This window comes from Arthrobacter sp. efr-133-TYG-120 (assembly GCF_030209785.1).
Taxonomy (GTDB): Bacteria; Actinomycetota; Actinomycetes; order Actinomycetales; family Micrococcaceae; genus Arthrobacter.
In genome coordinates, this window is the sequence record NZ_JARVRI010000026.1 from 1 (window position 1) to 57,446 (window position 57,446).

General features: G+C 60.3%; 49 protein-coding genes and 4 pseudogenes. 26 read left to right on the forward strand and 27 right to left on the reverse strand.

Annotation, left to right across the window (positions count from 1 at the left end; genetic code table 11):
- The first annotated feature begins 1,293 nt into the window (after positions 1–1,293).
- Positions 1,294–3,228, forward strand: coding sequence for a primary-amine oxidase (locus tag QRN51_RS14505; RefSeq protein ID WP_284990548.1), 1,935 nt, complete (start codon positions 1,294–1,296; stop codon positions 3,226–3,228).
- Between the two features lie 1,540 nt (positions 3,229–4,768).
- On the opposite strand, the gene QRN51_RS14510 is transcribed toward QRN51_RS14505, so the two are convergent.
- From QRN51_RS14510 to QRN51_RS14520, 3 genes are all read right to left on the reverse strand, one after another.
- A complete protein-coding gene (locus tag QRN51_RS14510; RefSeq protein WP_284990549.1) occupies positions 4,769–5,020 on the reverse strand; it encodes a hypothetical protein in 252 nt (83 codons plus the stop codon).
- 140 nt (positions 5,021–5,160) lie between these two features.
- Positions 5,161–6,021, reverse strand: a complete 861-nt coding sequence (gene catA, locus QRN51_RS14515; RefSeq protein ID WP_502870869.1) for a catechol 1,2-dioxygenase — start codon at positions 6,019–6,021, stop codon at positions 5,161–5,163.
- 118 nt (positions 6,022–6,139) lie between these two features.
- Positions 6,140–6,409 (reverse strand): hypothetical protein, encoded by a 270-nt coding sequence (locus tag QRN51_RS14520; RefSeq protein ID WP_284990551.1) that lies wholly within the window; start codon positions 6,407–6,409, stop codon positions 6,140–6,142.
- Positions 6,410–7,007: 598 nt separating this feature from the next.
- Here QRN51_RS14520 and QRN51_RS14525 point away from each other — a divergent pair.
- The gene (locus tag QRN51_RS14525; protein ID WP_284990552.1) at positions 7,008–7,568 is read left to right on the forward strand and encodes a nuclear transport factor 2 family protein; all 561 of its coding nucleotides are present in this window, start codon (positions 7,008–7,010) and stop codon (positions 7,566–7,568) included.
- Positions 7,569–8,376: 808 nt separating this feature from the next.
- Positions 8,377–9,225 (forward strand): IclR family transcriptional regulator, encoded by an 849-nt coding sequence (locus tag QRN51_RS14530; RefSeq protein ID WP_284990553.1) that lies wholly within the window; start codon positions 8,377–8,379, stop codon positions 9,223–9,225.
- 157 nt (positions 9,226–9,382) lie between these two features.
- On the opposite strand, the gene QRN51_RS14535 is transcribed toward QRN51_RS14530, so the two are convergent.
- From QRN51_RS14535 to QRN51_RS14560, 6 genes are all read right to left on the reverse strand, one after another.
- Positions 9,383–10,678: an amidase gene (locus tag QRN51_RS14535; protein WP_284990554.1), complete on the reverse strand. Its 1,296-nt coding sequence runs from the start codon at positions 10,676–10,678 to the stop codon at positions 9,383–9,385.
- A 276-nt stretch (positions 10,679–10,954) separates the two neighbouring features.
- Positions 10,955–11,914: a PDR/VanB family oxidoreductase gene (locus tag QRN51_RS14540; RefSeq protein ID WP_284990555.1), complete on the reverse strand. Its 960-nt coding sequence runs from the start codon at positions 11,912–11,914 to the stop codon at positions 10,955–10,957.
- Between the two features lie 128 nt (positions 11,915–12,042).
- Positions 12,043–12,600 carry an aromatic-ring-hydroxylating dioxygenase subunit beta gene (locus tag QRN51_RS14545; RefSeq protein ID WP_284990556.1) on the reverse strand — a complete coding sequence of 186 codons (558 nt, stop codon included), beginning with the start codon at positions 12,598–12,600 and terminating at the stop codon, positions 12,043–12,045.
- Positions 12,590–13,870 (reverse strand): aromatic ring-hydroxylating oxygenase subunit alpha, encoded by a 1,281-nt coding sequence (locus QRN51_RS14550; RefSeq protein ID WP_284990557.1) that lies wholly within the window; start codon positions 13,868–13,870, stop codon positions 12,590–12,592. Before QRN51_RS14550 ends, QRN51_RS14545 begins: the two co-directional genes overlap by 11 nt.
- A gap of 330 nt (positions 13,871–14,200) precedes the next feature.
- Positions 14,201–15,646, reverse strand: a complete 1,446-nt coding sequence (locus tag QRN51_RS14555) for an aldehyde dehydrogenase family protein (protein WP_284990558.1) — start codon at positions 15,644–15,646, stop codon at positions 14,201–14,203.
- Positions 15,647–15,753: 107 nt separating this feature from the next.
- Positions 15,754–16,371 (reverse strand): TetR/AcrR family transcriptional regulator, encoded by a 618-nt coding sequence (locus QRN51_RS14560; protein WP_284990559.1) that lies wholly within the window; start codon positions 16,369–16,371, stop codon positions 15,754–15,756.
- A 358-nt stretch (positions 16,372–16,729) separates the two neighbouring features.
- On the opposite strand from QRN51_RS14560, the gene QRN51_RS14565 reads away from it, so the two are divergent.
- From QRN51_RS14565 to catC, 4 genes are all read left to right on the forward strand, one after another.
- The gene (locus tag QRN51_RS14565; protein WP_284990561.1) at positions 16,730–17,314 is read left to right on the forward strand and encodes a hypothetical protein; all 585 of its coding nucleotides are present in this window, start codon (positions 16,730–16,732) and stop codon (positions 17,312–17,314) included.
- A 320-nt stretch (positions 17,315–17,634) separates the two neighbouring features.
- Complete coding sequence (locus QRN51_RS14570; RefSeq protein WP_284990562.1) at positions 17,635–17,871, forward strand: type 2 periplasmic-binding domain-containing protein; 237 nt, start codon at positions 17,635–17,637, stop codon at positions 17,869–17,871.
- Positions 17,868–18,971 carry a mandelate racemase/muconate lactonizing enzyme family protein gene (locus QRN51_RS14575; protein WP_284990563.1) on the forward strand — a complete coding sequence of 368 codons (1,104 nt, stop codon included), beginning with the start codon at positions 17,868–17,870 and terminating at the stop codon, positions 18,969–18,971. Before QRN51_RS14570 ends, QRN51_RS14575 begins: the two co-directional genes overlap by 4 nt.
- A 24-nt stretch (positions 18,972–18,995) precedes the next feature.
- Complete coding sequence (gene catC / locus QRN51_RS14580; protein WP_284990564.1) at positions 18,996–19,274, forward strand: muconolactone Delta-isomerase; 279 nt, start codon at positions 18,996–18,998, stop codon at positions 19,272–19,274.
- 169 nt (positions 19,275–19,443) lie between these two features.
- On the opposite strand, the gene QRN51_RS14585 is transcribed toward catC, so the two are convergent.
- The 3 genes from QRN51_RS14585 to QRN51_RS14595 all read right to left on the reverse strand — a co-directional run bounded on the left by QRN51_RS14585 (position 19,444) and on the right by QRN51_RS14595 (position 21,830).
- Positions 19,444–20,028: a helix-turn-helix domain-containing protein gene (locus QRN51_RS14585; protein WP_284990565.1), complete on the reverse strand. Its 585-nt coding sequence runs from the start codon at positions 20,026–20,028 to the stop codon at positions 19,444–19,446.
- Positions 19,994–20,806: an alpha/beta fold hydrolase gene (locus QRN51_RS14590; RefSeq protein WP_284990568.1), complete on the reverse strand. Its 813-nt coding sequence runs from the start codon at positions 20,804–20,806 to the stop codon at positions 19,994–19,996. Before QRN51_RS14590 ends, QRN51_RS14585 begins: the two co-directional genes overlap by 35 nt.
- 868 nt (positions 20,807–21,674) lie before the next feature.
- Positions 21,675–21,830, reverse strand: coding sequence for a hypothetical protein (locus QRN51_RS14595; protein ID WP_284990570.1), 156 nt, complete (start codon positions 21,828–21,830; stop codon positions 21,675–21,677).
- 310 nt (positions 21,831–22,140) lie between these two features.
- Here QRN51_RS14595 and QRN51_RS14600 point away from each other — a divergent pair, with 310 nt between their 5' ends.
- Positions 22,141–23,085 (forward strand): quinone oxidoreductase family protein, encoded by a 945-nt coding sequence (locus QRN51_RS14600; protein ID WP_284990572.1) that lies wholly within the window; start codon positions 22,141–22,143, stop codon positions 23,083–23,085.
- Positions 23,086–23,558: 473 nt separating this feature from the next.
- Here QRN51_RS14600 and QRN51_RS23325 read toward each other — a convergent pair whose 3' ends face one another.
- The gene (locus QRN51_RS23325) at positions 23,559–23,837 is read right to left on the reverse strand and encodes a hypothetical protein (RefSeq protein ID WP_350224987.1); all 279 of its coding nucleotides are present in this window, start codon (positions 23,835–23,837) and stop codon (positions 23,559–23,561) included.
- A gap of 121 nt (positions 23,838–23,958) precedes the next feature.
- On the opposite strand from QRN51_RS23325, the pseudogene QRN51_RS14610 reads away from it, so the two are divergent.
- From QRN51_RS14610 to QRN51_RS23330, 3 genes and pseudogenes are all read left to right on the forward strand, one after another.
- Positions 23,959–24,778, forward strand: a pseudogene (locus QRN51_RS14610) (SDR family NAD(P)-dependent oxidoreductase).
- Positions 24,779–25,024: 246 nt separating this feature from the next.
- Positions 25,025–27,190: an amylo-alpha-1,6-glucosidase gene (locus QRN51_RS14615; protein ID WP_284990574.1), complete on the forward strand. Its 2,166-nt coding sequence runs from the start codon at positions 25,025–25,027 to the stop codon at positions 27,188–27,190.
- A 377-nt stretch (positions 27,191–27,567) separates the two neighbouring features.
- Positions 27,568–28,197 (forward strand): annotated as a pseudogene (locus tag QRN51_RS23330) (hypothetical protein).
- A gap of 179 nt (positions 28,198–28,376) precedes the next feature.
- Here QRN51_RS23330 and QRN51_RS14625 read toward each other — a convergent pair.
- The 3 genes from QRN51_RS14625 to QRN51_RS14635 all read right to left on the reverse strand — a co-directional run bounded on the left by QRN51_RS14625 (position 28,377) and on the right by QRN51_RS14635 (position 32,112).
- Positions 28,377–30,053: a thiamine pyrophosphate-binding protein gene (locus tag QRN51_RS14625; protein ID WP_284990576.1), complete on the reverse strand. Its 1,677-nt coding sequence runs from the start codon at positions 30,051–30,053 to the stop codon at positions 28,377–28,379.
- The gene (locus QRN51_RS14630) at positions 30,050–30,826 is read right to left on the reverse strand and encodes a cyclase family protein (protein WP_284990577.1); all 777 of its coding nucleotides are present in this window, start codon (positions 30,824–30,826) and stop codon (positions 30,050–30,052) included. The genes QRN51_RS14625 and QRN51_RS14630 overlap by 4 nt, the downstream gene beginning before the upstream one ends.
- Before the next feature lie 485 nt (positions 30,827–31,311).
- Positions 31,312–32,112: a PaaX family transcriptional regulator gene (locus tag QRN51_RS14635; RefSeq protein WP_284990578.1), complete on the reverse strand. Its 801-nt coding sequence runs from the start codon at positions 32,110–32,112 to the stop codon at positions 31,312–31,314.
- Between the two features lie 532 nt (positions 32,113–32,644).
- Here QRN51_RS14635 and QRN51_RS14640 point away from each other — a divergent pair.
- Positions 32,645–33,085: an acyl-CoA thioesterase gene (locus QRN51_RS14640; protein WP_284990579.1), complete on the forward strand. Its 441-nt coding sequence runs from the start codon at positions 32,645–32,647 to the stop codon at positions 33,083–33,085.
- Between the two features lie 125 nt (positions 33,086–33,210).
- On the opposite strand, the gene QRN51_RS14645 is transcribed toward QRN51_RS14640, so the two are convergent.
- Positions 33,211–33,609 (reverse strand): RidA family protein, encoded by a 399-nt coding sequence (locus QRN51_RS14645; RefSeq protein WP_284990580.1) that lies wholly within the window; start codon positions 33,607–33,609, stop codon positions 33,211–33,213.
- Between the two features lie 134 nt (positions 33,610–33,743).
- Between QRN51_RS14645 and QRN51_RS14650 the strand changes: the two genes are divergently transcribed.
- The 7 genes from QRN51_RS14650 to pntB all read left to right on the forward strand — a co-directional run bounded on the left by QRN51_RS14650 (position 33,744) and on the right by pntB (position 43,287).
- Positions 33,744–34,634 carry a fumarylacetoacetate hydrolase family protein gene (locus tag QRN51_RS14650; RefSeq protein WP_284990581.1) on the forward strand — a complete coding sequence of 297 codons (891 nt, stop codon included), beginning with the start codon at positions 33,744–33,746 and terminating at the stop codon, positions 34,632–34,634.
- 11 nt (positions 34,635–34,645) lie between these two features.
- Entirely contained in the window at positions 34,646–35,128 is a 483-nt protein-coding gene (locus QRN51_RS14655) for a cupin domain-containing protein (RefSeq protein WP_284990582.1), read from the forward strand.
- A 5-nt stretch (positions 35,129–35,133) separates the two neighbouring features.
- A complete protein-coding gene (locus QRN51_RS14660) occupies positions 35,134–36,039 on the forward strand; it encodes an acyl-CoA thioesterase (RefSeq protein WP_284990583.1) in 906 nt (301 codons plus the stop codon).
- Positions 36,040–36,080: 41 nt separating this feature from the next.
- Positions 36,081–37,739, forward strand: a complete 1,659-nt coding sequence (locus QRN51_RS14665; RefSeq protein WP_284990584.1) for an AMP-binding protein — start codon at positions 36,081–36,083, stop codon at positions 37,737–37,739.
- Between the two features lie 13 nt (positions 37,740–37,752).
- Positions 37,753–40,152: a bifunctional salicylyl-CoA 5-hydroxylase/oxidoreductase gene (locus QRN51_RS14670; RefSeq protein ID WP_284990586.1), complete on the forward strand. Its 2,400-nt coding sequence runs from the start codon at positions 37,753–37,755 to the stop codon at positions 40,150–40,152.
- Positions 40,153–40,249: 97 nt separating this feature from the next.
- Positions 40,250–41,806, forward strand: a complete 1,557-nt coding sequence (locus QRN51_RS14675) for a Re/Si-specific NAD(P)(+) transhydrogenase subunit alpha (protein WP_284990588.1) — start codon at positions 40,250–40,252, stop codon at positions 41,804–41,806.
- Positions 41,807–41,862: 56 nt separating this feature from the next.
- The gene (pntB, locus tag QRN51_RS14680) at positions 41,863–43,287 is read left to right on the forward strand and encodes a Re/Si-specific NAD(P)(+) transhydrogenase subunit beta (protein ID WP_502870870.1); all 1,425 of its coding nucleotides are present in this window, start codon (positions 41,863–41,865) and stop codon (positions 43,285–43,287) included.
- A 136-nt stretch (positions 43,288–43,423) separates the two neighbouring features.
- Here pntB and QRN51_RS14685 read toward each other — a convergent pair whose 3' ends face one another.
- From QRN51_RS14685 to QRN51_RS14710, 6 genes are read right to left on the reverse strand one after another with little or no spacing between them, the layout of a single operon-like run.
- A complete protein-coding gene (locus QRN51_RS14685; RefSeq protein ID WP_284990591.1) occupies positions 43,424–44,386 on the reverse strand; it encodes a LysR substrate-binding domain-containing protein in 963 nt (320 codons plus the stop codon).
- Positions 44,387–44,418: 32 nt separating this feature from the next.
- Positions 44,419–46,014: an ATP-dependent acyl-CoA ligase gene (locus QRN51_RS14690; protein ID WP_284990592.1), complete on the reverse strand. Its 1,596-nt coding sequence runs from the start codon at positions 46,012–46,014 to the stop codon at positions 44,419–44,421.
- Positions 46,011–46,328, reverse strand: a complete 318-nt coding sequence (locus tag QRN51_RS14695; RefSeq protein WP_284990593.1) for a zinc ribbon domain-containing protein — start codon at positions 46,326–46,328, stop codon at positions 46,011–46,013. Before QRN51_RS14695 ends, QRN51_RS14690 begins: the two co-directional genes overlap by 4 nt.
- Positions 46,325–47,464: a thiolase family protein gene (locus QRN51_RS14700; RefSeq protein ID WP_284990595.1), complete on the reverse strand. Its 1,140-nt coding sequence runs from the start codon at positions 47,462–47,464 to the stop codon at positions 46,325–46,327. Before QRN51_RS14700 ends, QRN51_RS14695 begins: the two co-directional genes overlap by 4 nt.
- Positions 47,465–47,516: 52 nt before the next feature.
- Complete coding sequence (locus QRN51_RS14705) at positions 47,517–48,380, reverse strand: MFS transporter (protein ID WP_284990596.1); 864 nt, start codon at positions 48,378–48,380, stop codon at positions 47,517–47,519.
- A 35-nt stretch (positions 48,381–48,415) separates the two neighbouring features.
- Complete coding sequence (locus tag QRN51_RS14710; RefSeq protein WP_284990597.1) at positions 48,416–48,847, reverse strand: MFS transporter; 432 nt, start codon at positions 48,845–48,847, stop codon at positions 48,416–48,418.
- A 494-nt stretch (positions 48,848–49,341) separates the two neighbouring features.
- On the opposite strand from QRN51_RS14710, the gene QRN51_RS14715 reads away from it, so the two are divergent.
- From QRN51_RS14715 to QRN51_RS14725, 3 genes are all read left to right on the forward strand, one after another.
- Positions 49,342–49,788 (forward strand): cyclase family protein, encoded by a 447-nt coding sequence (locus QRN51_RS14715; protein WP_284990598.1) that lies wholly within the window; start codon positions 49,342–49,344, stop codon positions 49,786–49,788.
- 154 nt (positions 49,789–49,942) lie between these two features.
- On the forward strand, positions 49,943–51,079 hold the full coding sequence (locus tag QRN51_RS14720; protein WP_284990599.1) for an acyl-CoA dehydrogenase family protein: 1,137 nt from the start codon (positions 49,943–49,945) through the stop codon (positions 51,077–51,079).
- Between the two features lie 162 nt (positions 51,080–51,241).
- Complete coding sequence (locus QRN51_RS14725; RefSeq protein ID WP_284990600.1) at positions 51,242–51,655, forward strand: aromatic ring-hydroxylating oxygenase subunit alpha; 414 nt, start codon at positions 51,242–51,244, stop codon at positions 51,653–51,655.
- An 84-nt stretch (positions 51,656–51,739) separates the two neighbouring features.
- On the opposite strand, the gene QRN51_RS14730 is transcribed toward QRN51_RS14725, so the two are convergent.
- A complete protein-coding gene (locus QRN51_RS14730) occupies positions 51,740–51,964 on the reverse strand; it encodes a hypothetical protein (protein WP_284990601.1) in 225 nt (74 codons plus the stop codon).
- A 63-nt stretch (positions 51,965–52,027) separates the two neighbouring features.
- Between QRN51_RS14730 and QRN51_RS14735 the strand changes: the two genes are divergently transcribed.
- The 4 genes and pseudogenes from QRN51_RS14735 to QRN51_RS14750 form a co-directional block, all read left to right on the forward strand.
- Positions 52,028–52,321 (forward strand): 2Fe-2S iron-sulfur cluster-binding protein, encoded by a 294-nt coding sequence (locus QRN51_RS14735; protein ID WP_284990602.1) that lies wholly within the window; start codon positions 52,028–52,030, stop codon positions 52,319–52,321.
- Between the two features lie 26 nt (positions 52,322–52,347).
- Positions 52,348–53,553: a flavin reductase family protein gene (locus tag QRN51_RS14740; protein WP_284990603.1), complete on the forward strand. Its 1,206-nt coding sequence runs from the start codon at positions 52,348–52,350 to the stop codon at positions 53,551–53,553.
- A 342-nt stretch (positions 53,554–53,895) separates the two neighbouring features.
- Positions 53,896–54,291, forward strand: coding sequence for a glutathione peroxidase (locus QRN51_RS14745; protein ID WP_350224988.1), 396 nt, complete (start codon positions 53,896–53,898; stop codon positions 54,289–54,291).
- 143 nt (positions 54,292–54,434) lie between these two features.
- Positions 54,435–54,533: pseudogene (locus QRN51_RS14750) on the forward strand (recombinase family protein); the annotation flags it as partial.
- A 1-nt stretch (position 54,534) separates the two neighbouring features.
- Here the strand turns inward: QRN51_RS14750 and QRN51_RS14755 are convergent.
- The 3 genes and pseudogenes from QRN51_RS14755 to QRN51_RS14765 all read right to left on the reverse strand — a co-directional run.
- A pseudogene (locus QRN51_RS14755) lies at positions 54,535–54,801 on the reverse strand (MFS transporter); the annotation flags it as partial.
- Between the two features lie 51 nt (positions 54,802–54,852).
- Positions 54,853–55,476 carry a TetR/AcrR family transcriptional regulator gene (locus QRN51_RS14760; RefSeq protein ID WP_284990604.1) on the reverse strand — a complete coding sequence of 208 codons (624 nt, stop codon included), beginning with the start codon at positions 55,474–55,476 and terminating at the stop codon, positions 54,853–54,855.
- A 1,109-nt stretch (positions 55,477–56,585) separates the two neighbouring features.
- Entirely contained in the window at positions 56,586–57,215 is a 630-nt protein-coding gene (locus QRN51_RS14765; protein WP_284990605.1) for an aminotransferase class III-fold pyridoxal phosphate-dependent enzyme, read from the reverse strand.
- Positions 57,216–57,446 lie beyond the last annotated feature (231 nt).

Genomic DNA, 57,446 nt, shown 5'->3' on the forward strand with positions numbered 1-57,446 from the left:
GGACCGCGCTCACAGCGGCCTAAGACCCCGAGTCAACAAAAGCCGGGGCAGTCCCTTGGTACATCTAGCTGTCTATGCTGGTGCGGAAAAATCGGGTGCTTCGGTATAGTTGGGTCCCTCGCCAGCGTGCTAGAGCTAGAGGATCTGGACATGGACTGGGAGCCCGAGCGCGACCTGCCACCGCTTCCAGCCTATTTCGGGACCGACTTCGGGCAGGAGGCAATCCCGCTTTGCAGCGGATTCGCGAGCCCGCGAACGCCATCGGACGTAGCCGCCTTTATGGTCGAAATACTGAAACCCCGCTTTCGTGGTGCTCGGGGGTGAGATGCTTCGCGTGAGCCAGGACATCTTGGCCACCGTTCGCTCCCTCGTCTACGCGACGACTGCAAATCACCGCCGCTGACGCCGACGAACCAATCACAGGTGCAGCGCTCCTTGCCGCAAAGAATCTCCTCCCGCCCGAGTCAATTGAGAGGCAATTGGCGGTCCAGGAACCGACCCGCTGACGGATGGCCCCGGAATCCACTGACCGACTTGCAGCAGTCTGCTGCCGGTAGGCAGAGGACTGGCACCAAGGCTTGAGAGCGCTGCAATGGGTACAGAGCCCCGAAGAAATCGCTGATCCTCGGCACCACGGTGTTGATGGCTATGCAAATGACGGCCGCCCGGTTTGGCGGTTCGCCGAGTTGATCGAGTGGGCACCGGAGCGCGGTCTACCCGAAGTTCATGCCCCAGAAGGCATAAATGCTCGTCCTGAAACTGACTACGAGGGCGTGTACGGCTGACGGGCGAAGACGTTGAGTGTGGTCCCTTCAGCACCGCAGTCGTTGTTCACGACCGGCGATAAGGCCGAGTGCCTGGCTTTGGACAAAACGCAGCTCCTCTTACTAAACAAACACCAGTCCCTGCAGGTTAGGGAGGCCCAGTTTCGGCGGCTTCGGTGGCGGTCGCCCGTCTTGTTCGACCAGTTCATCAGGTTGGACACGACAAATGGGGCCCTGGGGGAGAAAGGCGACCGGGCCTTGTGGCTCCTCAGGCGCATCAAATCCCTGACGGTTCGGCCACCGGACCACATGATTGCCCTACTAGGCGATCATGACAGATTCTGTGTCCATCCGGACTAGAAGGAGGCTACGTGACCACGTCATGTTCTCTCCACCATTTCACGGATTCAAAGTCCGTCTTCATTAACCTTGGCTGATCGGCGGCCAAGACCCAGACCTTGGCGGACTGCTGTCTGCGGTTATCGCAGGGCAGAAGGCCGCCGCCGACTCCCGCACGAAAGGCATACTCATGCATCACGCCAAATTCGACGCTCTGACGGCCGAGGAGATCAGTAAAGTAGCCCTGCTCGTCAGGAAGAACGGTATCGGCGGCGAACGCCCGGGCTTCGGCTCTGTGTTCACCCATGAACCGGACAAAGCGAAGCTGCGCGCCGGGGAACCGGTCGCTCGTCAAGCACGCGCTTTCATTTTGGATCGTACATCGGCAGCAACCTTCGAAGTTCTGCTTGACCTTGACTCCGAGGAAGTTGTCTCCTCGACCCAGCTCACAGATGGCGGCGCACCGATGCTGGCTGAGGAGGCTGAGACCGCTAACGACGTTGTAAAGGCAGATCCCGCCTACATCGCAGCCCTAGCCAAGCGCGGCATCACTGACCTCTCCCTGGTACAGCTCGATCCGCTCGGTACCGGTAACCGGGAAGACATCGATCTCACAGGGCGGCGCCTATGGGCATGCGTGAGCTATTTCCGTCACTTCGAGGAGGACAACCCCTACGCCCACCTCATCGATGGGATCATAGCTGTCGTTGACACCGTCAAGCGGGAGGTTTACGCAATAGAGGACTCGGGTGTTAAGCCAATCCCGACGACCTGTAATAACTACACGGCAGAGCATAACCAGCCGATGCGTGAAGATCTCAAGCCGTTGGAAATCAGCCAGCCCCAAGGCCCGAGTTTTATCCTCAATGGCCCTCAGATGCAGTGGCAGAAGTGGCGCTTCCGTATTAATATGCACCCCATCGACGGTCTGGTGCTCTCGGGAATAGAGTACAAAGACGGCCACGACTACCGGTCGGTGATGCATCGAGCCTCGCTCGCCGAGATGCTGGTTCCTTATGGCTCCCCGGAGACGGCACACTACTTCCGCAGCGCGTTCGATGCCGGTGAATACGGTATGGGCAAGCTAGCCAACTCCCTCGTTGTCGGATGTGACTGCCTGGGCGACATCACTTACCTCGACGTTGTTATGGCCGATGACGATGGCAACCCAAAAGTCATCAAAAAGGCCATCTGTATTCATGAAGAAGACGCCGGAATCCTTTGGAAACACTCCGACTGGGCAACCGGTAAGGTAGACGTTCGACGCTCCCGCAAGCTCGTCGTAAGTTTCATCGCCACCATCGGCAACTATCATTACGGCTTCTACTGGAACTTCTTCCAGGACGGCCATATCGAAGTCGATACCAAGCTCATGGGCATTGTGCAAACCGTAGCTTACGAGAATGGACAGTTGCCGCCGGGCACAAGTCCTATTGCCGAAAATCTTGCTGCGACGTGGCACCAGCATCTGTTCAACTTCAGACTCGACATGGAGCTGGACGGATGGGAAAACTCTGTCTACCAAAACGACGTCGACAGCGAGCCGCTCGGACCGAGCAACCCTCACGGGAATGCTATCCGTGTCACCAAAACCCTCCTTAGTCGAGAGCAAGACGGCGATGGCCTCACGAACCCACAGACCGCCCGCACTTGGACGGTGGTCAACCCCAACAAGAAAAATAAATGGGGTGTCCCAGTCGGCTACAAGCTCATCCCTGGTTGGGCGTCGGACACGCTCATCGCGCAGGAGCCGTCGCTCATGATCAAACGGGCAGGCTTTGCCACCAAAAATCTCTGGGTAACCCCCTACTCGCCGGACGAGATGCACTCAGCAGGCGACCATCCCAATGCTGACCGTTCTGGTGCCGGTCTTCCAACCTGGACGGCCGCGAACCGCTCGGTCGAGAACACAGACGTTGTGCTTTGGCATACCGTCGGCGTCACGCACATCCCGCGCTCGGAAGACTGGCCAGTCATGCCGACTGAGGTGGCAAGTTTCATGTTGTTGCCCAACAACTTTTTCGACAAGAGTCCTGCACTAGATGTCCCCGGGACGGTTAAGGACCAGTGCGTAACAGGCGTTTGCGAGCACTGTCCGCCTGATGCCTGCACTTGTGGGCATTAAATCAAAACCGGGTAGGCCCGGTTTGTAATCGCATTCCGAGGGAACTATCAGGGGGTGGGCTGTTACGGCGCGACTCTTGATGGTGCTTGTTTATCCATAGAAAGGGTGCTCCGAGCTGTAGAGGGTTGGTCGTCGAGACCTACATTCTGCGGAGCGAAGGAGCGCCCTTTTGATGATGCAACAATCTAGGCTACGTTATCCGTCGGTCTAGTCTTTTTGACCAGCCAGCTGCTCATCGCCCAGGTGGGGTTGTAGATCCTGGCCTTCATCATGAACGCCGTCGACTTCGGACAGCCGTGCGAGAAGCGGCTGGGCCGGCTTTTCCCTGAAACTGTTACCCTGCGGCATCGAAACCCTCACCCGCGAGCCGCGTATTAGAGCGGGGAACGCCAGCTGGAACCGCAACAGGGCGCCGTCCGTGACTGTTCAGGATCCTCCAAAATCCGACCTCGACGTGACACCTTCGACCACGCGGTCCGACCGGGACGCCGGCAACTACAAAGGCGGCTAGGGGCACGCGGCCTTCAGCTCCAGCCGAACCGCTTACAGGACCCCGGTCGTCCTCTCCGCCGTGGGGTTGCGGCCCGGAACGCTGGCTTCAGTGAGCAGCGCCGATATCCCATCTGATTGACGGGATCAACGCCAAGGAACCGGCAGATGGCAGCGGCCAATTCCGGTGGCACCAGGTCGGACTTGCCTCGTTTTTACGCCAGCGTCTGGCATAGGGCGGTGCGGGTCTCGGCGGCGGCTACCACCGCCACGGCGCTCATGCCAACCGGTCCTGGCGGTCGCGGGTGTCCCGGGGCCTGCTGCGAACGCAGCCACTGACACCCACCGCTCCTCAATACTGGACCCCTCGGGCGGGTCCGCCACAGGCCTTGGGCGTCGGTTGTGGCTGGTCTGTGGCCATCCGCCCTCTCCGGGGTAACCGCAAGATCGTGGTCGAGAATGGGCTGGTATGAGAGCGGTAAACGCTTCCTGCCAGCCAGGCGCGGATCGTCTTGCGGTCAAGCCCAATCGGCCATGCTGATCTTCATTCCGCGTCTTCAAAGCCTCAATGACCACGTACTCCTTCGGGGTCGACACGGAGGACCGGGGCCCTTCTCGGCGGACGGTGTGGACGGGAACAGGAGCTGTGAGGAGCGCCAGCCCTGGGCTGAAAGCCCAACCCGAAATGGAAATTTTCAATAAGCGCAGCAATGACCCGCTCGCGCAATGAATTATCCAAGTTGAGCCAGATATCGACTTCCTGGGACATCGGGGCCTTCTTCGCCTTGAGCATCCGAGAAGGAAAGCGTTAACTTGGGTGGGAGCGCTTAGCCTCAAGACCTCGTGAGTTGCGTGCCACGGGACGTACGCGAATTTGGCTGCCATGGCGTACGAATGGAGCAGGAATGCGATTGCGTCAGCACGCCGGTAGTCGAGAAGAGATTTCTTCTCCACGTCCGGTCACGGTGACTTCTGCAACGGCTAGGAATTGAATTTCATCATTGATCGCCGGATTTGCAGGGATGACCGTTCGGTGCGGGTGGGGCGAAAATTAGGCTTTTTGGACTGTTGGCTGTAGCGTCACATTTTCGACGAAGCAGACTTCGCTGTAGTCGTCGATGTGGATCAACCGACGCTCGTTGAGTTCGTCTCGAATCCAGATCACAGAGCCGTCCGCGGTCCGGTCCTCCACCGTTGCGTGCATCTCGGGCTTGGATCCGTAGAGGACCACCCAGTCTCCGGGCTGTATTGCCGCCCAGTTGCCCTGCCTCACTCTATGTTCCTGGTGGTCAAAGGTTGGCATGGTATTTCTTCCTTTCTGCGGGAACGGACCAAGATCACCAACTACTCATCATAAAGAGCCGGCTTTTTCTGGCGTTACGAAATCCTTGGCATAACCCCGTGCTATTGGCGCGGGATTATGCCAAGGATTGTCGAGTCCGTCTATGCAGGGTCCAGCACGAAATTATAGGAAACTTCCCGGCCGTTGCCATCCGTCGCGGGCTCAGGATCCAGGATCAGTTCAGGCTTGACCGCTGACGCGATGTCGTCGGACAAGTGTTCGTCGGCAGTAAAGTAGAGCTGTGTGGTGATGAGCTGGTGCCCGGGGCCGCTGACCTTGATGTGCAGGTGGGCCGGACGCCAGGCGTGCCATCCTGCAGCCGAGATGAGCTGGCCGCAGGCGCCGTCAGTGGGGATTTGATACGGTGCGGGCTGGAGTGTGTTGATCTGGAAGATGCCCTCCTCGTCGGCCACCACTGTACCTCGGAGGTTCCATTCGGGAATGCCGGGCGCGAACTGGGAGTAGAAGCCGGCATCATCAGCGTGCCAGATTTCTACATGCGCTCCGGCGAGTGCATTTCCATTAACACTTGTGACTCGGCCCCTGAACAACAACGGGGTTCCAGCTTCACCATCACGCTGCGGCAAGGTCGCGGGGGACTGAAGGACCGGTGAACCAGGTACATAATAGGGTCCTTCGATGGTGCCCTTGCTTCCATCCCGGTCCGCGTTGGCAACTTCCTCAACAGCGTGCTCAAGCCAGACATCTAGGAAGAGTGGCCATTCGCCATCTTCTCCCACCCGGATCAGCCAGGCCTTCAGAGCGTTATACTCGTCATAGGTCACCTTTTCCTCGGCGACGGTGTCGACGAGGGCCTTAATTGCCCGCGAGGCCAGGTGGTTTACCCGTTGGCTGCTTGTCTGTACGCCGGAAGCCTTGTTCGCCCGAAATTTCTCGGTGGCGTTGGCTCCCGAAGAGGCAGCAGTAGCAGTGGTTTTTACAGACACTGTTGGTCCTTTCATTGTTCGTCTCATCGGTGAGACGGTGGTTGTAGGGTGGTTCAGTATTCCGGTCCGGTGATTGCCGATGGGTGCAATTACGAGGGCTGCTGCTTAGCGCTCTCTTCCACGCCAGAGACGTTTAAGCCCAGTCCGCTTCAGCGGTCCAGTACTCCAATCCGTTCTCGCTTCGGCCGTGCTTCCACTCACTTGTGCGTCGCAGTCGCGGTTCCACTCGTGCTGTGACCGCGTCTGCGGCCTCGGGCCCGTCCTGGTCCACCTGCCAGTGCACCCAGTTGACCTCTAAATCATTCTCGTCATGAACAAATAGGTCGACGTGGTGCCAGCCATAGCCAAACGTGTCCATGTAGCACGTCAGGAACATACGGTCATTATTCTTTGGATAAGGCATGGAGTTCTCTTTTCAAATCGTTTGTCTAGGCTTTTTTGGAATTTATTCGCCTAACGCCAAAACAGCTGCCTTCGACTCCGTAGACAGAATTACATTAACGCGACAATTGGTTTGGTCACTGCTGACGCACTTTCTATCGAAACGTCCACCAGCCCGATTCAAAGACTTGGTAAGAAGCTTCCACTCGCGAAATCACCTCTTGTGCGGCAGGTCGGGCGCATATGTGTCGAGATCAACAGCAGCAACGGGGTGCGTCCGGTCGCCCTTCGTCACGAATTTGAGTGGTATTAATATGACTCCTATCTGGGACGCCCACGTGGTCATTCTTAGCGACCGCTAACTAAGGACTTCACCAAGAAAGTGAATGTTCACGATTGCCGTAAGCTTCACGCGCTGGCATACATGAGGCGAAACTAAGCGGTCAGGGAGTGCCCGGCTTGGATCTTCCATTGCGCTGACATTATGCGAATTTAGTGACCCTTGGAGTCGTGTAGTCCGTTGACCGGACCGCAATTGCCTACGTCCAAAGCATCGTCCGTAACTTGGCCAAACAGATCTGTTCTGAACGGACAGGTCTTCGTAACGAAGGGAACTCTGCGTGAGCGACACAACCCTAGCTGCATTGGTCAGGCGCCTCGAAGTACTGGAAGCTGAAGCTGAAATTCGAAGACTTCAAGCACGGTACATGTTCCTCTGTGACACGCCGTGCCCGGAGCCTGGCGTCGAAAACGACGAGCAACGCATCGATCGCATACTGGATTTGTACACCGATGAAGCTGTTTGGGAGGGTGTGGGGGAATACTACGACAACCAGTTCGGGCGGGCTGTTGGTAAGTATGCGATTCGAGCTCACTTCGATCGCTTTTGGGGCGAAAAGCACGATCCCTCACTCGTTTTGAACGCGCACTATTTGACGTCAGAGCAAATCCGTGTGGCTGGGGATGAGGCAGAAGGACAATGGATCCACCTGCAACCATGGTTATTCAGCGACGGGCGGGCGCTTCTGCGCTCCAGTCGACTCAGTAACAGTTTCCGAAATATCGGTGGCTCCTGGAAGATAACTCGAACCCGAACCGAGAATGTATTCATTGCACCTCTGCCGAATAAGTTCGCGGAAAGCTACCCATTAAAGTCCTCGCTCATGAGCAGCACCGCCTGAGAATGACACTCCCTGAACGGGATCACGCTCGCCTTTGAAGCAGACACCAGGCGGATGTACAGGGGCCGGATCGTAACCTGTCATCCGCGGACCTTCACGTGGATCGCGTTGATAACATCAGAGACCAGGCTCCGGATCTACCAATCTGTTCACATCACCGATGGCCTTCTATGTGCTCCATCAGCCCCGTCCTGGCGGATCAGCTCCGCGGGCCGGGCGCAGGTCTGGCGGACCAGTCTGGCGTTGCCGACGGGAAGCCACGGCCTAGGCAGGAACGAGGTTTCCCAGGACTGCTTCGCCCGCTCCACCATGCCTTTGCACTCAGGGCCATATGGTTTGACCCGGTCGCACGGACCCCGGCGAAAGCCCCACGCCCGGGGCATAACTGTTCCGCCGGCCGACGCCGGTTTCATGTACCTGGCCAGCTCCCTCCCGACGAGCAGATCCCCGTCGTCTCCGGGACGGGAGCATCCGGGCCATGATGAACCGCGCATGCGAGGATACCGTCACCAACGCCGCCAAAACCTTCGACATCCGCCACCCACCGGTGTCCGCCACCTCCGGGAAACCAGGGGTCACACTGCCCTGACCCCCTGGTTCGTAGCTGATCTGGCCGCCAGGATCGGCAGGGACATACTCCGCCGGATCATGGACACATTCACCCGGAACCGGGCTCGGCACGGTAATGGGTTCGTACTCGGACATGAGGGGTCCACACAGATTTTCTCCTAGGGCTGGACATGTGACAGTGAACTGCGTCATGCTTCTGTTATCCATTTGGACAACAAGATGAACGGTAGGAAGAATCATGACGGCAGCACTCGGCGATGGCCCCCTTCTGGTGCTTGAGGATCTTGAACCGGGTGATGCGAGCCCTCCGATATCGGTCCTTGGTAAAGCGCAGCTCCTGTTCGCAGCCTTCGACGGGGTAAGAACGACGTTAGGACTAACCGAGTTGAGCCGCTTGTCTGGCGTGCCTAAGGCAACGGCCTATCGCCTCGCTCAGGAGCTTGTCCACCTCAACTTCTTGGAGAGGGTAGAGGGCGGCTACCAGTTAGGATGGCGGATGTTTGAACTTGGGCAGCTGGTGCCTGGTCCTGCCAAGTTGCGGCGGGCCGCTCGCCCAGCCCTTAACGACCTACATATCCTTACCGGGGCCGTAATCCACCTGGCGGTCCCGGACGGCGACCACTCCCTCTATCTCGAACGATTTGCCGGCCGACGTGAGGCTCACATCTCCAATTCGGTCAGTGATCGCTTTCCGCAATGTTTCACCGCATCCGGGAAGCTCTTTCTGGCCCAGAGCCTCCACGCTGAAGTGATCATAAAAATGTTGGAGCGAGGGAATTTTAGACGCCCGACAAATAAGAGTGTCGGGAGCGGCCATCAACTGCGAGATCAGTTGGACGCCATTCGGAAGCGCGGCTGGTCCGTCGAACAAGAAGAGTGCCTGAACGGGTATAAGTCCTATGCGGTGCCGATCCTCATTGATGGTTCTTTGGGAGTTGCCGCCGCTATATCAGCGACGATCAATGTCAATCGCCGCGACGACCACCAGGTCATGCGTGCTCTGACATCGGCTTCGGCAGACATCAGTCAAGGCCTCCGACACAGCATCACAGGGGTTCGTAGCGTGTTGCATTCTCGCCAAAGATAGTCTAGGACCGAGTTGATGCCGACTATAGCAATGAGTTCCATTTTTTATGCTGAAACATCCGAAGGGGTCAAGCGGCCCGCAGCATCTCGGCATATCCAGTTTGCAAGCAAACAGTGGGACCTTTGCCAGAGGATGTGGCACAATTCTGCTCAGAGAATTAGTGACCCACGCCCCCTGCGCGCAAGAGTTCTTCAATGCGTACACCAAGGTCGAATAGTCTGCGCTCCCGTCCTGGCGCTCCAATTAGCTGTAAGCCAAGCGGCATGCCATGCGCGCCACGGAGGCCTGGAATAGTCAAGACTGGAAGGCCCAGCGCTTGCCATGGTCGACTTAGGACCGGGCTTCCTGTAGCTTCCAGGCCGGCCGGTGCCGCCCCTAGGGCAGCTGGACCTAGCACGACATCAAAGCGATTGAATAACGCCAAGACAGTGTCCTTGTAAGCAGCTATTCTAGCCAGTGCGGCTTTGTATTCGAGTTCTGATAACGTGCTGCCGTATAGGAGCAACTCAACCAACGGCGCGCTCAGGTCATCGAGATGATTCATTTCGTCTGCGCGTTCTTGGGAGGCCTCTGAAGCCATTATGACGTGATGCTGATGGGCTAAGACTTGTAGCATTTTGTGGTCGGACCAGTTCGAAACTATAAATTCCTTTTTTCTTTCGAAGAGTATTGATCCAGTTATCTTTAAGGCGTCATGCATTTCTTTGCTGAGATTACCGAGTTCGCTTCCGTTCCAAAACAGGATTTTCACCGGCCCAGTCTGTGGTTTGCTGGATTCTGAAGTTGCTCCGAGTCCGCCAAGCGCTTCCATGGTAAAGCGCAGGTCATCGACCGTCTGAGTGATCAGGCCAATTGAGTCCAACGACTGACTAAGTCCAGTTACGCCGGCCGTCGAAAACTGGCCTTTGGCGGACACGAAGCCGGCGACGCCGCAATACGAGGCCGGGCGAGTCAAAGAGCCGGCAGTTTGTGTCCCTAGCGCCAAGGGCACCATTCCGGCCGCTACGGCTGCCGCTGATCCGCTGGACGACCCGCCAGGAGTATGAGAGAGATTGACAGGATTGCGCGTTGGACCTGGCTTGAAGTAACCAAACTCAGTTGTTACAGTCTTGCCCATAATTATTGCCCCGGACTTTCGGAGTAGTCGGACGCATTCCGCGTCGGCCACTGCGGGTTCCTTGCCCCGAAGAGGACTTCCGCAAGCCGTCGGAAGTCCGCGTACATCGATTAGGTCTTTGATTGCTACAGGCACGCCCCACAGAGCAGTCCGGCTAGACTGTGATCTCTCTAGCTCCCACGCCTGTTGAAGGGCACCGTCGATGTCAAGCGTTACCCATGCGCGGACCGCCGGTTCCATTTCTTCAACGCGTCGAAGTGCCTCTACCACAGCCTGACTGGGACTTGTGGATCCGGATCGAAGTCCAAGTGACAATTCCAGTAGGGTGCTCTTCATACCTACTCCTCTATTCAGCGGCTCTAGAATGGGGACGGGGGCGGGCGTTCGAGACCGGTGTTGCCGAACTCAGTTTTATCTTCTCTCTGGCGCACCGAATGCAGTGGGGAAACAGTCTTGACACTGGCTGAGCTTGCGCCCTTCATCCTTTTCGATACGCGATGACCTTGGTTTCTGATCACGACCTCTGTCTGGATCTCAAGAGACCTCGTCGAGTCCGCATCTTGGTCTATATAAAAAGGAAGCGTGGCATATCTTGTCGGCTTCGACGGACCTCTAGAGAAATTCCAGTGCGAGCCTGGGAGACTTTGATCGGGAGACACAAGCGGCTATCTGGTCATTCGCTTGTTTTTCGCTGCTCGACATGCACTGATCCCTGTGATCCGGTTCACCGCGAACGACGCCCATTATGCATGTTCCGCAGATCCCCTCTTTACAAGATGTATCGACCTCGATGCCGTTTTCCGCAAGAGTCTCAACAATTGATTTGCCAATAGGAACCCAATAAATCTCATTTTCGAGTTCGACTTCAAATGCGGTGTCATCTTCCGCTTGTTGAGGCTCACTGGCCTGAAAATATTCGACATGAACATTATCATGTGGAATGACCGCGGAAGCCCTTTCCAGAACGACTTGCATAAAGCCTTGCGGACCGCAGGTATAGACGTGCGATGCTTCCGAAAGTGAGCTAAAGATTCGTTCGAGCACATCTGACTGCTCTTCGCGAGGACGTCCAAAATGAAAGAATACCCTTTCGCTAAAACCGCTTCGAGTCTCGAGGAGATTACAAAATGCGGCCTCATCGCGGGAACGTGCAAAGTAATGAAATTCAAAATTCTCGCCGGTTCGGTGCAATTGATATGCAATGCTAATCATCGGAGTAACACCGATTCCAGCGGCCACCAAGATGTGCCTGTCGGCACCTTTCTCAATCAACAGGAGATTGCGAGGCGCGCTGATCTCAAGTTCCTGCCCCACCTCTACGTGGGCGTGGAGCGCGGCCGAACCCCCACGGGATTCGGGTTCGAGTTTCACTGCCACAACATAAGCGTCCAGTTCGTCGGGGGGACTACAAAGGGAGTACTGGCGCACCATAGAAGTAGGACCGACAATATCAATATGAGCACCCGCCGGATAGGGATCAAACGGTGCCCCGTCCAGGCGACTGAGGCGGAAAGACTTGATGTTACTTGTCTCCTCCAGGATTTCAGCTACGCGTACTTTGAACATAGCCATTGGAGATGATCCTTTCTATTGTTGTACGGGTCCGACTAAGCCCTCCGGATGAAGCTCCTGCCTTGTGCCTAGCAGGTGATCCGGGGTGGCTTATGCGTATTCACATGCAGCACGCAATGCCGCCATCTCTAAAGGAGGAAGCCGGATGCGTTGACGGCCGAGTCCGAATTGACTAAGCGGATAACCTTCAGTTCGATCCGGGCGTCGTCACCCGCGAAACGGATTCGGTGTGTCACGTCGGCTCCAAGCACCTGGAACTTATCGCGCTTGAACCCGACAAGGACCTGTGCGGAGCGCAGCGTTACGGAGTCTTCCGCCAGTTCCTCAACTGTGAACCTGGAAATCGTGCGTGATGTGCGGGCAGCAGCGACTGCTGACATCGAGTAGCCCTGCACCAGGCGGGTGACGCGCATGTGGCGCATTCGAGCGTCGTCGTAGACCATGTTCAGGGATGACTCGAAGTCTTCGGAGTCCGGGTCCACAGGGATGATGTATTTGGCGTCCTCGGTGTACAGCGTTTGCCACTCTTCGTACTTCTTGTCATCCAGCAGCTGTCCCTCACGCCAAATCAGTTCGATCGCACGGCCAACCAGTGGCTGGGACAGCTTACCGAGCCCAAGCTCGTAGGTTGCGGGACTCGGTCGGTTGTCGATGGCGGTCACGTCAGCGTCGGTCTCAGTTGTCATTGCCCATCATCCTTTTCCACATTGCGTACGCTTCCCGCATCCCGGTCTCGTCGGTCACGTGCGAGGTCTTCCATCCCTCATCGACCGTCTCCTCACGGCCGAGACCGCGATTGACGAGAATCGGCATTTCAGGGTTAGCCACTGCACCGCGTTGCACCCGCTCCCAAGCCTCGGAGTCATCTGAAGTGCCGAAGCCAAACGGACCTTGGAAGTGCTCGTGGATGCGCAGCCGTTCGCGGTTGACACTTTCCGGTCCGCCATCGAGGCCCAGAGCCATGTGCTGGATTTCCGTCTCGTTGACGGAGATGGGACGCAGCACCCTGAAGAACGACATGGACAGCGACAAATTTGGGAAGAGGTTCAAGTTATATCCGGCGCCGTGCATTGACCGCACGATGCGACGGACCTGGTCCTGAGGCATGGTCTCTGAGAGCTCATCGATGATGTGGCGGAAGCGCTCCTGCAGTTCTTCGGTTCCGTCGTCTTCCTCAAGGTCCACGTGTTCAGGGACCATGACGGCGACGCTGTGTCCGTTGCCGAGGGCGTGGGTGACGGCCTTCTCGTCTGTCATGAACGACAGCATGTCTGCAGTTTCGGCGTCTACGGATGCCATCCAGGAGCGGTGGACGATGGGGAAATGGTAGCCGTCGGTGGTGTTTTCGAGCTGGATTTTCCAGTTGCCGTCGAAGCGGAATTTGTGCTCGCCCTGGACTTTGACGGGGAATCCGGCACCTTGCTTCAGGAAGCGGTCAATCCAGGTTTTTGCGTCGCCGAGGAAGTCACTCAGCGGCTCGATGTCGGATTTGAAGGTAGCGAAGATCAGACCGTTGTAGCTTTCGACCCTCAGCCTCTGCAGGGGCAGATCCTTCTTTTCCGCAACGCCTTCGTATCCGTCCGGGTACGGGATGCCCCGAAGGTTGCCTTCAAGCGAGTAGGACCAGGAGTGGTAGGGACAAGTGAAGCCGTTGGCTTTGCCTTTCGGGACCTCGCACACGCTGGCGCCGCGGTGGCGGCAACGGTTGAGGAGCACGTTGAAGTTGCCTTTGCGATCCCTGTTCACGATGACCGGCTGTAGGCCGATATGGCTCATCTTGAAGCTGCCGGCTTCCGGGATTTCGCTCTCATGAGCGACCCAGACCCAGGTGCTGTAGAAAATCTTCTCCATTTCCCAGCCGAAGATCTCCGGATCGGTGTAAAGCTGCGCCGCGACGCGATCGTCGGCGACCAGGCTGGCGAACCCGCCTGCCCTGTCTGAAGTTGAGGTGGTCATCAATACTCCTATGGTTCTTGCAGTTCAAATGTTGAGTAGAAGGCCGTTAGAAGAGGTAAAGCTAGTTCCCGTGCAGGTGCCCCACGCCATACGGCATGGTGTGCCCTTCGACCCTGAGAAGAGTTGGGAACGTTAATCGCTGTGGGGAGGCGGCCGACAAGCAGCTGCCAGCCGCAAACGAGCTACGGCGTATGCCAGAAAGTGGTTCTGTGATGCTCTCTGGGCTTCGGTCCGATCAGCAATGCAGGGTCCCCACGGTCAGCCTCGCTAGGTTCTGCCTGGCAGCGAACTGAGACCCGGCATGGGTTTTGTTGCGCGAATTTCCTGCTGCTAGTCAAGATTGATAAAGACGGACTGGGGTTCAGTGAACTCGTCGATCGAATAAGAGCCGAGTTCACGGCCCAGTCCGCTAAGGCCCACTCCCCCCCAAGGAGCGCCAGGGTCGATTAGTGGCAGTTGGTTGACAAATACCGTGCCCGCCTTGATGCGCTGAGGAAGCGAATGCGCGGTAACAAGATCCTTTGTCCATATTGCCGCCACAAGTCCGTAGTCGGTGCTGTTGGCTCGAGTGATGGCCTCATCGATGTCGTCGTAGGGCATGATCGACAGCACGGGACCGAAAATTTCCTCGCGAGCAATCTTCATTTTGTCCGTAACCTCTGTGAAAACTGTCGGCCGGAAGAAGTAGCCGTTCTGAAGTTCACCACCAACTCGCTCACCACCTGAGACAAGTTGAGCTCCTTGTTCCTTGCCACTGGCCACGTACGAAGCAACGCGATTCAAATGCTCCTCTGAGACGAGCGGACCCAGAATGGTTTCCGGATCATAGCCGTGGCCGATCTTCAGCGCGTCGGCCGCAGCGGATATCTTCGATGTGAATTCGTCAACTTTTGAACGAGGTACAAAGAAACGTGTGAATGCGCCGCAAGCTTGCCCGGTGTTGAACAGTGCACCCTTTAGATTGCCCTGGACGGCTGCATCGATATCTGCATCTGCGCAGATAATACTGGGGGCTTTGCCGCCGAGTTCAAGACCTATGCGCTTGAGGTCCGTTGCCGACGTTCGCGCAATTTCCTGGCCGACAGCCGTGGATCCAGTAAAAGAGATACAGTCCACGCCGCGATGGCCGACAAGTGCCTTACCTACTTGTGGACCACCGGTGATCAGATTTACGACACCATTCGGAACTCCGGCCTCGCGACATATCTCCACGAGCCGGACCGTAGATAGGGGCGTCTGCTCAGCGGGTTTCAAAATGACGGCGTTCCCCGTCGCCAGAGCCGGGGCGAGTTTCCAGGCAGCGATGTCGAGCGGAAAATTCCATGGGGTGATAAGACCACAAACACCAAGTGGGGTTCGACGCTGATATGTCAGTTGACGGGGGATCGAAACCGGCGAAAGTTTGCCCTCAAGTTTTGTCGCGTAACCGGCATAGTAGCGGAACACCTGCGCGGCCAGCGGAACGGAAATGGCTGTGCTGACTGTGGTCGGCTGCCCCTGATCAAGAGTCTCGAGTGCCGCCAATTCCACGGCATTCCGATCGATCAGATCGGCGATCCTCCACAGCAATCTGCCCTTGGCATCCGGCGACATTGACTGCCAGGCATCCGATTCAAAGCCGGCCCTCGCGGCGGCCACCGCGGCGTCAACATCAGCGGTCGTGGCCTCTGCGAAGAATCCGATCAGCTCTCCATTGGCCGGGTTAAAGGTCTCGTTCGTCCCACCGTCCGACGAATCAACCCATTGGTCGCCGATAAGCAACTGAGTAGCGTACATAGTCTTTCCTCTCCATCAAATGGTCTGAGACGACAATGGCACGCAATCCGAGTAGATTCACGGCTCCGGTCCGGTGACTGAACTGGCAAATCCGGACTATAAGGAGATCAGCGGACCCCCCGCTCCTGGAGCATCCGGAGCACGTCGCGGAGACGCTCAAGAATGTTCTCGGTCCTTTCGGCCGAACCATATATCGAGTGTTGAAGCACCAATCCATCCACAGCAGCCAGAATCAAAGCGGCAAAAGAGCCATCCTCATCCTGGATCTGGACGTTGCGCAGGGTCTCGGATACCTGTTCGATATAGAAATCGTAAAGCGCCACCACATCCTTGGCTGGAACTCCTCCGCGGACCGCACGAAGCAGGAAGTCGTACTGAAGAAGTCCACGGGACTGTTCGCTACTGACTGTCCTCACGAATTCTGAGCTGAACGAATCGATGCTTTCGGCCACAATCCGGCTCTCAGCGACGTCCAGCCGGGCCGCGTGTTCGAGGGCTTGTGACACCATTCCCTCCTTTGAGCCAAAATAGAATCTCACGAGCCCATGAGATAGGCCTGCTTCGCTGGCCACCGATCGATACGTCACCTTGTCTAACCCGTAGCTACTGGCAATTTTGATGACAGCATTGAGGAGACGAATTCGAGGCGGCGTGGACCCCTCCTCGGCCTCTACTATGGCTGTCGGCGTGGACTCTGCTGCGACCGATCCGGAAGCGGTGTTCATTAGGTTCCTTCCTGAAAATTCTGCGACCCTCGCCGAAACACCTCCGAACGGCTAACGACAAGCCCGCGGCAAGACAAGCTCTCCAAAAGGATCTCGTATGAATGCCAAATTTAACACCTGACGGGACGTACCTTGCACGTTCCGTCCCGGGGGTCCGGTGAGTGGACCCGGGCGCCCTGATCGACCGCCATTCCAGTCAAACTGAAGAACATCCGCTGTAAGCGTCACCGCGATCCCAATTGCCCGAGCCCCCATAGAGATATTTTCTCGTAGATCCTCGAACCGTGGGGACCATCTACTTCGGGGGAATGCATCTCTGTTAGCGCGGGGCGGTCGAATCACACCTGTATGGGGGTCCATGAACTCGCCCGAAACCACTGTCAATGGCAGGACAAGCGCAGTCACACTGCCAGACGTTCCCAAAATGACGCTTGCGCGAATTTTGCGCCACGGCGTCCATTCTGTGATTCGGGATCCGCTGCTAGTGCTCATCATGACAGGAGTCGGATTCTCCAGCGCTCTGCACATTCAAATGGCCGTGATGGGCTTCCATGGCCTGATCGGGGCTCTGATAATGGCCTGCATGGCGGTGGCCTGCATATCGTGTCTCGTGACGCTGCTTCTACGCGGTAGTCAGGTAGTAACTGTTCGCATGATAATGGGCATGGCCCAAATCATGGTGATCGCCCATCTCATATTGATCTTTCCACCGGCCGGTTCAGGTAATGTGCATCACCACAATACGGTGACATCTGCTGACGATCCCATTCGTGGAGGCCTCGACCATGGCTCCTTTCTAATCGTTATCGCTGTTGAGTTGCTCGTCGCTGCCACTGCTGCGGTCTGGATTCGTAAGAAGCGGACTTTGAACGAGTGGCTAAACTCCGCGAGCGGTGCCCCTCATCCTGGTCCGTTGACCGAACCTGAACTGATCCGGCGCTAGTTACGCCTGCTCTAATCAAACAGACGTGGCGTCATCCTCCGCCACGACGTCCAATGAGAGGAATTCAGGCGTCAGTGGATTCAGGCCCGGTGCGGAGACCAACTGGCACGTCGTTACGCTTCCCTCCTTCAGTGCCCTGGCTGTGGATCGCCCGTGGCGATGCATGAACTGCAGGACCAGGACTTCATTGCGTACGGGCCCGATTCGTGCTCCACCGCACCCCGCAGACCTGTGCCCCAAGGCGGGCTTCCGGCACGCATCAAGCAGGTGGTTGGCGAGCCCTCCACCATGCTTGCGTTCGTAGCCGCAGGGGGGGCAGCGTGGCGGTCAAGCCCTCCAGCGTTCAGGCCTTTCAGCTTGAAGGCGCGGCCTACTACCGGGAGATTGAAAATGTCCCCGTGGTGGAGCTCGGTGTCGCCTGGATGCGCGGGGATCACTCTGCGCTGCTGCACAACTTCCTGGAGGTCGTGGTGACCGCAACCGCAGAAGCCGCGGCACCTGCCCCAGTTCCCGGCACTGCGCCGCTTCCCCCTGATGAAAGGCTTACCTCCGCATGAAGATTGCAGCCATAGAGGCGATTCCGTACTCGATCCCTTACCTTCATCCCCTGCATTTCGCTTCCGGTTCCGTGAACGAGGCTGACCACGTTCTCATCAGGCTTCGCACGGATGACGGTGTGGTGGGCATGGCTGACACTCCGCCGCGCCCCTACACCTACGGCGAGACGCAGAAGTCGATCGTTGCGGTGGTGGAAGACATCTTTGCTCCGCAGCTGATCGGCGTCGATATTTTTGACCGCGAAAAGGTCCAGGCAATCCTTTACCGGACGGTGCACAACCAGACCGCCAAGGGGGCTGTGGACATCGCCCTCTGGGACGTCATCGGCAAGACCCTCGGTCAGCCGGTCACAAAACTGCTGGGAGGTTTTACCGATTCGCTGCGCGTGTCCCACATGCTCGGCTTCAAGCCCGCGCAGGAATTGCTGGCATTGGCCCTGGAGTTCCGCGACACGTACGGCATCAACACGTTCAAGCTCAAGACCGGCCGCCGCCCCCTCCACCTCGACGTCGAGGCCGCCCGGGTACTGCGGGAGGGCCTGGGCGAGGATGCCGAGCTCTACATGGACGCCAACCGCGGCTGGTCTGCCAACGAAGCAGCCGAGGTCCTCCGCCGCACGGCGGATTTGGGCCTGCAGTTCCTTGAGGAGCCCGACGACGCCCGCGAGGTCCTGGGCCGTCGCCGCCTCGTGTCCAACTCCCCCGTCCCCATCGCCGCCGACGAATCTGCCGCCAACCTCGGTGAGGCCGCCCGGGAAATCCTCACCGGCGGCGCCAACCTCCTGGCGGTGAAGACGGCGCGGTCAGGCTTCACGGAGGCGGCCAAGATCGTCGGGATGGCCGAGGGCATGGGCATCGATGTTTACATAGGCAACCAGATCGACACCCAGGTCGGAACAGCCGCCTCGGTGACCTTCGGCGCCGCGTTCGCCCACACGGCCAAACGCGCAGCGGAACTATCCAACTACCTGGACATGGCGGACGACCTGCTGGCTGAGCCGCTGGCCATCACCGCCGGACGTATCCATGTCCCTGAGGGCCCCGGCGTGGGTACCGACGTTGACGAAGACAAGCTTGCCCTTTACCGCACCGACCGATAGCAAACCCATTACCGAAGGACTCCCATGAAATACCTGGTCCATATGGACGTCAACCTGCCCGCCGGCCTGCCGGCCCACGAAGCCGCGGAGATCAAAGCCACGGAGAAGGCCTACTCGCAGCAGCTGCAGCACTCCGGCAAGTGGCCGGAAATCTGGCGGGTAGTGGGCGAATACGCCAACTACTCGATCTTCGACGTCGAATCGAACGACGAACTCCATGAGATCCTGCAGAACCTGCCACTGTTCCCGTACATGGACATCTCAGTGGTCCCACTCGCGAAACACCCCTCCGACGTCAAGTAAGCGCCCGCGACAAATATTGAGCGCCATCAGAGGCCCTAGTACAAAGGTGAAGCAGCAGCTGCGACCATCATGATGATGGCACCAACGCCAATCTCCGCGAGCAGTGCCCCTCATCCCTGGTCAGTTGACCGAACCTGAACTGACCCGGGGCTAACTGCCCCTGCTCGAATCAAACAGACTCCCCCGCTTCGCGCAACCGCAGGAATTCGGCGCGTCCGCGCACTCCTGTATGCGCGGACCCCTTTCCGGCGTGACGGGCCCAGCTCACATACTGCGATCTCGTCAGACCGAGCTCCCTGGCGGCCGCGCTGACGCTGCCCACGCGGGCCAGGGCGGCGAAGAACTCGTCCTTCTGCTCCTGGGTGGCGGACCGTCTGGCCGCAGGATTTGTGCGGGGCCTGCGGGTGACGGCGCCGGCCTTGTAGGCCCAATGGAAGCAGGTCTGGACGTTGATGCCCAGCGTCCTGGCCGCGAGGCTCACGCTCTCCACCCAGTCCAGCAGGGCAAAGCACTTGTCCTTGTCGGCCTGCGGGTACTTTTGGCCCGATTTCCTGCCCGAAGGTCCCGCCCAGGCACGGCAGGTATTGAGGTTGAATCCCAATTCCCGTGCGGCCAGCCGAATGCTGCCCAGACGCTCCAAGGCCAGGAAGAACCCGGCCCGAGCGGACGCGGAGTAACTCCGGTAAGCACGCTTCAGGGCCGGCGCCGCGGACGGACGATCAGGCGCCCACGCGCTGGAGGAACGAAACCACAACGTCGACTACCTGGTGAGCCTTCTGCTCCATGAGCGGGACCATGCCGCCTTGAATCTCTACGACCTCAACGGACCTAGCGTTCGTGTAGGCCTTGGCGATGCTATTCGTGTGCGGGTAAGAGAAAGGGTCCTCGGTCGCGGCGAGCAGCAGTAGCGGCGCCGTAACTTGCTGCACTCGGTCCTCCATAAGGTAGCGCGCACATGCGAGATGGCCTTCCCGCGGGTCCAGCCCAGGTGCCAAGGCGTCGCGGATGAATCGGTTGAGGAGATCGGGACGCCCGGCCGGGTAGAGAGGAGCGCGCTTGGCCCAGAGCGAAGTCAGGTGGCTTCCGTCCTCCCGAATCTCGGCGGTATCAACGTCCAGGTCCGACGCAGTCTCACGAAAGCCTGCGTCCGCGTACTCCGCTGCCGACAGGACTGCGGCCAGAATCCGGTGGGGCACGGCAGAAGCAACTTCGGAAGCGACGAACATTCCAGTGTGGTGACCGAGGAGCGAGAACTTATCGATGCCAAGCGCATCTGCGAGTGCTAGCACGCCGCTGGCGAACTGCTCGATCGTCTGGGGAGCTTGCGGCTTTGAGGACTGGCCGAAGCCGTACATGTCCATTGCGATAGTTCGACGGTGCGCCGCCAGCAGTGGCTGGACTTCAGCAAACTCGTCAAGCGATCTTGGGGTCTGATGAAGCAGTATGATCGGATCGCCTTCGCCGGCCTCTGCGTAGTGCAATTGTCCGAGTGGAGTGTCAGCGTAACCATATCGGAGGGCGGTCTGGGACATGGGTCTCCTTATATTGCGGGATGTGGGGTCAGTATCGGCGGCGGTGCCGGCCGCGACAATGATCCGTTTCGCCCAGCGAACCGGTTTTCTGCCTAGGAAGTGTTTCAGGCTCTGGGTTTTTCTGATACCCGGTTGGCAGTGCTTAACTTAAGAGGTTTAGGGCCGCCTCCCCATTCATGGTTACTCCATTCAGTTGTCTTCTTCTGGGTGCCACATACCGTTTGGATTCCGAGAAGCTCCATTGCTCGGCCACGGGATCCGCTCCGTGCTGGGTCCTCATCAAAGCCGAGTCAACTTCGTTCGCCCCCGCCAGCCAGAACCAGAGGGCCCCGCGTGGCTGGCGTTCTGGACCCGTGGTTAGGAGCCCCCTCGTTGGCCTGCAGGCACCATCGGCGACATGCGTATTTCGGCCCTTGACTCCGTCTTCCCCTCGATGATTCTCGTGTTGGTGATTCTGACGTGCGGGAGGGCGGAGCCCACTCACCTGGTGCTGTAGGTGTCTCTGCGCCCATCACCAGTCCGACTCGGCTTTCCTCCCCGCGGGAAATGCCGGAGCTGGTCGCCGGCCGGAGTATCGCCCCACCCAAAGGGCTGACCCATGAATCGCCTGAGCTGTCGTAGCTCTTCTGATTTTCGCGCTGGGACACGGTCAGCTTTCCGAAGTCCTGTGCGGTGGCCCTAGAGGCTCGCACGTAGTGATCGGTCAGGAGGGCGAAGCTTGCGTTCGGCCCTGCTCCTCCGTACGGGTATGCGCCGTCCTGGGCGAAGCGGCTGAAGGAGGTAACAAGGTCCCGGAAAGAGCCAGGCCGTTAATGTCCGCGGCTACGCACGCAACCACGTTCGCGTCTCCCGTTTGGACGGTTCGGGCCTACTGCCGCAGTCCTACGACGCCGGAGGCGCCCCCCAAGCGATAAGCCGTCGATTCATCGGAGAGACAGCCCCTGTGCTGGGCGACGCCGGTAGGGTTGTCAGGAGCCAAGGTGAAGGACGCCAAGGACAAACCGTCGACCTGCTCCTTCTTCATCCCCGGCCCCATCGAGCAGGGCCCTGAGCGCCTTGAAATGCTGTGTCCATCGTGCTCAGACCGGCCGGCCCGCACGGCAATGGCAGTTGGATAACCCTGCCTTTCCATAAGGATCACGCATGAATGCGACTTCACACGTGAGCTGACCAATCCATGGCACATTCGCCTCTGACAGTCCGCTCAACGGACCATATAGCTGAAATTACCGGCTCTGCCAGCCAATCTGAAATGCCACCGTCCCTGACAGGGTCGCCATGATCGGTCTATTGCCCGGCTCAATAAAACGTATTCTTGAAAGGATGCCTGCCCCATGCGCGCTGCCCGAATTCACGACTGGGGTGGCGTCCCCGTGATCGAAGAGATTGACGAGCCCGTCCGCGCGTCCGGGGAGACGCTAGTCCGCATCGAGGCTGCGACTGTCAGCCACCTGGACCTGACAATCGCGTCCGGTCTATTCACAGTAAATCCGCCGCTTCCTTATGTCCCGGGAGTCGAGGGCAGCGGCACCGTCGTCGAGTCCGCCGTCTTCGAGCCCGGCACCCAGATCATCTTCCGGGAGGGATGTCTCGGTTTCACCCAGGACGGAACGTGGCGTGAGTGCGCCTCAGTGCCCGACGAATTGCTAGTCCCACTCACTACCACGCTTGACCCCGCCATTGCCTCGACCTTCTTTGTTCCCTTAACCACCGCATACGTCGCATTGTTCGACATCGGCCGCCTGCGGGCAGGACAAAGCGTGATAGTGACCGGGGCATCTGGCGCGATCGGAACTTTGGCCGTTCAACTTGCCCAGGCTGCGGGCGCTGAGGTTGTCGCGGTCGTCTCGCGCGCTTCCCGCCTTGACCTGCTTCCCCCGGGTGTGCGAGGGATCGCCCTGGACGACGAAAATGCAGTCCTGGAGCTCGCTGCCGCCCGGCCGGCCGACCTGCTGGTCGACACCGTCGGTGGAAAGGGACTCGGCGATCGCCTTAAATGGGTTCGCTCCGGTGGACGTGCCGCCTGCCTTGGATACACGGCTGGCACTGCGCTCACGATTGACCTGCCGTCTTGGCTCTTCTCCAATGTGGCCGTGTTGCCTGTGAACCTCTTGAACCGTGAGGACCGCGCTCATGCAATCGCTGAGGAACTGCTACCTAGGATCGCAGCAGGCGAGCTGAGCATTCCCGTCGAAGAGTTTGCCCTGGACGAAATCGCCGAAGGGATCACTCGGCTCGCCTCCGGCGCCATCAAAGGTCGCGCGGTCGTTCGGTTCTGATACGGGCACGGCAGGGCAGTCGGTCGAATTTTGCTTTCGAATCCTGGTGGTACCTCGTAGCCGCATGATCGCCTCATCACGCAGTCACGAGGCCGACGAAATGACAATTGCCGAACGCGTAGAGGAGTCCATGAACATGCCTGACCCCACCGTCGACCGGACGAACGACACCATCGCATCGCCAGCACGCCAAAGGGATCGACAGCCGGAAGCCTCTACCGCCGGGTCCGGTCTACTGTCCGCAATCCGCTTCAGGTCGTGATCATGGCCGGTGTGGGTGTTTCCATCGCCGTGCACACTCAGATGCATTTCACTGCCGCGCTGGGGTGAGGTCCCTCGCTCCGAGCTGCGGCAAGGCGACCGCGTATCTGGACTTCATTCGCTCCGGTGTTTGCCTGGAACTCAGCAAACTTCTCGTGGTGTTCGGCCGAGCCGTAATCGGCGGCCGACGCCCCCTTTGAGGCTTTGGTCCTTCACACGGCTGCAGTCGTTACCGGTGACGTGGTGCTCGATCTCGCGGCCAACACCTTCAAGGGGGCAAAGAGTTCCTTCTCCGCACGTTCGTAGCGCTGTTCCACTGACATCCGCTCGGAACCTTTGAACCCACCCTCTGCCGGGAGCTTGGCCTCGTGCATCTCCTTGGCCGCCTTCACGAACGCGGGGTACCGGTCGATGAAATAGGCGGCACCCAAGTGCTGCGGACTGTGTTCGAAGGGGAAACAGTTTTCCTCGGGCAATGACCTGGCAAACATTATCGGTCCAGGCTGATCGCTACGGCCATCACGCTTCCCGACAATCCCCCATCAGAACCAGACATAGCCCCGGGCAAGCTGTCCGTGGTTCACGCGCAGCTGCCTCACGTGAGGATTACACATGAATTCAGTCGCTATCGTCAGCGGCGGAGGCACCGGAATTGGCGCCGCCACAGCTGCAACGCATAGAGAACGAGGATGGGAAGTTGTCATCTGCGGCCGACGCCCAGATGTCCTGAACGAGGTAGCCCGCAGCACGGGATCACATGCCGACCTGAAACGACTGGTCGCCGAGACCATCGATCGGTTCGGGAACCTCAACGGTTTAGTCCTCAATGCCGGAATCGTCCGCCCGGGTGCGGCCGGAGACCTCAACGATGAGGACTGGGACTCCATGCTCAGCACGAACCTGACAGGGCCGTTCTATCTGATCCGCGCCGCGCTACCGCACCTCCTGGCTACGAGAGGAGCCATTGTAGGCGTCGCCTCCGCGGCTGCACTGCGGGGCCACAGGCATCGCCGGCTACAACGCGACCAAGGCAGCGCTTGCGATGCTGATTCAGTCCGTCGAGGTGGACTACGGGCCGGACGGCATCCGGGCAAAATCTGTATGCCCGGGTTGGACCCGGACCGAGACGGCAGACATGGAAATGAGCGAGTTCGGTTTCGAGCTCGGGGTTAGCCGCGAAGACGCCTCTGAGCTGGTATCGGCCTTCGTCCCCAGCCGGCGCCCCAGCTCCTCGTCCGCGGTCGCAGCCCTCATCGCCTGGTTGCTGTCGGATCAGGCGTCGTACATCAACGCCGCCACGATCCCCGTCGACGGGGTCCTTGTAGCTGTTGAACCAGGGGCCATCGCCTTCGACCCGCGAGTGACGTTCATTTCAGACAGCCGGAACGACAGATCCCCGGAGATGCCCTCACACATGGCTGCAGCGAAGTAGCGCAGTTCCGCACCGAGGAGAAACCTAGCAGTTGTGCGCATTAAGGGCCCTTCCCATAACCTGACCGGTCTGCCAAGCCCAAAAACGACCCCTGTTCCTCAACCAAGGCCATTGCTCCTAGCGTCAATGAGCTACTGAGAGTAGCGTCCAAGGCAGAAAAGGCAACGAGGGCCACCTGCCTCGCTTGCGAACATTGGGACTATATGTGCGCTGAAAGGCCGGGGGGAAGCCGTCCAAAGGAGCGACATGGCTGGATGGAACGCTGACACGGCGGCAGGTCCGCTTGGTGCAGGAACAGTCACGCTAGTCGAGGGTTCGTCGTTTTGCATTTCAATGGCGAACGGGGACATCCAGTCCGAACATCCTCATGGTGTCTTTTTCCAGGACACCCGCATTGTGTCGGGGTGGGTCCTGACAGTCAATGGCCAGCACGTTGAACCGTTGGGCTCGGAAATGAAGGAGCCGTATCGGGCCCTGTTTGCCGGGCGGGTTCCTCGTGGGGATGGCTATGCGGATAGCCCGCTGATTGTGGAGCGCCTGCGTGAAGTGGGCGCTGGCATTCAGGAGCAGGTCACCCTGCACAATTACTCGAAGGAGCCTGCCGAATGCGTCGTCTCCTTGAAAGTCGAGGCGGATTTCGCAGATCTTTTTGAGGTCAAGGACGGGCGCGTCCAGAGGAGCTGGAACCATACTCGCGATGTGGACGGCGACTCACTGACCATCCGGGCCTCCTGGCACGAGGTCCGGAAGGGTATTATCGTCCTCGCTCCCGGCGCCGATGTCTCATCGGATGGCCTCACCTACAGCCTGACAGTTGCCCCGCACAGCCAGTGGAGCTGCACCTTCACGGCCGTGCCGAGCACGGAGGGGGCAGGCCCGACGCCGCCGTCGTTCGTTCATCTTGATACGGACGGGATGTCGGCCAGTGACCGCCGCCGACAGGAGTGGGTGGCGAAAATCCCTGTGGTGCACGTTGGGAACCGCTCCATCGAACGGACTTTGAGGCGCAGCTACGACGATCTGGGAGCCCTGCGTATCGAAGACCCGCAATATCCGGATCGTGTGGTGGTGGCCGCAGGGGTGCCTTGGTTTATGACCCTGTTTGGCCGGGATTCGCTGCTGTCCTCACAAATGGCCATGCCCGTGGATCCCTCCTTGGCTCTGGGCACGCTACAAACACTTGCAGACCGCCAAGGCCGCGTAGTGGATCCTCTGAGCGAGGAGGAACCGGGCAAGATCTTGCACGAAGTCCGGCTGGATATTTCCAGCGGGCTGTCCCTCGGAGGTAAGTCCACCTATTACGGCAGCGTCGATGCAACCCCTCTATTCGTGTGCATATTGGGCGAAGTCAGCCGCTGGGGCTTCGCGAAGGACACCATTGCCGCGCTGCTCCCGCATGCAGATCGAGCAATGGACTGGATCCGACAATATGGGGACAAGGATGGTGACGGATTCGTAGAGTATGAGCGCTTGAACCCTCTTGGGCTGATCAACCAGGGGTGGAAGGACTCCTGGGACGGCATCAACTTCGCTGACGGCACACTGGCCGAACCGCCCATCGCGCTCTGCGAGGTACAGGCCTACGTTTACCAGGCACACATGGCCCGTGCGTGGATGGCATACGACGCCGGCGATTCAGTTCTGGGAGATGAACTGGCCGATCTTGGGGCGCAGTTGAAGAAGCGGTTCAACGAGCAGTTCTGGATGCCGGACCGCGGCTACTATGCCATCGCCCTGGATGGAAAGAAGCGCCAAGTCGATGCCTGCGCCTCAAACATGGGCCACTGCCTCTGGGTCGGCCTCGTGGATGAAGACAAGGCTCCGCAAGTAGCAGAGCGGCTGATGTCTCCGGAAATGTTCAGTGGCTGGGGGGTGAGAACGCTCGCCAGCGACATGGGTGCTTACAACCCGGCCAGCTACCATAACGGATCGGTCTGGCCCCATGACAACGCCATAATCGCCCACGGACTCATGCGATACGGATTTGTGGCGGAGGCGCAACGTATCGCCACCGCCCTGCTGGAAGCGGCAGAATTCACGGACGGCCGGCTGCCGGAACTGTTCTGTGGTTTCGCCCGGGAGCGATTCGCAACTCCACTGCCGTACCCAACGGCTTGTTCACCTCAGGCCTGGGCAGCCACAGCGCCGATCCTGCTCGTGACCAGCCTGATGCGTTACGACGCCCACGTTTCCCTCGGCGGCGTCTGGATGGATCCGGAACTGCCCACGTCCTACGGTGACCTGCACATCAGCAACGCCCCCTTGGCCGGCGGCCGGATTACGATCGATATCACCCAACACAAACCATCAATCCAAGGCCTGCCGGATGGCATAACCTTCCACCGCGGCCACCGGCCCTCAATGAAAGAGCTGGTTGAACAAGCAGGTCGAATCACCAAGGCCCCTCAATAGAGACCTACAACGATCGCAGTGTCTTATCCTGGCGAGGCGATTTAGGCACAAGGCCGGATTCTAAAGACTTCCAACTCGAAGGCCGCTCCGACACATCTTCACCCATTCAGGGTGCGGTACCGTACACCGTCTTCCCGTCGCTGCCGTCCAGGTTCGCCGTTGGGCATTGCGGCCCGCGTCGCGTACGGAACCGCATTCTGGCTGAGGGCCCTTAACGGTGAGACGCTGACGCTAAGTATCTGCACTGTTTCATTGAGAGTTTTGCCCTGGCTAGGCAGCTGCCGCGCAGCCTCTGTCTTGGAGGGTGTCATCGTCCGAGGGCGGCCGCCGAGTCGTCCCCATGCTTTCGCCGCGACCATGAGGGCCAGGAGTGCTACATTGCCAACGAGGCGTTCGGGCTTCGTGAACTGGCCAGCGGCCTCGTCGGTCTTGGCGCGGATCTGTCAGCCGAAGAGAGGAGCCGGATCCATCTGGATATCCAGCGCGTCCTGGACATGGCCATGCGCTGGTTCATCCAATACGACCGGCGCCTCCCGGTAGCGGACTGCGTGCAGCTCGACAGGCCTGTCGTGGAGACTCTGCGGCACCGGCTGGCGGAACTCCTCGTCGGCCGAGACTAGCAGGCTGTCTTGTCGCTGCTGGATGAAGCGCGTGAATGGGGGATTCCCGAGACTATCGCGCTGGCGTGGGCAGAACTGCACAGGGCGTTCACGCTGCTCGACATTGCCCGAGTGCAGCAGGTAACGGCCAAACCCTTGGAGGTCGTCGCCCCAACTTACTTTGCGGTGCACAATTGGTTCCGGATAGAGGAGTTGCTGTACCGGATCGACGGCTTGCCCAGCTCCACCAAATGGCAAGCCATGGCCCGGGCGTCCTTGCGGGAAGACCTGTCCGCCGTTGTCCCGGAACTCACGGTCGCCGTCCTCGCAAGGGGTTCACGGTCGCCCGTCGCCGACCAGGTTTTCCGAATGGGAGGAACGCCACCACGACAGACTCCTGGCCTCTGAACGCCTGCTGGAGTCTGCTCCGGCGGGTAGTTTCGAAGCCCTGACGACGCATGTGGGGATACTAAGAAAGGGCAGCTGGGTCGTAGCGGCGTTCACTTCCGCATGATGGCTGGGGCACCTGAAGGGGACCGAGCCCGGCCTCGGCCGGATCCAGTCCCCTTCAGTCATGCATGACTGAATCAGTGGCCTTGGAATGCTTCCGCCAGCCACCATGATCCCCCGTCGGAGGCGATCTTCGCATCGATGACCAACGGACGGCGCTCAGACCCGGCTTGGAACCTGGCAACCCACGCCTTTACCGGCTCCAGATCGTCAAGGGTGCGCACGGTGATGCCATCCGCGCCGAATCCCCGGGCAATGGCAGCAATGTCCGTCTCCGGAAATTTCACGCTGCTAAGATCCAGGGAGCCGTCAAGCTCAGCAAAATGGTGCACTTCAGCCCCGTACGCGGCATCGTTGTAGACGATGCACACCAGGGGCAGTTTGAGACGGACGGCTGTCTCCAATTCACTGATCCCCATCAGGAAACCGCCGTCGCCGGCGCCCAGGACGGGCACACGTTCAGGTTGGGCAATCGCAGCGCCGATGGCGGTATATAGACCCAGCCCAATGGCTTGGAACGCCTGCGTGAAGCAGAAGCCGAACTCGTCCGGCACAGCCAGGTACTGACTCGGGTAGCCCATGAAGTTTCCTGAGTCCACGGAAACAATACGGTTCGTGGGCAGGAGCGAATCAAGTTCCCGGCTGAGGACGCGCGGGTCGATCAGTGTCGATGTGGACAGGTCAGCCGTGTCGACGTCCCTCCACCGCGATCCCTGCTTGATCGTCACGGCGTTGGTCTCCGTGCGATACTTTTCCGCTGGAGCCGGCTGGGCGGCTTTCAACAAGGCCAGCGCGTCCGCAGCGGTGAGTGCTGAGTCCCCCAGGACGCCCAGCGAAATTGGCCGGTTGGCTCCCAGCGAAGCGTCCTCGACATCAACCTGGACAACCTTCGTGCCCGGGGAAATCAACCGGCCATGCCGCATGGTCCACATGTTCAGGGTGCAGCCCCACCCGACAATCAGGTCTGCCCCGCTGATGAGCTCAGCCGTCAGCGGTGACGAGAAGCCCCCGGAAATGCCCAGATTAAAGGTTTCACCATTGAACAGACCGTTGGCCACTGCGGAGGTTGCCACCAGGGCGCCGGCGTGTTCGGCCAAGGCCAGAAGGGCTTCCTTGGCGCCACGCCCTCCCCGGCCGACCACAAACACGGGGCGTTCGGCCTGCTGGATCAGTTCAACAAGGTGCTCCACTGCTGCGGGATCAGGCCGTAACCGGGCCGGTTCCTGAAGCCGGACAGTGTAGAGGGTGTCCGGAGCGAAACCGCTCTGCACGTCCAGAGGGAGGCTGAGGACGACGGTGCGGCGTTCGTTGACTGCGGTGCGGAACGCCCGAACGGTATCGGCCACAGCTGAGTCGACGGAGTGAATGCGCTCCGCCACTGCCCCGATGCTTCGGGCAAGGGAGTCCTGATCAATTTTGAAATTCGATCGGACCGCAGCGCTTTGTGTGTCAGCGGTCAAAACAATCATGGGTGTCCGGCTCTTCGCCGCTTCCCCGATGCCTGTAATTGCATTACTTAAGCCGCATCCCTGATGCGTGCTGACCACCCCGACTTTGCCGGACATTCGAGAATATGCATCGGCCATTGTGGCGGCACCGCCCTCATGTCGGGCAGCCGTATACGGCACGCCCGCCTGCACGAGGACGTTAGTCACATCAAAGTTGCCGCTTCCCACGACGCCAAAAACGTGACCCACGCCCAATTTGGCCAGCGTTTGGGCAACCAGGGTTGACACTCTTACGTTGTCGCTCACGATCCCTCCACAAGGGCGTAGACGCGCGTGGGACTGCCGGTGCCTCCAACAATCGGTAAGGGCGCGACCACGAGGGTAGCTCCCACCGTGGGAAGCCTGTCCACCTGCCGCAGTGACGTCAGACCGTACTTGTCCGCCCCAAGGAGAAATGAGTGGACAGGGAACATCGGATCAAAAGTTGCCGCCTGCCCTGCATCGATTCCCACTGTCTCGACCCCGAACCCGCTGATGCTGGTATTGGCTGCAATCCATTGGGCGCCCGCAACGGACACCCCCGGAGTGTGCGGCCCGGCGTCATCGGCATTGACGAAGTCGGCGGCATTCCCGCCCCTGGAGGACCAACCGGTCCGGAAGATCACCCAGCAATTGTCGGGCAACTCACCGTGCGCTGCCTGCCACTGCTCAAAGTGCTCAGGCTCCAGCAGAAAGTCCGGATTCTCAGCCACATCGGCGCTCTTGTCGATAACGATCAGAGGTCCGATAAGGCGGTGAGGTTCTATCTGGTCAACCGATTTGCCGTTTCTGCCCGAAATCCAGTGCACGGGCGCATCCAAGTGGGTGCCGGCATGCTCCCCAACAGTCACATCGTTCCAGGCCCACGCCGGGCCAGCGTCATCAAAGTTACTCACGGGCGAAAGGCTGAGGCCAACTGTGTTGGCGAGGGGCTGCGGAAGATTCAGTATCGGCGTATCGCTGCTGAGCGGCGTCGTCAGGTCTACGACTTCTACGGAACCATCTGTGAGGGCTGCTGTGAGCCCGGCTAGTACAGACATTGTTCTCCTATGCGGGTTGTATTGAGTTCAAATGGACCCCCGCGGCCGTCCGCCAATTGCCGCCGCGGATCGCGAAATGGGGAATCCCCGTGGCGTATGGAGAAACGAAGCGCCTTACGGGCGTCCCGCTTTGACGGTGAGTAGCCTTCGGTGTCTGGGGACATGACTCGGGTGACAGCGCAAGTTACCTTGGCCGCGGAGCCGGCCTGGTAGTGCGTCCGTGCGTCCAACATGGCAGTCCTTCTTGGGAGTGAACCTGAGTCTATCCACTTTCTACCAAAATTTGTAGCGTTTTCGTTGCGATAAAAAAATTATCTCTAGAGAACGGGCTTATGATGGTCCCGGGACGGGTCAGATTGCTTCCGGCCGCGTCAAAGTACCGGAAGCGGTGGGACAGGGCAGCGCTTAACGAGGCCGCCATTGGGCTAATCGGCCCTCATTGAAAGCGGTCCGGACGTAACAATCAATCCTCGACGGAGGACTGTCTATTCTTCGACGACGGTCCGTGCGTAGCGCCGGGCGATGGGGCCAAGCAGTGAATGCAGCTTGGCAAAGAGCGCCTCGGCGGCCAGACCGCTCCAGTCACCGGGAAGATACTCTTCAGGCAGGCCGGGATCCATATAGGGCAAGCGGCGCCATTGGGTCACCATCGGGACGTAGTCGGCGAAGGCCTGCTTGAGATATTCCGGCGACTCAGGTTCACTCGGGGGCAATTCGGACCAACGCTGCAGCACAGGTTCGTGGCGGTCGATGAAGTCCGCATATAGTGCGTCAAGAGCGGGCAGGTCCCACCATTGCCCGACCTTCGACCGGATATGGTCTTCGGTCAGGTGCGCTGCCTTAAACAGGTCAACATATTCCATCAAGGCCGCGCGTTCAAGCTGTTGACTCACTTCGTCCGCCAGGTTGCCGGGAGCTATCCATAAGCCCGGCGAAACCTGGCCGCAACCGATGCGCGTCAAAATGGAGCGAAGCTTGTGGCGAAGATGCCGCTGGGATTCAGGGACGGAGAATGACGTCAGGATCCAGTCATCACCCTTACGCGCGCGATGCGGGGAGAAAATGCGTTCGTCGCCCGCCCTGAAAACATCCTCCAGTCCTGGCGCCAGCCTGTAGGCGGCCGCCCCGTCCTTTCGGAGGCTAACGAGAACTCCGCGCTTCTTCAGACGCGAGACCGACGAGCGCACCCCCGCCGACTCAACTCCCAGATCACTTAGGAGTTGTATCAGGTCTGACACTGCAAACGCCCCGTCATGTGCCCGGGCATAGAGTCCGTAGACGGTCACGATTAGATGCTGGTGGCGTGGCATGGGCGAAATGTCAGGGACAGCACTGACTCCGGGCATTCAACACCTCCGATATGGATCGCTTTAACAGTCCAAGGCTACAGGCCTGACGAACGTGCATACGGCATCCTGGCCCACGGCCTCAAGGCAGGAGTCTAGATGAACATCAATCCGGCCCATGGGGTGCAGACCGGAACAGTTCCCCCGAAAACCTCCTCGAATTCTTCCTGGACCCACTGTTCGATGGTTCATGGTTCTTTTCGTTGCGTTCGTCGAAGTCGGAAACAGACATCAGAACTCCTTGGAAAGGGGCATGTAGAACGCGGCGTCAGTGCCGCCGTCAGGCATGCGTCATTTAATGAGTATATGCCGTTTACGTGACGGGCGTAAAGAGAGCGACATGACAAGTTTATTCATGTGCCGTTCGCCAACTCCTCAATCACAACCATCGCGGATACGCGAACGGTCGTCATTGCAGGGATATACAATAGGGCCTTGTCGCGTGGGATCATCACACGCCGAAGGGAGACCCATGACTGACCAGATGAGGCCAAGCCGGCACGCCAGCATCGATCGCAATGTCGAATGGGTAGACACCGACGCCTCCGGCCACCAGCACAATTCCTCTGTCATGCGCTGGGTTGAGTCCGCGGAAGCGGAGCTCTTCCGGGCCCTCAACCTTCCTGACTATTTCCCGAGCGCACCGCGTGTACACCAGGCAATCAGCTACAGGGCTAAGCTCTGGTTCGGCCAGCGGATCACGGCAACTGTCGGAATCCAAAAACTTGGCCGCACGTCAATGACCTACGCCTTCGAAGTGTTCGGCCACCCCCACCTCGAATCCGAAGGCGGAATCGCGGCATTCGGCACGGTGACGGTGGCCCACGTCCCTTCAGGATCCTTGGCGGCCCTGCCCTGGCCGGCACACATGGTGGAAGCCGTAAAGTCGCTTCAGCTCGCGACGCGGAGCTGAACCACAGAGGAGCGGGCAGGCGCTCCGCATCATGAGAACGGCCCCGGCATGCCTGCACGCCGGGGCCGTTCAGAAATCCGACACAATGTCGGTTGGCGGGGCCGGAAGAGCCGCCGCCCGCAGAATCAGCGGTTTCCGATCACCGCAATCCCCTGGATCTCGATGAGCGCTTCCTTCTGCCACAGCCGGGTAACTCCGATGCCGGCCATGGCGGGATACTCCGAGCCCGCCATCTCGCGCCAGATCTGTCCGATTTCACGGCCGTTCGCCATGTAGTCGTCGACATCGGTGAGATAGATCGTGACGCTGACCAGGTCCTGCGGCTGTCCCCCGGCCTCCGTCAGCGTTGTCAGCACGTTCGAAAACGCCTGCCTGAACTGTTCAACAATGCCGCCTGACACGATGTTCATGCTCTTGTCCAGTGCCGTCTGCCCTCCCAAATACACCGTATTCCCGGCAAGGATGCCATGGGCATACCCGGATGGTTTGGAAAGCGACTCGGGGTTGACTGTCCTGTTGGTCAAGGTGGTTCCTCCTGCATATGGGGTTGTCGTCGGTTCAGAAAAGAACTCTGTTCAGATCCTCTGCATCATGCTACCTTGAGCATATGTGACGACCGTAAAAAAGTCGACATATCTGATTGAAGGGAACTGGACGGATGAAACTGGCCACACTGCGTGCGGGCAAGCACACCACGGCGGCGGTACTTGTCTCAGACGACACTGCTTATCTGCCGCTGCCATACCCGGACGTGGGCACTATGGTCGCGGACCCGCAATGGCGTCGGACGGCCGATTCCGTGGTATCGGGACAGTGTCATAATGCCAACAGAGTTTCAGCTTCCGTCGCCGAGCTGGCAGCCCTGCTGCCGGCGGCGGGCAAGGTGATTTGCTGCGGCCTTAACTACAGCGATCACATTCAGGAAATGGGCCGGGAACTCCCGGAATACCCCACCCTCTTCGCGAAGTACGCGGACACCTTGACGGGGGCAGGTGACACGATCGACGTCGTCGGCAGTGAACGGGTTGACTGGGAGGCCGAACTGGCCGTCGTCGTCGGCTCCCCCCTGTTCCGTGCAGATGAGGAACAGGCCCTGCAGGCCATCGCCGGCTACACCGTCGCAAACGATGTTTCGATGCGTGACTGGCAAAACCGCACCCTGCAGTGGTTCCAGGGCAAAGCCTTCGACGCCACCACCCCCGTCGGGCCGGTCATGATTACCCCCGATGAAGTCAAAGGTGATTTCGAGGTCCGCGGTTACGTGAACGGTGAACTGGTGCAAGCCGGAAATACGGGCACGCTGGTGTTCGGCCCCGCGAAGCTCCTCTCCTACATCTCCCACTTCACGGTTCTGCGGCCGGGCGACCTGATCCTCACCGGTACACCCGGCGGAGTGGGAATGGGAATGAAACCTCCACGCTTCCTGCAGGACGGCGATCTTCTTACTACCGAGATTGCAGGTATCGGACGCCTGGAAAACAGGATCCGCATCTATCACAACGACGGCCGCGCATACAGCGCGCCGGTTACCTCAACCGCAACAACCTAGGAGTGAAAACCATGAGCAATACCACCACCGAGTACCTGACCGAGGGCGACAACTCCATGTACGCCGGAGCCGACGGCAAAGTCGTCCCGGTCGTCACCCGCGCAGGTGAGGAAGACACCAATACAGCCCAGTCAGGTGACTGCATCCGTGTTTCGGGTGTCTCCATCCAGCACACTCCCGCCACAAAGATCTGGTTCGGCCAGGTATCGAACACACCAGGATACCGTTCACTGCCCCACCACCACGGCGAGGCGGAAACCGGAGGGTATGTACTGCGCGGCCACGGCCGCATCTACTACGGCGAAAACTTTTCGGAGTACCAGGACATGAAGGCCGGCGACTGGGTCTTCGTCCCGCCCTTTATGCCGCACGTCGAGGCCAACATGTCCGTCACCGAAGAACTCATCTGGCTCACCACCCGCACTCCGGAGAACATTGTGGTAAACCTCGAAGACGTTGCCGACGACACTCTCGCCGACTACCGCCGGGTATAGCCGCCATGCCCTCGATTACGCCCACCGTCAGGGTGCCCACCTCGGAAACCTTCCTCCGGGCCATCCAACTCACCCACGTCCCGGCGCAGGTCAATGACGAGGCCTACGAAGCCACCACACAGTACGTGCCATGGCCCAAGTCCTATGGCGGGGACATGGTGGCCCAGTCTGCCGCTGCCATGATGCGCTCCGTCGAGGCGGACCGGACACTGCACTCCATGCACAGCTACTTCATGCGGCCAGTCGACGTCGGCGCAACCGTGCGCTACGAAGTGGAACGGCTGCGGGACGGGCGCGGCTACTCGACCCGCAGCGTCCGCGGTTACCAGAACGGCAAGACCGTCTTCACGGCAATGGGCTCCTTTCAGGTCCCCGAAGACGGTCCCGAATACCAGCCCGGCTCCCCTGCAGACCTCGCACCCGAGGCTCTGCGAAGCGCCGCAGAGGTGCTCGCAGGCGTCGACGGGCCAGCAGCCGGGTATTGGTCCGCCGGACGCAGTTTCGACATGCGCCATGTTCCCGGTCCGGTGTACCTGGACGTCGAGGGAGGCCCCCAAGCCCACCAGGCCGTCTGGGTGAAGGCCTTCGACCGGCTGCCCGACGCAGCCACTGATCGTCTCACCGCTGACCTTCACCGGGCCGCCCTGGCCTACGTGTGCGACTACACGATTCTGGAGACGCTGCTGCGGGTCCGCGGTCTGCACTGGTCCTCCCCCGGGCTCAGCACCGCCAGCCTTGACCATTCAATGTGGTTCCACCGTGACGGGCGCGCTGACGAATGGGTGCTCTATGTCCAGGAAGCCGTCTCCGCCCAACGCAACCGAGGCCTGGCCCTGGGCCGCTTCTTTGACCGGCAGGGGCGCCTGCTGGCCACCGTTGCCCAAGAGGGCATGATCCGATCTTCTTCCTGAACCGGTTCCCGGACCCACATCATCATTCGAAAGGAGAGGCCATGACATTCACATCATCGGCCCACGTGGATACCTTTACAAGGGACCACCTACCACCAGCCAACCTTTGGCCTGCGCTCGAGTTCACCCTTCCGGAGCTCCAGTACCCGGAAAAGCTCAATGCTGCGTCAGTGCTGATCGACGACGGAGTCACCGAATACGGGCCGGACCGCCCCGCACTGCACACACCCGACGGCAAAATGTGGACTTATGGCGAACTCCAGCTACGTGCGAACCAGGCGGCGCAGGTACTCACGGAGGACTTCGGTGTAGTCCCGGGCAACCGCGTCCTGCTGCGTGGGCCCAACAACCCCTGGCTGGTGGCCGCCTGGCTCGGAGTCTTGAAGGCCGGCGCCGTGGTTGTCACCACCATGCCAATGCTCCGCGCCACCGAAATCAGCACGCTGATCGGGCTCACCAAACCGGTGGTGGCGATCTCGGATCACCGCTTCGTCGACGAACTGGCCGTGGCAGCAGGCACCGACGTCACCGTTCTCTCCTATGGAGGGGATGGTATCGGCGATCTTGTCGCCCGCTGTGCGTCCAAACACGGGCAATTCAGCGATGTTGAAACCTCCGCCGACGACGTCGCACTCCTGGGACCGACGTCCGGGACCACCGGCGCACCGAAAGTCACCATGCACTTCCACCGTGACATCCTCGCCACGGCAGACACCTTCGCCCGTTATATCCTCCAGCCGACCTCCGAGGATGTGTTTGCTGGATCACCGCCCATCGCCTTTACCTTCGGGCTCGGCGGGCTGGTGATTTTCCCATTGCGGTTCGGCGCCTCGTCGTTGCTGACTGAGCGTGCCGCCCCGGTGGAACTGGTGGAAAACGCCGCCGCCGCCGGTGCCACCGTCCTCTTCACCGCGCCCACAGCCTACCGGGCCATCCTCAAAGCCGGCCGCGGCGAACTACTCAGCCGCCTACGGATCGCTGTCTCGGCCGGTGAGCACCTGCCCAAGGAAACTTGGGAAGCCGTCCACAGCGCCACTGGCGTCCGTCTGGTGAACGGCATCGGCGCGACCGAACTGCTCCACGTTTTCATCTCAGCCGCCGGAGACGACATCCGCCCCGGCACAACAGGCAAGGCTGTACCCGGCTACCGGGCGGTGATCCTGGACGAGGCAGGCATGGAGACCGGACCCAACCAGCCCGGCAGGCTCGCCGTCATAGGGCCCACCGGCTGCCGGTACATGGACGATGACCGGCAGGCGAAGTATGTCGACAACGGCTGGAACGTCACTGGGGATACTTTCGTTCGGGACGAGGACGGGTACTTCACCTACCAGTCACGCTCTGACAACATGATCGTCTCCTCCGGATACAACATCGGCGCCCCCGAAGTGGAAGCAGCCATCGACCAGCACCCTGACGTTGTCGAAAACGCTGTTGTGGCACGGGCCGACGAGGAGCGCGGCAGCGTGGTATGCGCCTTCATCGTCCTCCGCGAGGGCGTCAACGCAGACGACGCCAAGCGCAAGGAAATCCAGGACTTCGTCAAGGCCACCATCGCTCCATACAAGTATCCGCGGGACGTCCGTTTCGTCGATGAACTCCCGCGCAATCCCAGCGGCAAGCTGCAGCACTTCAAGCTGCGCGACCGCCTCGAACACGAAAACGACCAGCTGGCCGGCGCAGCCGCCGCCCAGCCGTAAAAGGAGCAGACCCATGAAGATCGCAATCGTCGGAGGCGGCCCCGGGGGCCTGTACTTCGCAGCACTGATGAAGCAGCTGGACCCCAATCACGACATCACGCTCTGGGAGCGCAACGCCGCCTCGGATACGTTCGGTTTCGGCGTCGTATTCTCCGACGAAACCCTCGGGGGTATCGGCAACGCCGATCCGGTGGTTGCCGAGTACATGAGCCGGAGGTTTGCCCGGTGGTCCGACATAGACATCCACTTCCGCGACGAAACCATCACCGTCGGCGGACAGGGCTTCGCTGCCATGAGCCGCAAGGAACTGCTCGAGCTGCTGCAGCGCCGCTGCGCTGAACTGGGAGTGGACGTGCGTTTCAGCACCCCTGCACCACCCATCGCCGAACTCGAGGCTGGCCATGATCTGGTCCTCGCCTCCGACGGTGTCAACTCGCAAATCCGGGCAACCTATGCGGAGTCTTTTGGCCCGAGCCTTGATCCCCGGCCCAACAAGTTCATGTGGCTTGGCACGGATCAGGTTTTCGAGGCGTTCAAGTTCTTCGTCAAGGACACCGAATACGGCACCATGCAGATCCACGGATACCCATACTCTGACGAAGGCTCCACCTTCATCGTCGAAATGTCCCCAGATGTGTGGGAGGCAGCAGGCTTCGACGAGACTGCCACCGACGCATTTGCGCCCGGTGTATCCGACGAGAAGGCAATCAGCAAAATCCGCGCCATCTTCGCCCAAGAACTCGCCGGCCACGAAGTGCTGGCCAACAACTCCAAGTGGCTGAACTTCACAACGGTCCGCAACCGCAGCTGGCGCCACGGGAATATCGTCCTGCTTGGCGACGCCGCCCACACCGCCCACTTCTCCATCGGCTCCGGCACCAAGCTCGCCATGGAAGACTCCCTGGCACTGGCCGCGTGCCTCCACGAGCACCAGGACCTTGAAACCGCCCTGGCGGCCTACGAGACCGAGCGCCGTCCCGTGGTCGAATCCACCCAACGAGCCGCGCAGGCTTCGCTGGAATGGTTCGAACGGATCGGACAGTACAGAGGGCAGGAACCCACGCAATTCGCGTTCAACCTGCTCACCCGCTCGCGCCGGATCACCCAGGAAAACCTGCGCCTCCGCGACCCGGAATTCGCCGGAGCTGTAGACAAACACTTCGCCGATTCCCAAGGCTTACCAGACGTTGCTCCCGCCATGTTCCAGCCCTACCGCATCGGCGGACTCAAACTGAAGAACCGGATCATCGTCTCCCCCATGGATATGTACTCCGCGACCGACGGCGTGCCGGGGAACTTTCATTTGGTGCACCTAGGCTCCAAAGCCCTTGGCGGGGCCGGACTGGTGATGACTGAGATGGTATGCGTGTCCCCCGAAGGTCGCATCACGCCCGGCTGCTCTGGCCTTTACACAGACGAGCAGCAGCACAGCTGGAAGTCCACCGTCGACTTTGTCCACGAACGTTCGACGGCAAAAATCGGGCTCCAGATTGGACATTCGGGCCGCAAGGGCTCCACCAAGCTCATGTGGGAAGGAATCGACCAGCCACTCGAGTCCGAAAACTGGTCCACGGTTGGCCCTTCGGCCATTCCGTACGGTCCCGACAACCAGACCCCTGCTGGGCTGGACCGGGAGGGCATGGACGCCATCAAGGCGGAATTCGTCGCCTCCACCGTCCGCGCTGGGCAGGCAGGTTTCGACCTCCTGGAGATCCACGCCGCCCACGGCTACCTACTGTCCTCATTCCTTTCGCCGGTCTCCAACAAGCGCACCGACGAATACGGCGGCAGCCTTCAGAACCGGCTACGTTTCCCGTTGGAAGTGTTCGACGCCGTTCGTGCGGCGTGGCCTGCCAGCAAGCCTGTGACGGTACGCATCTCCGCCACAGACTGGATCGAGGGCGGCAACACGTCCGACGATTCGGTCGAAATTGCCCGCGCCTTCGTCGCCCACGGCGCCGCCGGCCTGGACGTCTCCACCGGCCAGGTTGCCAAGGAGGAAAAGCCGGCCTTCGGCCGCAGCTACCAGACGCCGTTCGCCGACCGCATCCGCCAGGAAGTTGCCGCTCCGGCAGGCGTGGCCGTGATCGCCGTCGGTGCCATCTCCACCTACGACGACGTCAATTCCGTCCTGCTTGCGGGCCGGGCCGACCTCGTGGCACTGGGCCGTACGCACCTGTACGACCCTCAGTGGACACTGCACGCGGCGGCCGAACAGGAATACCACGGCCCGAGTGCCCAGTGGATCCCCCAGTTCAGGGCGGGTCGCCGCAAGCCGCCGAGCGCCCGCACCGACGCCGTCCGCCCACGTCTGTCCCTCCTGCGGGAGCCGGACTCCGATGCAACTACGGCGCACCTGCGCTGGACGCCAGGCGCGTTGGCGAAGGAACCTTCCCTGCTTCCAAGTAACTAGCACGCCAAAGTCCTGTGGGTCTGACCGGAGAAGGGTCAGACCCACAGGACTGTGCGGCGGAACCGGGAATTCCATAAATACTGCATGAGGAGAAGAAGTGACGCGTATTGGGATCGTGGCCGAGTTGGGCCGTGAGACGAGGGTGGCGGCGACGCCTGTCACCGTGAAGCAGTTGTTGGAGTTGGGCTACGAGGTTGTGGTCGAGAAAGGCGCTGGGGAGCCTGCTTCCTTCAAGGATGACGCCTATGCTGCGGCGGGTGCCCTGATTGTTGGCGCCGATGAGGCATGGGGCGCCGAAGTGGTGTTGAGGATCAATCCGCCTACTGAGGATGAGATTGGCCGTTTGGCTGCGGGTGCGACGTTGATCGGGTCGTTGAGTCCGGGTCTGCGGCCGGAGTTGGTGGAGGCTTTGGCGGCGCGGCCGATCACGGCGTTGGCGTTGGATGCGGTGCCGCGGATTTCGCGGGCGCAGTCGATGGATGTGCTGAGCTCGATGGCGAACATTGCCGGGTACCGGGCGGTCATCGAGGCAGCGCACGAGTTTGGCCGGTTTTTCACGGGTCAGGTGACGGCGGCGGGCAAGGTCCCGCCGGCGAAGGTCCTGGTCGCCGGTGCCGGGGTGGCCGGCTTGGCCGCGATCGGTGCCGCGTCCAGTCTGGGTGCGATCGTGCGGGCGACGGACCCGCGGCCCGAAGTCGCCGACCAGGTGAAGTCCATCGGCGGAACCTACCTCAAAGTCGAGGTCGCCGAAGAGATGCAGTCCTCCGACGGGTACGCGAAGGCCACCTCCGAGGCGTACAACGCCCGGGCCGCGGAGATCTACTCCGAGCAGGCAGCCGATGTGGACATCATCATCACCACCGCGCTGATCCCCGGGCGCCCGGCGCCGAAGCTGCTCACCGCTGATGATGTGGCCGGCATGAAGTCCGGCAGTGTGATCGTGGACATGGCCGCCGGTCAGGGCGGGAACGTGGAAGGCTCGGTCGCCGGGGAACGGATCATCACCGACAACGGCGTGGTGATCCTGGGGTACACGGATCTTCCGGCCAGGTTGCCGGCCCAGGCGTCCCAGCTGTACGGGACGAACCTGCTGAACCTCCTCAAACTCCTCACCCCTGACAAGGACGGGGTCCTGCGGATTGATTTCGACGACGTTGTCCAGCGCTCCGTGACCGTGGTCCGGGACGGGGAAAAGACCTGGCCGCCGCCCCCGGTCCAGGTCTCCGCCGCACCCGCAGTGAAGGCCGACGCCGGACCGGCCGCGAACAATACGGCGCCGAAGAAGAAGGCCGGGCTCAGCCCCGCCGGTAAGGCCGGCCTCTTCGCCGCGGGTGTCGCGGTGTTGTTCGGGATCAACGCGGTCGCCCCGGCCCCGTTGCCGCAGCATTTCACGGTGCTGATGCTTTCGGTCGTGGTCGGTTTCTATGTGATCGGGAAAGTCCATCACGCCCTGCATACCCCGCTGATGTCCGTCACGAACGCGATCTCGGGGATCATCGTGGTCGGGGCGCTGCTGCAGGTCACCTCCGAGAACCCCGTTATGCAGGTCCTTGCCGCGGTCGCGGTGCTGCTGGCCAGCATTAACATCTTCGGCGGTTTCGCCGTCACCCGTCGGATGCTCGCGATGTTCTCGGCCGGGAAGGCACGTTCATGAGCGCCGCAACCATCACCGAAACAGCAGCAGCAGGAATTCTATCGAGGAGCCTTACCGTGTCTGACACCGTTTCCGGTCCGTTGACCGCCGACTCCATCGCCGGAGCCGCGTACATCGTCGCGGCCCTGCTGTTCATCCTCAGCCTCGCCGGGCTGAGCAAACACGAAAAAGCCCGCGCCGGGGTCATCTACGGCATCACCGGGATGATCATCGCCCTCACCGCCACCATCTGGCTGACCGTCCAGGACGCCTGGGGCACCGGCCACGCCCTCACCGGACTGGGACTGCTCGTGGCCGCCGTGGCAGTCGGCGGGGCGATCGGGCTCTGGCGCGCCCGCGTCGTGGAAATGACCGGGATGCCCGAACTGATCGCCCTGCTGCACAGCTTCGTGGGCCTCGCCGCCGTGCTGGTGGGCTGGAACGGGCACCTTGAAGCCCCGGCCCTGTCCCCGGACCTGACAGCCATCCACCACGCCGAAGTCTTCATCGGCGTGTTCATCGGCGCGGTCACGTTCACCGGCTCCATCGTGGCGTTCCTGAAACTCTCGGCCCGGATGAAATCCACACCCCTGATGCTGCCGGGCAAAAACGTCATCAACCTCGGGGCGCTGGCCGCGTTCATCGCACTGACCATCTGGTACGTCAACGACTCCCAGCTCTGGCTCCTCATCATCGTCACCGCCCTGGCCCTGGCACTGGGCTGGCACCTGGTGGCCTCCATCGGCGGCGGCGACATGCCCGTCGTTGTCTCCATGCTCAACAGCTACTCCGGCTGGGCCGCGGCAGCGGCGGGTTTCCTGCTGAACAACGACCTGCTCATCATCACCGGCGCCCTCGTCGGCTCCTCGGGTGCGTACCTGTCCTACATCATGTGCAAGGCCATGAACCGGTCCTTCATCTCCGTGATCGCCGGCGGCTTCGGCATCGCAGCCCCCACCACAACCGATGCCGAGTACGGTGAACACCGCGAAATCACCGCCCAGGCCACCGCGGAAATGCTGACCAACGCCTCGTCCGTCGTGATCACCCCCGGGTACGGCATGGCCGTCGCCCAAGCCCAGTACCCCGTCGCCGAACTCGCCCACCAGCTGCGCGAGAAGGGTGTGAACGTCAGGTTCGGCATCCACCCGGTCGCCGGGCGCCTGCCCGGACACATGAACGTGCTCCTCGCCGAAGCCAAAGTCCCGTACGACATCGTCCTGGAAATGGACGAAATCAACGACGACCTCGGCGACACCTCCGTCGTCCTCGTCATCGGCGCGAACGACACCGTCAACCCCTCCGCCGCCGAAGACCCCGGAAGCCCCATCGCAGGGATGCCCGTCCTAAGGGTCTGGGAAGCCGAAAACGTGATCGTGTTCAAACGCTCCATGGCCGCCGGCTACGCCGGCGTCCAAAACCCCCTCTTCTACCGCGACAACTCCCAAATGCTCTTCGGCGACGCCAAAACCCGCGTCGAAGACATCCTCAAAGCCTTCTAACTGAGAAAGCGGCAGCCAGCGACGTCAATGGCGCAGGCAGGATTTCGCCCGTATACGATACGTATCGTGGAAAATTTACGAGCGTCAATCATTTGAAACAAGCGTTGTGCTGACGGATGCCTTTAGATGGCGGTTGTTAGAGCGAGGTGGCAGCCTGAGTGGTGTTGAGGAGGTCGCGCCGGATCTCCTCGCCCACTTCGCGAAGTTTCTCGGCAAACAGTGCGGCATTGGGGGCCAGTGGCCTGTCCGCATGGAGCAGGATGCCAACCTGCTGGGCGAGTCCGGCGAGGTGCAGCTCGAGCATCTGCAGGCCCGGCTCCACAACTGCCATGGACTCCGGCATCAAGGCAAGGAACCCTGCCTCGGCCACGAGCGTACGCAAGGTGGCAGGAGTTCCGGATTCCACCCGCTGAACCGGCGGCGTAAGGCCGGCACTGCGGAAGTTCTCCTCGAGTTCGTCACGCAGCGGTGTATTCGCCAGTGGAACTACCCAGGGGTGTCCGACGAGATCCTTCAGTGAGGCCTCCGCTAGGGCATGGACAGGGTGGCCGGGGGCGGCAACAACGCGGAATTCCTCCCTGTATAACGGGAAAAGCCGCAGCCGGGACGTACTGGGATGATCAGTAACCCGGCCCACCAGCAGGTCGAGATCGCCGTTGCCCAGCTCCTGTATCAGGGCTTCGGGCGGCGCCTCCCGGAGCAGGACTTCCACACGGGGCCTGTCCGCCATGAATCGAGCCACCGCCCGCGGCAGCAGCAGGTTGGCGCCGGTAACGTGCGCGCCTACCCGCACCACGCCTGCTTCCGGGTCTGCGAGCTCGTCCACCCGGCGGCGCAAAGTACTCACATGACCCACAATCGCCTTGGCATGCTCAAGGCACGCCTGCCCTGCCGGCGTGGGTACCATGCGCCGTCCCGTTCGCTCGAACAGCGGCGCTCCGACCGCTTGCTCGGCTTCCCGTAAGGCCCGGCTCAAGGCCGGCTGCGTCAAATACAGTTCGTCCGCAGCCCTGACCAGGCTCCCATGTTCTGCAATGGCAAGCACGATCACAAGATGACGCAGCTTCAGGTGGGTGTTCAGCAGCGCCCGCAGATCCATTTCTTCATCCTACGGGCTCGCCCTCCAGGCAATCAGCGCGCAGCGGCCGCAGCGGCCTGGCGTGGAATCGCGACTTCCCTGTCCCACTGGGAAGCCCCTCGTCCGGCCGCCTTGAGCACCTGCTTGCGTACCTTGCCGTTCTCGGTCTGAGGCAGTTGGTCGACCACCCGGAGGAAGCGCGGGATGGCAAACGACGCCAGGCGTGGAACACAGAATTCGCAGAGTTCGCTAAAATCAACAGGCTCTCGAAGAATAAGTGCGGCCATGACTTCGTCCTCGCCCAGCTCCGAATCCACGGCGTACACGGCAGCGTCTTGGACGGCCGGATGCTGCCGCAGCACCTGCTCCACTTCGACAGAAGAAATGTTCTCGCCACGGCGGCGGATAACATCCTTGATCCGGTCGACGAAGCGCACCCAGCCGTCCTCGTCGAGGACGACCCGGTCTCCGCTATGGAACCACAGGTCCTGCCATGCCTTTGTGGTTGCTTCGGGCATGGCATGGTAGCCGGTGGCCATGGCATGTGGCTGGTCGCTGCGGATAAGCAGCTCACCGGGCACGTCACTGGGAACGGGCACGCCATCGGCGTCCACGACGCGGATGGAGAATCCGGGCCGCACCTTTCCGATGTAACCGGGGCGCCACTGGTCAGGGGTTGACCCGATCACGGAATTCGTTTCCGTGGACCCGTAGCCGTCGAGCAGCAGCACTCCAAACCGATCGCGGAAAGGCTCTACGAGTCTGGCGGGCGTCGCAGGTGAGAGGGCCAGGCGGATTTTGTGGTTGCGTTCGCCAGGTCCGGGATCCTTGCCGGCGAGGATCCCCACCATTGCGCCGAGAAGATATGTCACCGTGGCACCGGCAGAGGAGGCATCCGACCAGAAGCGGGATGCGGAGAACCGCGGGCCCAGAACGTACTCGCCGCCGCATTCGACGGCCTGCATAAAGGCATTGAGGGCGTTTGTATGAAACAGGGGTAAGCACGTGTACAGCACGTCCTCGGGGCCAAGCCCCAGCTGGTCGGACATGTTCACCGCCCACCAGTAAAACTGGCCTTGCGGGCACAGCACACCTTTGGAAACGCCTGTGGTTCCTGATGTGTACAGGATGGCGGCGGTCTCGGCCGGACCGGCATCCACTGGTTCTACAGCAGCACCAGGCTCCGGCATCGGGAGTACCTCGAAAGATGCTTGAAGATCCCGGGCGGGGCCGTCGATGACCCACACCTTGCGAAGGCCGTCCGGAGCCACTGCAGCCAGATGCGGCAACTGCTCGGCTTCTGCCACCACCAGTGCGGCCTGGGAGTTCTCCAGCACGTGCCGCAACTGTTCCCCGCGGCTAGCCGTGTTCACGGGAACAGCTACGGCACCGATCCAGGCGCAACCAAGGATTAAGTCGAGCAGCTCAGGCCGGTTGGAGGACATCAATGCAACCGTCTGTCCGCGCTCGATCCCGGCGCTGCGCAGCATGCCTCCCGCTCCGGCTGCGGCCTCCACCATTGCTTGGCTGTCGCGGCTGAGCTCACCGCAGCGGAACAGCGGTGCTGAGGGTGCTTTGCTGGCGCGCTCAATCAGCATCTGCGGGATGGTCAGCGGACGCTGCCGCCGTTGGGCAAGTGTCGGTTTCATGGCTGATTCTCATTCAGGTTCGAGTGGATAGGTATGTACGCGTTGACGCCGGACCCGGCTTTGGGGTCATTGGTAAGGGGCACGCTCTGTCCCGGTTTAGCTTCAGAACCTGTCAGGCGGGCGATGACCCGGAGTCCGCCGTTGAGGCCCAGGGTTGCCAGGACGGTGCCGTCAGAGAGTGTCGTGGTCTGCTCAACAGTTCCGAGTTCTGCTGCAACTGTTGAGAAACTGTCCTCTCCGCAGACCGGGCAAAACAGGCGGGCCGGGAAAAGGAGGCTCCGGCAACTGCGGCATTCCTGCACCATGGCGCTCATTTCGCGGCCTCCAGCACGGACATGGTGGCGCAGGCGCCATAGCGGTACAGGACCATGCCGTATCCGCTGACCACAGCATGGCGGGCTGAAATTTGCCGTTCCCCTGCAGCGCCCATGAGCTGGCGGGCTGCCTCAACCAGCCCGTGCATGCCGCCGGCGGCCCCCGCCTGTCCCGCTGAGAGTTGGCCGCCGGAGGTGTTCACCGGCAGTTCGCGGGTGGCAATGCGGCGCTTGATGAAATTTGCGGGGTTTTCCTGGGCCGGGAGCACGCCCAGGTCGGCCAGCTGGGCTACAACCATGGCCGGGTAGTCGTCATATACGCACGCGAGGCCCACGTCCCCTGGGCCTATTCCGGCTTCCTCCCATCCTGCGGATGCGCAGGTTCGCAGGCCGGTAGCCAGCCCGTCACCGGCCTGTTGGTCGGTGTTGTAGGACGCGCGCACCGTGAGCACCTTTGCCCGGGGTGTTCCGTTGCCGGGGTCAGCCATGAGGACAACCGCGTCAGCGCCGGTTACGGGAGGCACGCAGTCGTAGCGGCCCAATGGCGTGGCGACGGCCGGTGCGCTGAGGTATTCGTCCATGGTGAGGGCTTTCCGGTAGACAGCCCCTGGGTTGTCCAATGCCCACTCGCGCTGGGCGATGGCGATGTGGCCGTAATCTTGACGGGTGAGCCCAAGCGTCTCCATCTGCCGCGTAGTAAGCATCGCGAACAGGGCGTTTGGTCCCTTCATCGGCAGTGGCGCGAGGTGGTCCTGGGTCGCACGGTTGTAGCTGGCTACCAGCTGTGAGAATGCCGGCCCGTCCATCAGGTCGCCCGCTGCGAGAACGATGACTTTGGCATCACCGGCTTCGATCGCCCGCACTGCGTGCTGGAGCATGCCGCCGGCGCTTGCCCCGCCGTTCGTATCCTGCATCAACCAGGTCAGGCGAAGGCCCATCCGCCAGGCTAAATCGATGGCGTGGTCGGGGTTGAGCGTGAAGCTGGAGACGGCGAACCCGTCGACGTCACCCGGGGTGAGACCTGCTTCGCGCAATGCGTTGCGGACGGCACGGGCGATAACCTGGGATGTTTCCGTCCCTGGTTGGGGGTGGCGGGTGTAAGCCGATTGACCTGTTCCGATGATGGAGACCGTCATTTCGGTCCTTTCTGGGGTAGCTGTGAGCAAGGGCGGGACGAGAAACGGACGCCTAGGAAACGGTCTCGGCCGGCTGGACGGTTTCCTGACGCTGATCATCGTGCTTCTTCCGGCCCGCGGCAGCCACCGCTATCAGGGTCACCAGCACCATGCCAATGAGGTACAGCGACACCGGCGCGGAGGAGTTGAAGTTCAGCAACAGGGCTGTGGCGATCAAGGGGGCTACCCCGCCGGCGAACACGGCTGCGACTTCATGGGCAATTGCCATGCTGGAGTACCGGACCTCGGCGGAAAACAGTTCATGGAAGAACGCCGGTTGGGTTCCGATCATGGCACCGTGGCAAACACCGTTGGCGATGAGGAAGGCAAGGATCACCACCGCAGGCGTGTTGGCATCGATCATTGCAAAGAACGGGAAGGCCATCACACCCATGCCGACGGCACCAAAGGCGTACACGGGGCGCCGGCCGATACGGTCAGAGAGGTATCCGAAGAAGATGTAAGCGCCGAACGAGACCAACATCGACACCGCCACTGCCAGGAGCAACAGCCCCTTGTCTACTCCTACGTGGACGCCATAGACAATCGAGAAGGAAAGGAAGATGTACGAGCCGCCGTTTTCAGCGACGCGCAGGCCCATGGCAATAAGGATTTCGCGGGGATGGGCCCGTATCGCATCCAGCGCGGGGACACGGCGCTGGGGACTGCTCTCGCGGACATCGGTGAACTCCTTGGATTCGGGAAGCTTGAGGCGGATGTAAGCGCCCACACCCAGCAGCACGATGCTCACGAGGAACGGCAAACGCCAACCCCAGGCCAGGAACTCAGGTGCGGGCATCAGCTGGGCCAGGAAGAAGGCCAGGGAAGACAGCACGAAGCCGAGCGAGATGCCGCCCTGGCTGAAAGCTGCGAGCATGCCCCGGCGTGAGTTGCCGCTGTTCTCGCTGATAATCAGAACGCCGCCCCCCATTCGCCACCGGCGGCGATGCCTTGAAGGATTCGAAGAAGAATGAGCAACGCCGGCGCCAACACCCCCACTTGGGCGTAAGTCGGCAGCAAGCCCATCAGCATTGTGCTGATCCCCATGATTGTCAGTGTCATGACCAGCGACTGCTTGCGCCCCAGCTTGTCTCCGATGTGACCGAAGATTATTCCACCCAGGGGGCGGGCGGCGAATCCGACAGCGAATCCGGCAAAGGCCCCCATGGTGCCCACGAGCGGGTCTGTGCCGGCGGGGAAGAATAAATGGCCAAAGACAACGGCCGATGCTGTGGCGTACAGGAAGAAGTCGTACCACTCGAGCGCATTGCCGACGAGCGAGGCAACAACGTACTTGCGGACCCCGGGACGTTGTCCCGGCGATGGGGCTTGGGGATGTGGCATTGTTGCTCCTTAGTGCTGAACTGTGGCATTTGACGGGCCGGCGTGACTTCGGGTCATGGCCTTATCTCTGCTGATCCGGCGTGCGCCCTGTAAGCGAGTTCCATAAGTGTGACGGGCGTTACGTCTATTCATCTCAGTGTCCCTCCCGGGGCCGGGACCGTCGAATGCCTAAATCGCCAGGGTCTATGCAGGTTCCGGTAAGGCAGCCGGATACGCGACAGTAGGTGTTCCGGACCAGACAGCGCGGTGCTAGCGTCGCAGCCATTGGCCCTGGTGCACACGCCGCGGGCAGCCACGCAATCCTCTGGCCTCCGGTGGGGTGAACACTTTAGGAGCTCTCATGGAACTAAACGCTGTGAATGACACCCGTCAGGCCGGCTTGGCCCGCCTGCTCGCTGATCTGGGCACCAAACGAACCGGCGTAGTGGACCTCACGGCCCCGCTCTCCGCCGTCACACCCAGCCTGGAGTTGGCGGAGCCCTTGCTAATCTCATTTGATTTTTCGCTCGAGGAGGTCTCCGCTTACAAACGAGCCAGGACCCTACTGGAAGCACCACAACATCCATACAGGAGAGCACATCGGCACCCATCTGGACGCCCCGGTACATTGGGCCAAGAGGCGCGACGGCAAGGACGTCGCCCAGATCGAACCAGCCCGGCTAGTAGGCCCAGCCCTTGTCCTGGACGTCACCGCAGAGGCCGCCTCCGACCCCGACTTCCTGCTGGATCACCACCACATCCGCGAATGGGAGTCGGAGCACGGACCCCTGCCAGAGGGCGGCCGGCTCCTCATTCGCACCGGGCGGGACATTCGCTCCCAAGACCGTGAACGCTTCCTGAACAAAGATGAACAGGGCAACCCCCACTCCCCGGATTTACAGTCGAATGCGCCTAATGGATTGCAGAAGAATCCGGGTTGTCGGTGTCGTTGTAACAAGTGAGCGTCATGTGAGGTCGCGGATCAGCCATAGCTCCATGGCATCTCAAATCGGTTTAGTGCACGAGCCAGGGGTTCGTTCAGCGGTCCAACCTCTGGGCTTGCTTGGCCCTGATGCCTAACCATTGGTTATCAGATTGCGAACGAGGAGGACCACTATGGGCAGCACGCATACATCGCCGAAAGAGGAGATGTGGGTTGCGGTTCTTGCAGAGCTCGCTGTGCGTCGTCAGGAGTTCCATGTTCTTGGCTATGTACCGCGCGATTTCATCGAGAAGTTTTTTCCGCTGGGGCTCTATCGCGCCGCGACTCCAATACAGTTCGGCGGGGTGGCTATGCCTCCTGCGGACTTCCTGAGGAGCATCGAACGCATAGGCCGAATTGACGGCTCTACTGCCTGGGTCGTGGCATTCGCGTCGAGCAACACCTATTGCGGGGCCCTTCCGCTCGAAACGCAGGCCGAAATCTACAAGAACGGCCCTGACGTTGTTTTCACTGGCGGCCTGTTCCCAATGCAGAAGGCTGAACGCACTCCTGGAGGCTTCCGGGCCAGTGGTCGCTGGAAATTTGCCAGCGGTTCCATGGCAGCGGACTACATCAGCGTAGGTCTACTTGACGATTCCGCGGGGGGCAAACCTCGAGCAGCAGTTCTTCCCGCCGAACGGGTCAAAATCGTTCAAGACTGGGACGTCAGCGGTATGCGCGCTTCCGGCTCGTTTGACACCGTCGTCGAAGACCTTGAGATTCCCCTGGAATGGACCTTCATCCGCGGAGGCAAGTCATTCATTGACGAGCCGCTCTTCCGTTACCCGTTAATCGGATATCAGGCTCAATGCCATGCGGCCATTGGTCTCGGAGTCGCCCAAGGTGCTCTGGATTACGCGCAGTCTGCGGGCTCATACCGGGGAATCACAGGGGCACCGCCGGTGGGGGAACGCGCCTACTACCGGGTCGAGTTCGCTAAGACATTCGTCGCCCTCCAGTCGGCACGTTCATACCTCCTTGACGTCGCGGAGGAAGTCTGGGAAACGGTGAGCAAAGGTCACGAAGTGACCGACGATCAGAAGGCACGCATCCGGCTTAGCGCCGTCAACGTGTCGGATACCGCGAGCCAGGTTGTGCACGACATAGCGAAAGTATCGGGCGCTGCAATCATCAACAACTCTCATCCCCTGCACCCGATACGGATGGATGCTCAAGTCCCGCAGTTGCACGCCTCACTAAGCCAGCACATGTACGACGACGCAGGCGCCATACTACTGGGTTTGCAGTCGACTACTCCGGGATTCCTGTGACATCAGAACCCTGTTGCCAACACCTATCAACACTGGAGCACTAACACCATGACCATTGAATTCACCTCAGAGACCATTCACGACGTAAATCCAGCAGACCCTGTCCAAGACGACCGTGTGGCCGCACGGGTCTATGCCGACCCGTAGATCTTCGAACTTGAGATGAAGAACATCTTCGAGAAGACCTGGATCTGGGTCGCCAATGAGAGCGAGCTTCCCAGTCCCGGCAGCTTCAAATCGACTTACGTCGGTCGGAACCCGGTCATCGTCACCCGGGACCGCAAGGGGACGTTTAACACTTTGGTCAATCGGTGCCGCCACCGTGGCGCCAGCCTCTGCGAGCAGCGCACAGGAAAGTCCAATGGATTCACCTGTCCCTACCATGCCTGGTCGTACGGTCTTGACGGAAAGCTGCGTGGCACCCCGTACCCCGTGGGATACGAGGGTGTGATCAAGAAGGCGGAGATGAGCCTGCAGAAGCTCCGAACCGAGAGCTATCGCGGGATCATCTTCGCGACATTCAATGCCGATGCAGAGCGCTCGAGGAGTTCCTCGGCGACGTCAGGGGGTGGATAGACCGCTTTCTACAGCAGGGCGGCGGCGACGCGATCAAGGTTTCGGAACCCATCGTTCAAATACAGCGGTAACTGGAAGGTCCAGCTAGAGAACAGGAGTGATGGATACCACGTCCCCATCGTGCTCCAACCGCGCTTTGACGGCCTCGGCGTCGAACTGAAAGCGGCCGGCGTTGACGATGGGAAGATGCGAAAACAAGTACACGCAATGCACGGCACCGGTTCGAATCTCAATCTCTTCCCAACGTCGGGCTCTCTTCTGCATTTTTCCGCGTGCTGCGCCAATCAGTGCGAACGAGACGATCAACATCTCGGTGGAATCAGAGACCTACGCCTTGACAACCATCTCAACATGGTTTAGGACGATGCCCGGATGCGTGTTCTCCCTACTTCGAGCAACCGGCCTTTCGATCTCCAGCTCGATACGGGCCAGTCCTTTGAGATACCGGCCGATCGTTCGATTCTGTCTGTTCTTGAGGAAAACGGGATCGAAGTTTTCAAATCGTACGAAGAAGGCGTCTGCGGATCGTGCGTATCCGGCCTGCTGGAAGGAATTCCCGACCACCGCGACCACCGTCTTTCAGAAGCCGATAAAGCGGCAGGGAAGGACATTGCGCTCTGCGTCTCCCGCGCACTTTCAGACAAGCTTGTCATCGAGCTCTACTAAGCCTGAACAAAAGAAGGAAAGTCAGAATGCGCAGTCAGAAAGACCGGATAGATACTCCTCCAAGGAATCACCCGGAACGGAAGTCACAGTGGCGTCAGGTTCTCGGGAAGTACCCTACCGGCGTCACGATCATCACAACGGTCGATGACGTCGGACAACCAGTTGGGATGATTGTCGGAACGTTTACGTCGGTCTCCGAAGATCCCCCTCTGGTCGGCTTCCTGCCCCAGAAGACCTCAAGTACCTACGCCAAAATCGAGCGTGCTGGCCGCTTCCGCGCGTCAGTCCTTGGGGCCGGCCACGAAGACTTGTGTCGTGCATTTTTCAGCGCGGCAATCGACGAACGTTTCGCGGGCCAGGAGTGGGAATTCGACGAGGGCGGCATCCCCAGGCTCAAGGACGCTATTGCATGGTTTGACGCCACCGTCCACGACATCCACCCTGCCGGTGATCACGTAATGGTTCTTGGCGAGGTAACGGACTTCGGGCTGGGTCCTCGAACAGGTGGACTGCCATTGGTCTTTCTCAACGGTGGGTACGGTTCATTCACGATCCCCCGGCATGATTTCAACCTCAAGAACCTGGGCGGTCAGCTGCGTCTCGCGACCAGCCTCGGTGATGAGGTCGAGGAGTTATCTCTAAGCCTAGAACTGGAGTGTTCCATCTCAACGGTAGTTCAGGACACGGTGGTCGTGCTGACTGCATCTGATAGTCGATCACCGTACGTCGGCACTTACTTCCCCTTCGCCGCTCCAATCGATCCCGGCTTCGCGGCCTGGTCCACCCCAGCACTACGCCGCACTTGGATCGAAGGCTCCCGTCACATGAGAGGGCGGGTAGATGCGGCGCTGATCGAGGAAATCCTGACGCTTGTGCGAAAAAACGGCTATGCAATTTCCTTTGGCCATACGAGAAGCGAGCAATTCAGCGCAGCTTTTTCTTCAGCTAAAGGCGATTGGGGTACGCTTTCGCCCGTGTGGGATTCCCTGGTGTCCGCCTACGCGGAGTATTGCCGCCATCCCGAACCTGCAGCCCATGCAACCCTCATCCAGGTACCTGTCTTTGGACAAGATCAATGTGTGGCCTTCGAGGTAGTCGTGAGTGGATTCGGACATGGTGCCACCAAGGAACGATTCCGAGAAATCGTGTCGCGCACCCTTGATTGCGCCGCCCGACTTACGGAAAAGATCGGCGGGCGCGCCCCTAGCGACTATTGTATCCAGTTGCCTTAAAGGTCAGTGGAGCCGACGAGCAAAGGCTCAGGGTTCACAGCAATGATGGCTCTTAATCCGGCCTTGAAGTTACTCAGTGGTGGCAAGTATAGGGTGGTTTCCGGATCACCACGGCTCCTGTGTGAATGAAGCCCTACCTGTTCACATCCCCGCTCATTCCGAACCCGGGCCGGGTTGCCGGAGCTGCTCAACGCCTCGTTGGACGTATTGGACACAGCCCTGCACCCCACTTCAGACGAACAATTTGTGAGGAAGCATTATGACCGCTCTTCACTCCATTCCCCTGACCCTCATAGACGGAGCGGGCATGATTTCGGCCGCTTCAAGGGCGAGGTGGTGCTGGTGGTGAACATCGCCTCCCAGTGTCGTTTTACCCCGCACTACGCCGGGCTTGAGGTGCTGCACAACAACTTCCGAGAGCAGGGCTTCACTGTCCTTGGAGTGCCCTGCAACCAGTTTGCCGGGCAGGAACCGGCCGCCGACACCGAGATCGCCGAAATCTGCGAACGCAACTTCGGTGTAACGTTTCCGCTGACCACCAAGGCCGAGGTCCATGGCAGGAACCAGCACCCGCTCTATGCTGAGCTGACCAAATTCCGGCCTACCGGACTCCCGGAGCCGGTGCAATGGAACTTTGAGAAGTTTCTGGTAGCCCGCGACGGCGCCGTCGCGGCACGTTTGCCTCCGCTGTGGCGCCGGATTCGCCCGAGATCATCGAGGCCGTCCAGGCAGCCCTGAATGAGCCAGGGCCGAACCGCAGGCCCCGCTCCTACAGCTCTTGAGGAATGAAACCGCATCTTGCGGCCGAGATTATCCAACATGGGGACCGCTTCTGGCGGCGCGGCAAGACTGTTGACCGACTCGCCGCACTGGCTCGGACCGAACGGGAAGGCATCCGACCCGCCCAACAGCGCGGCGCCTACAAAGGCCAGAAAAAGTCCCTTACCCCGGAACAGGCAGCCCAGCTGGTCCAGGGCGCCGAACCGCCAGAATCTGGTTACTGGCCGTCATGGCAAAGACCACTCTGACGATCAGGAGAAGAGCAAGACCCTGAGGAGAGTTCGGTCGCGATTTCGGCCTGCTGCCTTGCCGCCGAAGGTGTTGGCGACGAAGAGACCTACCCCGAATGCCATCAGGAGCAAGGGCGCGGTGGAGGCGTCGAATCCTGACACTTCTGTGAGGGTGTAGGTGAACGAGCCAAACATGCCGCCGGAAACGAGAACGGTAACCCGCTATGGACAGCCAAACCATACGGGGAAAGAGCGGACCGCAAGCAGAAGCTTCGAGAGGCGGTCGTAACTACACCAAGCGAGCCATTCCGCGTTCATATTTCATGGTGGGGAGCGCGCTCTGCAACATCTTCACGTATGGTTCCGTCAACATGTCCTCCACCGAACTGTCGAACGAAAGCCACTGCAGCGTCAGACCGTCCATGACGCCAATAAGCATTCGAGCGAGTGTCTCGATATCAACATCGAGTTCCTCTCCGGTCCTAACTTCACGAAGTAGCTGGGTACAACCGTCCAAATAGCGGCGGTAAACCCGCCTGGCCAAATGTTGGGAGTCTGAACTCCGTAAAGACCACGTCGTGAGTTCGAAGGTGGCGAGCTGCATGTCGCGACTGCTCCGAGCCCATTTCGCGAATGACCGCGTTATGTCCGCAACGCCCTGATGTAGCCCTACCTCTTGCTGTACCACTACACCGACTTCGGCAAAGCCAGCGGCAGTGATGGCTTCATAGACTGCGTGAAAGAGATCCTCCTTGGTCGCGAAGCAGTAGTGGAGGCTCGCCGTGGAAAGCTGGGCAACTTCTGCGATTCGGCGGGTTGTGGCCTTAGCCACGCCTTCCCGACTGATCACTGTAATGGCGGCGTCCACGAATTGCCGCCGGCGGTAACTGACAGGCTGATGATCCTGGGGCATGCTGCCTCCTCGCTGCCGCTCTTCTCAGAAGCGCGGAATCCCGGAATATTCTTGGTGTATCCCAGTCTACTTGGACGCTTGGCCAATTCGACGGTGGGAAGCTCTCAATCTAACGCCAATAGGACAATCTGCGGCTTAGCGCCTGGCAACTCGCCCACCTTCGCATTCAAACGACCGGGAAGCATCGGATCGGGTGGGCATCCAGATGGCTCAGCTGATGAGGGAGCAGTATCCGATTGAACGTCCAACCCGCAGGCGAGCCGGGCCGCGCCTTACGCCATAAACTCTGAATCAGTTGATCAATAGGTGTCTGGCGGGAGGCGCCACGGCACCTACGACAACACAGCCATTGGCTTGTTTACGGGCACCTCCGGGCCGGAGTCGAGCGTCGTGAAGTTCTTGACCACTTGGCCAAGTCGGGACTAGACTTGATCATGTGATCAACACCACTACGCGGTTTGAAAGGAATTGATCGGCATGACACGAGAAGAGGCCTACGCCGGTTGCCCTTCGGACTCGTACGTGGAGTTCTACGGGGGCCAATGGCTTGTAATCCCGTTTGCCCCTGTTGAACAGCCATCCTTTTTTACCTGTTTGCCTCGACGCCGGCGCGATCCCCGTTTCTGAAACCGGCTCCCGACCCGCGGGAACTTTGCAAACAGTAGGCCCCCACCTTGGGACCTGACCACATGATCAAGCCTGCCGGCAGCCAATCACGGCATGGGGAGCTGGCCCGTTCCCGCGGCTCTACATGTGCCGGAAGTAGAAGTTTCGGCCCTCGCTGACTCCACAACGGAAGCAGGCGTGGGCTGTCGGTCCGCCTTGCAATCCTTAGGTGCCGAATAGCCGGCGGGCCAGGGACAGTGCGGGAAGGCCATTCCCCGACACCAGCCGAACGTTCCATGATGGGCTACTTGGCCAGGGCGCTAGCCCTATGAGGTGGACGAGTACTCACCAGCCCCCGTCTGCCTCGACTCAGGCTTGCTGGAGACAAATTTTCAATGCGTCAAGCAGTTGATCCGCGCGCTCACTTCTGAAGGCCAGCGGCGGTCGAATCTTCAGAACGCTGTCGTCTCTGTCGATCCGACTGATCAGTACCCGGTTGTATCTCATTGCTTCCACCAGCCGTTTGGTCCGTTCTGCGGAGGGCTTCTGTTGCGTTTCATCGCTGAAGACCTCGAAGCCGAAAAAGAGGCCGCTTCCCTTAACGGGCCCAAGGAAGGGATACTGCGCGCGGAGGCTTCCAGGGCGTCCTTGATCGCCAGGCCAAGGACAGCGGCCTTTTCGGGGAGCTGCTCGTCCGCGAGGATGGCCAGGACTGTGCTTCCCACCGCGGCAGAAACGGGGGTTCCCGCGAAGGTGTTGAAGTAGTTGCTGTGCGGCCCAAAGTGATCCAGCATGCGACTACTAGTGACTACACCTCCGATGGGATGCCCATTGCCCATGGGCTTGCCGAGCGGGACGAAGTCAGCGACAGCGCCAATGTTCTGGTGCCCCCACAAATGCGTGCCGGTTCGTCCGAAACCCGACTGCACTTCATCTGCAACGACAAGTCCGCCTGCTGCATGTACACGCTCGGTGACGCCCAGGATGTACCCGGCAGGCAACGTGTTTAGTCCCTCAGTGGAAAACAGTGAGTCGAAGAGGAACCCCGCTAGACCATGCCCGGATTTGGCAAGAGAATCGATCGCAGCATCCACTTCTGCGAGAGACAAGCCCAACAAGTCAGACTCGCTCATGGTGGTGCGGTCCATATCGGGGATGCGGATCGGCCGCATAATCCACCACCCTGTCGTTCAAATAGCGGGTGTGGATGATTAGGCGATGAGGCGGGCACGCCGCTGGTGCTGCGCGGTCAGGTGACAGGAACAGACGCATCCCGCAGGGCGGTGCCCACGTCGAAATCTGGCCACGCCGAAGTCGCCGCGAAAATCACCGCGCGGCCTCGTGAATCGCGGAACTGGGAACTT

Excerpts from the sequence above, each read along its gene's own strand:
- QRN51_RS14565 (WP_284990561.1), top strand. The coding sequence starts at position 16,730 with ATGAACTCGCCCGAAACCACTGTCAATGGCAGGACAAGCGCAGTCACA.
- catA (WP_502870869.1), bottom strand. The coding sequence starts at position 6,021 with ATGAAAGGACCAACAGTGTCTGTAAAAACCACTGCTACTGCTGCCTCT.
- catC (WP_284990564.1), top strand. The coding sequence starts at position 18,996 with ATGAAATACCTGGTCCATATGGACGTCAACCTGCCCGCCGGCCTGCCG.
- QRN51_RS14530 (WP_284990553.1), top strand. The coding sequence starts at position 8,377 with ATGACGGCAGCACTCGGCGATGGCCCCCTTCTGGTGCTTGAGGATCTT.
- QRN51_RS14510 (WP_284990549.1), bottom strand. The coding sequence starts at position 5,020 with ATGCCAACCTTTGACCACCAGGAACATAGAGTGAGGCAGGGCAACTGG.
- QRN51_RS14535 (WP_284990554.1), bottom strand. The coding sequence starts at position 10,678 with ATGAAGAGCACCCTACTGGAATTGTCACTTGGACTTCGATCCGGATCC.
- QRN51_RS14730 (WP_284990601.1), bottom strand. The coding sequence starts at position 51,964 with ATGTTGATCGTCTCGTTCGCACTGATTGGCGCAGCACGCGGAAAAATG.
- QRN51_RS14735 (WP_284990602.1), top strand. The coding sequence starts at position 52,028 with ATGCGTGTTCTCCCTACTTCGAGCAACCGGCCTTTCGATCTCCAGCTC.
- QRN51_RS14720 (WP_284990599.1), top strand. The coding sequence starts at position 49,943 with ATGGGCAGCACGCATACATCGCCGAAAGAGGAGATGTGGGTTGCGGTT.
- QRN51_RS14650 (WP_284990581.1), top strand. The coding sequence starts at position 33,744 with ATGAAACTGGCCACACTGCGTGCGGGCAAGCACACCACGGCGGCGGTA.
- QRN51_RS14760 (WP_284990604.1), bottom strand. The coding sequence starts at position 55,476 with ATGCCCCAGGATCATCAGCCTGTCAGTTACCGCCGGCGGCAATTCGTG.
- QRN51_RS14595 (WP_284990570.1), bottom strand. The coding sequence starts at position 21,830 with ATGAAGAAGGAGCAGGTCGACGGTTTGTCCTTGGCGTCCTTCACCTTG.
- QRN51_RS14695 (WP_284990593.1), bottom strand. The coding sequence starts at position 46,328 with ATGAGCGCCATGGTGCAGGAATGCCGCAGTTGCCGGAGCCTCCTTTTC.
- QRN51_RS14665 (WP_284990584.1), top strand. The coding sequence starts at position 36,081 with ATGACATTCACATCATCGGCCCACGTGGATACCTTTACAAGGGACCAC.
- QRN51_RS14630 (WP_284990577.1), bottom strand. The coding sequence starts at position 30,826 with ATGTCTGTACTAGCCGGGCTCACAGCAGCCCTCACAGATGGTTCCGTA.
- QRN51_RS14575 (WP_284990563.1), top strand. The coding sequence starts at position 17,868 with ATGAAGATTGCAGCCATAGAGGCGATTCCGTACTCGATCCCTTACCTT.
- QRN51_RS14660 (WP_284990583.1), top strand. The coding sequence starts at position 35,134 with ATGCCCTCGATTACGCCCACCGTCAGGGTGCCCACCTCGGAAACCTTC.
- QRN51_RS14560 (WP_284990559.1), bottom strand. The coding sequence starts at position 16,371 with ATGAACACCGCTTCCGGATCGGTCGCAGCAGAGTCCACGCCGACAGCC.
- QRN51_RS14740 (WP_284990603.1), top strand. The coding sequence starts at position 52,348 with ATGCGCAGTCAGAAAGACCGGATAGATACTCCTCCAAGGAATCACCCG.
- QRN51_RS14640 (WP_284990579.1), top strand. The coding sequence starts at position 32,645 with ATGACTGACCAGATGAGGCCAAGCCGGCACGCCAGCATCGATCGCAAT.
- QRN51_RS14520 (WP_284990551.1), bottom strand. The coding sequence starts at position 6,409 with ATGCCTTATCCAAAGAATAATGACCGTATGTTCCTGACGTGCTACATG.
- QRN51_RS14555 (WP_284990558.1), bottom strand. The coding sequence starts at position 15,646 with ATGTACGCTACTCAGTTGCTTATCGGCGACCAATGGGTTGATTCGTCG.
- QRN51_RS14505 (WP_284990548.1), top strand. The coding sequence starts at position 1,294 with ATGCATCACGCCAAATTCGACGCTCTGACGGCCGAGGAGATCAGTAAA.
- QRN51_RS14670 (WP_284990586.1), top strand. The coding sequence starts at position 37,753 with ATGAAGATCGCAATCGTCGGAGGCGGCCCCGGGGGCCTGTACTTCGCA.
- QRN51_RS14725 (WP_284990600.1), top strand. The coding sequence starts at position 51,242 with ATGAAGAACATCTTCGAGAAGACCTGGATCTGGGTCGCCAATGAGAGC.
- QRN51_RS23325 (WP_350224987.1), bottom strand. The coding sequence starts at position 23,837 with ATGTTTGCCAGGTCATTGCCCGAGGAAAACTGTTTCCCCTTCGAACAC.
- QRN51_RS14615 (WP_284990574.1), top strand. The coding sequence starts at position 25,025 with ATGGCTGGATGGAACGCTGACACGGCGGCAGGTCCGCTTGGTGCAGGA.
- QRN51_RS14685 (WP_284990591.1), bottom strand. The coding sequence starts at position 44,386 with ATGGATCTGCGGGCGCTGCTGAACACCCACCTGAAGCTGCGTCATCTT.
- QRN51_RS14765 (WP_284990605.1), bottom strand. The coding sequence starts at position 57,215 with ATGAGCGAGTCTGACTTGTTGGGCTTGTCTCTCGCAGAAGTGGATGCT.
- QRN51_RS14590 (WP_284990568.1), bottom strand. The coding sequence starts at position 20,806 with ATGTCCCAGACCGCCCTCCGATATGGTTACGCTGACACTCCACTCGGA.
- QRN51_RS14705 (WP_284990596.1), bottom strand. The coding sequence starts at position 48,380 with ATGCTCGCAGCTTTCAGCCAGGGCGGCATCTCGCTCGGCTTCGTGCTG.
- QRN51_RS14710 (WP_284990597.1), bottom strand. The coding sequence starts at position 48,847 with ATGCCACATCCCCAAGCCCCATCGCCGGGACAACGTCCCGGGGTCCGC.
- QRN51_RS14690 (WP_284990592.1), bottom strand. The coding sequence starts at position 46,014 with ATGAAACCGACACTTGCCCAACGGCGGCAGCGTCCGCTGACCATCCCG.
- QRN51_RS14545 (WP_284990556.1), bottom strand. The coding sequence starts at position 12,600 with ATGACAACTGAGACCGACGCTGACGTGACCGCCATCGACAACCGACCG.
- QRN51_RS14540 (WP_284990555.1), bottom strand. The coding sequence starts at position 11,914 with ATGGCTATGTTCAAAGTACGCGTAGCTGAAATCCTGGAGGAGACAAGT.
- QRN51_RS14655 (WP_284990582.1), top strand. The coding sequence starts at position 34,646 with ATGAGCAATACCACCACCGAGTACCTGACCGAGGGCGACAACTCCATG.
- QRN51_RS14600 (WP_284990572.1), top strand. The coding sequence starts at position 22,141 with ATGCGCGCTGCCCGAATTCACGACTGGGGTGGCGTCCCCGTGATCGAA.
- QRN51_RS14550 (WP_284990557.1), bottom strand. The coding sequence starts at position 13,870 with ATGACCACCTCAACTTCAGACAGGGCAGGCGGGTTCGCCAGCCTGGTC.
- QRN51_RS14700 (WP_284990595.1), bottom strand. The coding sequence starts at position 47,464 with ATGACGGTCTCCATCATCGGAACAGGTCAATCGGCTTACACCCGCCAC.